Below are 54,891 nucleotides of genomic sequence, written 5' to 3'. Positions count from 1 at the left end.
GACGACGTGGAGAGCCACGCGCGCCTGGCGCGGCTGACCCGCATCCCGGTGGCCACCGCCGAGATCGGCTACGGCCGCTGGTACCACAAGCAGTTGCTGGACATGGGCGCGGCCGCCATCCTGCAGACGGACGCGGCGGTCTGCGGGGGCATCACCGAGTGGAAACGCATCGCGGCGATGGCGGCCGGCTACGGCATCCAGATGTGCCCGCACTGGTTCCACGACGTGCATGCGCCGCTGGTCGCGGCCACCCCCAACGCGCGCTATGTGGAGTTCTTCTGGGATGACCAGGTGCTGAATTTCCGCCGGCTGGTGGACCGCCAGCTCGAGCACAAGGACGGACGCGTCATCCTGCATCAAACCCCCGGCCTGGGCTTCGGATTCGACGAGAATGCGGTCGCCCGGTACGGGCGCTGGACGACGGTGTCCTGAGCCGGCCGCCGCACCCCGCACCCACTTTCATCGGAGACAAGAAAATGACGAAACTTCGCGCGGCCTGCGCGCTGGCCGCCGCCTTGGCCTGCGGCGCGGCCCCGGCCCAGGACCTGGGCGGCAAGCCCCTGACCCTGGTGGTGCCGTTCGCCCCCGGCGGCAACGCCGATATCGTGGCGCGCTCATACGCCGTGCCCATGTCCAGACTGATCGGCGCGACCGTCGTGGTCGACAATCGCGGCGGGGGCGGCGGCGCGATCGGCACGGCCATCGTGGCCAAGGCGCCCGCCGATGGCAGCACGCTGCTTTCGGCCACGCCGGGCCAATTGGGCACTTTGCCGCACATGTTCAAGACCGGCTACAAGCCGGCGGACTTCGTGCCGGTGGGCGTGGTGAGCAAGACCTCGATCGCCCTGGTCGTCAAGCACGACGATCCGCGCTTCAGGACCACGGAGGAATTCATCGCGTACGCCAGGCGCAACCCGGGCAAGCTGAACGTGGGCCATGCCGGGCCCGGTTCGCCCAACCACCTGGCCATGCTGCAGTTCGAGAACGCGACGGGCACGCGCTTCACGCCCATTGCCTACAAGGGTTCCGGGCCGGCGTTGATCGACCTGCTGTCGGGCCAGATCGACGTCATCTTCGACCAGGTGAGCAGCTCGCTGCCGCACCTGAAGGGAGGCAAGCTGTCGGCCCTGCTGATACTGGGCCCGACGCGCGATCCGAGCATCGCGCAGGTGCGCACGCTCAAGGAAGCGGGGCTGCCCGAGTTCGACGCCAGCACCTATATCGGCGTGCTGGCTCCCAAGGGCGTGCCGGCCGAGACCGTGGCAAAGCTGACGTCGGTCATCCGGCAGGTGGCCGGCGACCCGGCCTTCGACAGCAAGCTGCGGGAGATCGGCAGCGGCGCGTTCTACGCCGATCCGGCTCATTTCGCGCAGATCCTGCAGGCCGACGAGGACCTGGCCAAGGCGATGATCGAGCAGGGCAGGCTGATCGATGGATGAGCGCGCGCGCGAGGGCGAGGGCAGCGGCTGGGACTGCCATTTCCACGTATTCGACGCCAGCCGCTACGCGCTGGCGGCCGGCAGCGCGTACCAGCCCGCGGACGCCAGCCTGGCCGACTTTCGCAGCGTGTGCCGCGCCCGCGGGATCGGCCGGGCGGTGCTGGTCCATCCGAGTGTGTACGGCGCCGACCACAGCAGCTATGAGGACGCGCTGGCGGCCAACGGCGATTGGCTGCGCGGGGTGGCGGTGGTCTATCCCGACGAGACGACCACGCCCGATGAGCGGATCGAGCAATGGGACCGCCTGGGCACCGCCGGCACCCGGATCAATCGCCTGTTTCCCGGCGCGCCGCAACGTCCCGAGCGTATCGTCGAGCGCGTCAAGCCGTTCGGGTGGCACGTGCAGGTGCTGACCGACATCGTCGAGGACATCGACCTGGTCAGGCGGATCGCCGCGCGCGATGTGCCCGTGGTGGTGGACCATTTCGGCCATCACCCGCATGAGCGGCTGCTGCGCAGCGCGGGCTGGCAGGATCTGCTTGCCTTGGTGCGCGAGGGGGCGGCCTGGGTCAAGCTGTCGGCGCCGTATCGGGTGGGCGCGCAAGGCCCCGCCTGGTCGGGCGCGCGGGCGCTGGTGGACCAGCTGGTGCGGGCCAATCCGCGCCAGCTCGTGTGGGGAAGCGACTGGCCGCATCCGCCCGACCACCGGCATCCGTTCCCGGCGCCGGACGAGGCGGCGATCGGCGCGACCATCGCCCAATGGCTGCCGGATGCGCAGTTGCGCCGCCAGGTCATGGAGCTGAATCCGCTACGCCTGTATGGCGCGGCGCGCGCCGCCGGGCGCTGAGCGCCGGCGCGGCCGGCGGCGGGTTGTTTACACTGGATTGGCACACACACCTGCCCGGCCGCCGCCTTGCGCCGCGGACACGGGCTTCGATGGAGCGAATGCCATGTTCAGTCATGTGACCGTGGGCGTCAGCGATCTGGCGCGCGCCGGACGTTTCTACGATGCGCTGCTGCAGCCGCTGGGGCTGCGCCAGCGGCAGGCGCAGCCCGACGGCGGGCCGCCTGCGCTGTGCTGGGTGCAGGCCGGCACGAGCCTGCCGCGCTTTTTCGCCTATATGCCGTTCAATGGCCAGCCGGCCAGCCCGGGCAACGGCGCCATGGTGGCCTTTCTGGCGCAGACGCCGGAGCAGGTCGACCGGGCCCACGCGGCCGGCCTGGCCGCCGGCGGCAGCGACGAAGGCGCGCCGGGGCCGCGTGCGCGCTATGGGCCGGGCTACTACGGCGCCTACCTGCGCGACCCCGACGGCAACAAGCTGCACGTCGTGCATCGCAGCGGCCCGGCCGCCGCGGGCTAGGCGCGGCGGCGCGGGGCGGGCGCCTCAGGCGCGGATCGCGCCGCGCTGGCGCAGCGCCTCCAGGCGCGCGGCGTCCAGGCCCAGTTCGTCGCGCAGCACCGCCAGGGTGTCGGCGCCGGCGTCCTTGCCCAGGCTGCGCACCGCGCCGGGGGTGTCGGACAGGCGCGGCACCACGTTGGGCACCGTGACGTCGCCCAGCTGCGGATGCGGCAGGCGCGCCAGCGCGCCGCGCGCCTGGAAGTGCGGGTCGGCGAACACGTCGTCCACGCCATAGACCTTGGCATGCGGGATCTCGGCCTGCGTCAGGCGCGCCAGCACCGCGGGGCAGTCATGCCGGCCGACCCAGTCCTGGATGGCCGCGTCCAGCGCGGCCTCGTTGGCCACGCGATGGCCGGGCTGGTCGAAGCGCGGGTCGTCGGCCAGCTGCGGCGCGTCCAGCGCGGCGGCCAGGCGGCGGAACAGGGCGTTGGTCAGCGTGGTGATGTGCACATAGGCGCCGTCGGCGCAGCGGTACAGGTTGTTGGGCGCCGACCCCGGCAGACGCGAACCCGCCCGGTTGGCCACTTCGCGCAACTGGTCGTACGCCATGACGTGCGGCTCCATGAAGCTGAAGGCGCATTCGGCCAGGGCCGTGTCCACCACTTGGCCGCGCCCGGTGCGGCGGCGCGATTCGAGCGCCAGCAGGGCGCCGAACGCGCCATACAGGCCGGTGATGTAGTCGGACAGCGAGGTCGCCACGCGCGAGGGCGGCCGGTCGGGGTCGCCGGTGACCGAGCGCAGGCCGCTGTGGGCCTCGCCGATCACGCCGTAGCCGGGCCGCCCGCTGTACGGGCCGTCCTGGCCGTAGCCGCTGATGCGCACCATCACCAGGCCCGGGTTGGCGCGGCTGAGTGCGTCGTAGCCGAGATTCCATTTCTCCAGCGCGCCGGGGCGGAAGTTCTCGATCAGGATGTCGGCGCGGGCGGCCAGTTGGCGCACCAGCTCCTGGCCGTCGGGCTGGCGCAGGTCGATGCTGACCAACTCCTTGTTGCGCAGCAGGGACAGCGCGTACAGCGAATGGCCGTCCTTGTGGCGCCCCATGGAGCGCAGCGCGTCGCCCTCGGTCGCCTCGACCTTGATGACGCGCGCGCCGAAATCGGCCAGCAGACGGCCGCAGAAGGGGCCGGCGATGGTCGAGCCGAGTTCCAGCACGGTGTAGCCGGCCAGGGGGCCGGCGCCGGCTGCGGGTTGGGTCATGAGTGGTGTCTCCTGGGCAGGTAGCGGGGGTTGACGGCGCGCGACGGCTTATTCCACCTCCAGCATCGCCACCACGTCGCCTTCGCCGATGGCGTCGCCTTTCTGTACGGTGATTTCCACCAGGCGGCCGGCGGCCGGCGCGTCCACGGGGATTTCCATCTTCATGGACTCCACCACGATCAGCGTCTCGCCTTCCTCGACCCGGTCATCGCCGGCCTTGAGGACTTCCCAGACGTTGCCGGTGACTTCGGATTTCACGGGGATCTTCTTCATGTCTATTCCTGAGGGTTATCAAGCGGTGAGCGCGGCCGGCGCGGGCTCGGCCAGGGTCTGGGCCACGATGCCGGTGTGCAGGCGGCCCTGGCGCCAGGGTTCGAAGGCCAGCGCGCGGGCCAGGAAGGGCAGGTTGGTCTTGACGCCGGCGATCTCGGTCTCGGCCAGCGCCTGCTCGGCGCGCGCGATGGCCTGGGCGCGATCGGCGCCGTGCACGATGATCTTGGCGATCATGGGGTCGTAGTGCGGGCTGACCGCGTTGCCGGCGCGGTAGCCGGTTTCGGTGCGCACCCCGGGCCCCTGCGGCAACTCGAACACGGCCAGCGTGCCCGGCGACGGGATGAAGCGCACCGGGTCTTCGGCGTACACGCGCAGCTCGATGGCGTGGCCCGAGGCTTGCAGGTCCGCCGGCACCACGCGGTCGAGCCGCTCGCCCGCCGCCAGGCGGATCTGCGCCTGCACCAGGTCCAGGCCGGTAATGGCCTCGGTGACGGCATGCTCGACCTGCAGCCGGGTGTTCATTTCGAGAAAGCTGTAGCGGCCCTGCTGGTCGCGCAGCATTTCCACCGTGCCGATCACGTCGTAACCCAGCTCGGCCAGCAAGGCGGCGATGCGCTCGCCCAGCGCCTGCGTCTCGGCAGTGGGCACGCGCGGCGCGCGCGCCTCTTCGATGACTTTCTGGTGGCGGCGCTGCACCGAGCAGTCGCGTTCGTACAGGTGGCGGGCGTTGCCGTGGCGGTCAGCCAGGATCTGGAATTCGATGTGGCGCGGCTGTTCGAACAGCTGCTCCAGGTAGATGTCGCCGTTGCCGAAGCTGCGCGCGGCCAGCGAGCGCGCGCGCGCCACCGCGGCCAGCAGTTCGGCCTGGCCCGCGGCGGCGATCATGCCGATGCCGCCGCCGCCGCCGGCCGGCTTGACCATCACCGGGTAGCCGACTTGGCGCGCCGCGGCCAGCACGCCGGCCTCGTCCTCGCCCAGCACCGCCGACGACTTGCACATGGGCATGCCGTGGCGCGCCATCAGTTCGCGGGCGCGGGTCTTGTGGCCCATGGCCTCGATCCAGCGCGCCGCCGGGCCGATGAAGACGGCGCCGGCGGCGTCCACGGCGCGGGCGAACCCGGCGTTCTCGGACAGGAAGCCATAGCCCGGATGCACCGCGTCGGCGCCGGTGCGCGCCAGCACGTCGAGCAGGGCGGCCTGGTCGAGATAGCTCTGCGCGGCCGGCGCGGGACCGATGCAATAGGCTTCGTCGGCCATCTGCACATAGGGCAGGTCGCGGTCGGCCTCGGAGTAGACCACGACCGAGCGCAGGCCCATCTCGCGCACGGCGCGCGCCACGCGCGCGGCGACCGCGCCGCGATTGGCGATCAGGATCTTGTTCACGTCGGGCTCCTAGTAGCTGGTCGGCCAGGTGCGCATCAGGTGCTCGCCCACGCCGTTGGTCAGGCGCAGCCGGTGCACGCGCAGCAAGCGGATCAGCGTGTCGCGGGTGTCGGCCGGGTTGATGACGTGGTGCGCCGAATAGGCGCCGCCCATCTCCCAGGCCGAAGTGTCGCGCTCCATTTCGGCCAGGCGCGCCGCGTAGGCGTCCGGGTCGCTCTGGGCGGTGAGGCCGTGCACGATGGTCACGCCCGAGCGCGGGTCCATGAAGTTGACTTCGGCGGTGGCCCAGGCGATGACTTCGTCGGCGTTGCCGGCGCCGCCCATGTTGAGCACCGCCTGGCCGTAGGTCTTGCGCATGATGATGGAGATCTTCGGCACGCTGACCAGCGACAGGGCGTTCATCCAGTTCATCACGCGGCCCACCGCGCCGCGCCGCTCGCCTTCCACGCCGATGAGAAAACCCGGCTGGTCGGCCATGAACACCAGTGGGATGTTGTACGAGTCGCACAGCACCATGAAGCTGGTGGCCTTGTTGCAGGCGTCGACGTCGATGGCGCCGCCCTTGGCCTGCGGGTTGCTGGCGATGATGCCCACGGTATGGCCGTCGATGCGGGCCAGCGTGGTGACCACCGAGCGGCCGTAGCGCGCCTTCAGTTCGAACAGGCTGTCGTTGTCGACGATCAGCGACAGGATCTTGCGCACGTCGTACACCTTGGTGCGCGACTCGGGCAGGATGTCGAGGATGCGGTGGCCCTGTTCGCCCGAGCCGGCGGGAACCGGCCGCACCGGCGGGGCTTCCATGTGGTGCGAGGGCAGGTAGGACAGGAAGCGGCGCACGGCGTCCAGCGCCTCTTCGTCGCTATCGACGGCCATGTCCACCAGGCCGGAGCCGCTGGTGAGCATTTCCCAGCCGCCCAGTTCCTCGGGGTCCACCGCCTCGGTGATGGCCATGGAGGTCAGCTTGACGCTGGAGACCGCCATGATGGCGCCCTTGCGCATGACCGCGAAATCGGCCAGCACCGCGTACCAGCTCGACGAGCCGTAGCAATGTCCCAGCACCGCCGAGGCCCAGGGCGTTTCGCGGGTGCGGCGGTACTGGGTGGGCCGGTCGCCGCTGCCGATGCCGCGCGCGCCCATGGTGTCGGGCATGCGCGCGCCGGTCGACTCGCCCAGGAACACCATGGGCAGGCCGCGCCGCGTGGCGTTCTTTACCATGTGCCCGATCTTGCTGGTGTTGACCGAGCTGCTGGAGGCGCCCATGACCGTGAAGTCATTGGCGACCAGCGCGATGTCGCGGCCGTCGATCTGCGCGTAGCCGGCGATCTTGCCGTCGGCCGGGGTGCGGTCGCGCACCTCCGGGCGCACCGATACCGCCAGCAACCCGGACTCCAGGAAGCTGTCGGCGTCGACCAGGCGGTCGATCCGTTCGCGCGCGTTGAGCACGCCTTCGGCGCGCCGCCGCGCCAGCTTTTCCTCGCCGCCCATGGCGCGCGCGCGCGCCTCGCGTTGAGCCAGTTCTTCGATCAAGGTTTCGAATGCCATCTTCTGCGCTTTCCTTCCATGCGTGTGTCGTGATCGGCCGCGCGGCGGCCGCCTACTGCTTGAACAGCCCCGGGTTGGCCTTGACGAACTCGGACGCGGTGTGGGCGTCGCGGGCGATCAGCTCGGCCAGCGCCTGCGGGGTGGACGATTCCAGCTGGTAGCCTTCATCGCTCAGGCGCTTGTTGATGGCGGGGTCGCGCACGAAATCGCGCGACAGCGCCGCCATGCGTTCGACCACCTCGGGCGGCGTGCCCTTGGGGCCGAACACGCCATACCAGTTGGAGAAATCGGACTTCGACATGCCGCTCTCGAGCATGGTGGGCGTATCGGGGAAGGCATCGCTGCGCTTGCCGGAGGTGACCGCCAGGGCGCGCAGCTTGCCGCTGCGCACGAACGAGGCCAGCACCGGCACGTTGGCGATGACCAGGTCGACCTGGCCGCCCATCGCATCGGCGGCGGCCTGGGCGCCGCCCTTGTACGGAATGTGCGACAGCCTCATCTCGGAACCGCGGTTGAGCATGCCGACCTGCAAGATCAGCGAGGCGCTGGAGATCGAGTACTTCTCGGGATCGGTGCGGGCCAGCTTGATCAGATCGGCCGCGTCCCCGCCCTTGAACTTGGGGCCGGCGGCCACCAGGCAGGGCACCCGCGTAAGCAGGCTGATCGGCGCCAGGTCCTTGGTGGGGTCGAACGGCGGCACCGGGCCGGTGGCCTGGTTGGTGGCCAGGCCGTCGATGCCCACCAGGAAGGTGTAGCCGTCGGGCTTGGACTTGACGACGTAGTCGCTGCCGATATTGGTGGAAGCGCCGGGCCGGTTCTGCACCAGCACCGGTTGCTTCAGGTGCTCGCGCAGGTAGTCGGCGTATTCGCGCGCCAGCCGGTCGGTGGTGCCGCCCGGCGCATACGGCACCACCAGCGTGATGGGCTCGGCGGGCCAGGCGCGCGGCTGCGCGGCGGCCTGCGGGGTGGGCGTGGCCAGCGCCAGGAAGCAGGCCAGGGTGCCCGCGTAGCGGGCCAATCTGCGATCCGACATGTTGTCTCCTCATGTCATGTGCTCTTCTGGTGAGGAGACAATACGAAGCCGCGCGATAATAGTCAAGTTACTTTACTAAAAATAGTAAAGCAGATTTACTATTGTGGCATTCTTGCCGCCAAGGAGAAAGCCCATGCGAGAGGCAGGCGCAGGTCCGGGCAGGGGCGTGGCGCCGCGGCCCGGCCGCGGCTTGGGGGATAATGTCGCGGTCGCCATCCCACGTATACCCATGATCAGCAAAAAACAGTTCGCCACCCTGCAGGCCTCCCGGCAGCGCGGACTCAGCCGCCTGCTGCTATTGGCCAGGCGGGTGTTCCTGGAGCGCGTCGCCGAGGCCATGCAGGCCTCGGGCCTGCAGCCCATGCCGGACGGCTGCGTGATGATCCTGCCCTACATCGACCTGGAGGGCACCCGCAGCACCGTGATCGCGCAGCGCGCCAGCACCACGCGCCAGGCGGTGGGCCAGGTCGTGGCCACGCTGGAGGCCATGGGCCTGGTCGAGAAACGCCCCGACGAAGCCGACAAGCGCGCCGCCGTGGTGTCCTTCACCGACGCGGGAGTGCGCTATCTGATCAAGATGCACGACGTGATCGACCGGGTCGAGAACGAACTGGCCCAGGCCAGCGGCGAGGGCGACATGGAAATCGTGCGCCGCACCCTGGCGCGCATCGCCTACGGGGGGTAAGGGCGCCGGGGGCTCCCGGCGCGCCGGCCCGGCCTCAGGAAATCCGGTCGCACAGCCCGTAGTAGGCCACGGCCAGGCCGATGTACAGGCGCTTGAGCCCATGCAGCGGGATGGGCGCGATGGGGGTGACGGGATAGGGCAGCGGTTCGCCGCCGCTGATTTCGCGCGCCAGGTAGTTGCCCATCTGCGTGGCCAGCGCCACGCCGCGGCCGTTGTAGCCCAGCACGATGCGCAGGTTGGGCGAGGGCTGGTGCACGTGCGGCACGAAGTCGCGCGTCAGCGCCACGCGCCCGCTCCAGCGGTGCACGAACGGCGTGTCGGCCAATTGCGGGTACAGCAGTCGCGCGCCGCGCACCAGATGGTTCCAGTCGGCGTCCGACACGGGGTCGGCGAAGCGGCCGCGTCCGCCCAGGATGAAGCGGCGATCGGCGTCGCGGCGGAAATACAGCAGCAGCCGCCGCGAGTCCGAAGCGACCTCGCCGCCGGGCAGGATGGCCGGCGCCAGGGCGGGGTCCAGCGGGCCGGTGGCCACGATGAAGCTGTTGGCGGCGATGACGGTGCGCCGCAGGCCGGGCCACAGGTCGTCGGTGTAGGCGTTGGTGGCGATCAGCACGTGCTCGGCGCGCACGCTGGCGCCTTGCGCGCAGCGCACCAGCCAGCGGCTGCCCTCGCGCTCCAGCGCCACTACCGGCGACCGGCCATGCACGGCCGCGCCCAGCGACAGCGCGGCCCGCAGCAGCCCCCGGGTGTAGCGCAGCGGCTGGATGCTGCCGGCGCGCCGGTCGATCCAGCCGCCCAGGAAGTGTCCGGTGCCCAGGCGCCGCGCCACTTCGCCGGCGTCCAGTTCGGCCACGTCGGCGCCGCGCGCCCGCCACTGGCGCGCCCGGGCCAGCACGGTGTCGAGCGCCTGGCGCGAGTGCGCCGGCTGGATCCAGCCGCGCCGCACCGGATGGCAGTCCAGGCCGTACCGGTCGATCAGGCCGAACACCGTGTCGGCGGCCGTGCCCACCATGTGCAGCAGCGGCTCGCCGCGTTCGCGGCCGTGGCGCGCCAGGATCTCGTCCGGATCGTGCTTGATGCCAGGGATGACCTGGCCGCCGTTGCGCCCGGAGGCGCCCCAGCCCGGGTCGCGCGCCTCCAGCACGCAGGCGCGCAGGCCGCGTTCGGCCAGGTGCAGGGCGGCCGACAGGCCGGTGATGCCGGCGCCCACTATGGCCACGTCGCAGTCGGCCTGGCCGGCCAGCGGCGCCGTGGCCATCGCGGGCGCGGCAGTGTCCGTCCACACGGAGCGCATGGCGTCGTACGGCAGGGGCGGGGGCATGGTGGGATCAGGCCTGCGGCGCCGTGGGGAAGTCGAAAGGCGTGTCGTCCGCGAAGCGGCTCAGCACGTTGGCGGTGATGCGCGAGACGTTGTTGTCGTAGCCGTTCCAGGCCAGCGAGGCGCCCCAGGTGATCGAACCGGTGGAGAACACCGCGCCGCCGTTCAGGCACTCGTAGAACAGCAGGTCGGCATAGCAGTACTTGGCTTCCTCGCCGTTGATGGTGGGGTGGTGGTAAGTGGTCTCCTCGGGCACCACGTTGTAGTAGCGCGTGTGCTTCTCCGAGCGCGCCACGATGAGCGCGTGCGGCGGCGTGCCCAGGCGGAAGTCGGCGCGGTCGATTTCGTCGCCGGCGGCGCCGCCGCCGCTGCTGCCGAAGTCGCCGATGATCTCCTCGCTCACGCCGTCGAACATGAACGCCACCCGCGGATCATGGCTTTCCGGGCGGCGGCGGTAGTACGAGGAGGCGTCGAAGCCGGTGGCGGTGGTGCCGATGCCCACCAGCGTCTGCGGCGCGATGCCGATGCGCCGCCAGGTGCCGCCGTATTCGCCGTTGTAGCTGTGGTAGCTTTCGCCGGCCGGGGTCTCGCTGTAGCGTGCGCCCGTTTCGGTGCGGCGCAGCTCCATCAGCCAGGGCTTTTCGGGATGGTAGGCGCAGCGCCAGTAAAAGCCGTTGCCGCCCATGTACATCAGCCGTCCGCCCTGCGCCTGGTACGCGACCATGGCCTGCCACATGCGCGTGCTCCAGTACTCGGGATGGGCGCCGGTCATGACGGCGCGGTAGCCCTGCAGCGCGGCCAGGCCCTCGGCGTGCAGCATGTCGTCGGTGATGACGTCGTACTCGAAGCCCTTTTCGTCGAGCCAGTCCAGGAAATGGGTGTCGCCGTTGAGCGACCAGGTGCGGCATTGCAGGTGCATGCTGAACACCGGCCGGCGGCGCGTGGCGTAGTACACGCCATAGCCGTCGGAGTGGGTGTCGTACATGGACAGGCCCAGTTCGCGGTGCTCGCCCAGGTAGGTCTCCCAGGGATAGAGCACCATGAAGTTGCCCGATTTCATCTCCATGCCTTCCTCGTCCAGGCGGTAGTGCGAGTTCGAATAGGCCATGTAGGTGGCGGTCGAGGCGAGAAAGGCGATGCGCTTGCGCGGCGCGCCGGCGCGCGGGCGCACCACGAAGGTGATGCGCTCCTGTTCGCCTGCGGCGCCGGTCAGCCGCGCGGCGTACAGGCCGCTGGGCAGGTCGGCGGGAATATCGAGGCTGAAATCGGTGTCCCAGTTGGCGTCTTCGAGCGTGTCGTCGTGGAAGTGCAGCGCGCCGTAATGGTCGGGGCCGTCCTGCCAGCGCATGATGCTGGCGTCCCAGCGCAGGCCGGGCACGGCGCGCGCGGGCAGGTTCTCGATGCGGCCTTCGGCCCAGGGGATGGCGGTGTTGACGATCACGTCGCTGTCGATCTTCAGGCCGAAGTCCCAGGCGGCCAGCGGCGGCGCGCCGTGGCGCCGCCGCGCCGCCTCCACCCGCAGCTGGGCCAGGTCGTCGTCGCCCGCACGGCACGGCAGCAGGGTGGGAGCGTCGATGCGGCCGTTGTAGTGATGCACATAGGCCGGCGCCTGGCCGCCGGTGGGGCGGGCGCCGAACACCACGGGCAGCGCGTCGGTGGCGGTGGTGGGCAACGGGCTCCAGCGGGCGCCGGCCTGGTCATGGCTGTTGGCCGCCAGCAGCGGATTGGCCGGCACCTGGCGCAGCGTCACCTCGCCGCTGTCGGCGTCGATGCCGACGGCCACCAGATACCATTGGCGGGCCACCACGGCGCGCGCCAGCGTCAGGCGGCGCGCCTTGCCCGCCTGCGCCTGTTCCCAGAACAGGCAGCCGGCCTCGTCCAGGCCCAGGGCGTAGCCCGTGCCCGCGGCGCCGTCGTGGCGCGCCAGGATGACCTGTTCGTGGCCGCTTTGCGGCAGTGTGGGCATGATGGCCAGCAGCCAGCTCCTGGCGCCGCGCGCCGGCTCGGCGAACGGCGGCGCCACCGCGCGCGAACCGGTCTCGGTGTGTTGCGGCCGGCCTTGCACGCCGCGCGCGATGCCAGCCAGCGCGACGGTCTCCTTCAGGCCGGGCGCGCCCGGCGAGGTATCGCCGCTGCGCACGCGCACCAGGTCGGCGTCGTAGCGCAGCGCGCGGGCGCAACTGACCTTGAACTCGATGGTTTCCCCGGGAGCGACGGTCCAGGTGCTGGGGTAGCCAAGTATCTCGTACATAGGGGTTCCGGAAAAGGCGTTGGATTCGAGGGCGTGGGCGTGGCGGCGGGCGGGGCTAGTCCAGGTCGGCCGGCCAGGGATAGGGCGAGTGGATGGCCCAGCGGATCTTGAGAATGGCCCATTGGGCCTCGGCCAGCGTGGCGTAGCGCTCGGCGTGCAGCGCCACGGGGTCGCCGCGCCGCTCGCCCAGCGTGCCGATGGCGTACTCGCTGTAGGGCCGGGTGCACACGATCACCTGCTTGCCCGCCATGGGCTCCATGCGCAGGCGGTTGAGCAGCCGGTTCAGCTTGAGCGGCCGCGTCCTGGTCGTGGTGGTGCGGAAGTGCCGGAGCAGTTCGGCATCCTCGGGCTGGATCTCATACATGGGCGGTCTCCGGTAAGAGGGGCGTCAGCGCTCGCGCTGCGGGGCGGCGAACAGCTCCAGCCCCACGGTGCGTTCGAGCAGCAGCACCAGCGAAAGCGTGAACAGGATCAGGAAGGTGGCGATGGCGGCGATGACCGGGCTGGCGCTTTCCTGGATCTGCGTCAGGATGCGCACCGGCAGGGTGTTGACGTCGGGGGCGATGAGGAAGATCGTCACCGTGGCCTCGTCGAACGACACGATGAAGCAGAACAGGAAGGCCGTGATCAGCCCCGGCCGCAGCATGGGCAGCGTGACGGTGCGCAGCACCTGCAGCGGCGTGGCGCTCAGGCTCATGCTGGCTTCCTCCAGCGCCGGGTCCAGCTTGCGCAGCGCGTTCAGGATGGGGCGGTAGGCAAAGGGCAGGGTGATGATGCAATGCGCCAGCACGATGCCCAGGTAGGTGCCGCCGATGCCCAGCAGGCCCAGCACGCCGAGGAAGGCCACGCCCAGCGCGGCGTTGGGAAACACCAGCGGCAGCATGATCAGGGTTTCGAGCAGCCCGCTGCCGGCGAAGCGGCGCCGCGCCAGCACCAGCGCGGCCAGCAAGGCCGCCGTGGTGCTGATCAGCGCCACCCCCAGCGCCACCGCGGCGCTGACCAGCAGCAGCGAGATCCATTGCCAGTCGGTGAAGAACTCGACATACCAGCGCAGCGACAGCGCATCCAGCGGCACCGAGAAATAGCCGCTCTGGGTGAACGACGAGATGGCGACGACGACGATGGGCAGCGGCAGGAAGCCGAACAGCAGGCACAGCAGCAGCATGCGGGCGGTCTTCATGTCAGGCGCCCCTTCCCGATACGCGCGCGGCCACGCGCCGTTCCAGCCATTGCAGCGGAATGACCAGCGTGAACGCCGTCAGCAGCAGCACCACGGCCATGCTGGCGGCCTTGGGATAATCGAACACCTGCAGCACGTCCTGGTAGATCTGCGTGGCCAGCATGCCGTCGCGCACGCCGCCCAGCAGCAGGGGCGTGACGATGGCGCCGGTCGACAGCAGGTAGACCAGCATGGCGCCGGTGATGACGCCCGGCATGCTCAAGGGCAGCGTGACGTGCCAGAAGGTCTTGAAGGGGCCGGCCGACAGGGTCTGCGAGGCCTCGTCCAGCGAACGGTCCAGGTACAGCAGCACCGCCAGCACCGACACGATGAAAAACGGACAGAACACGTGCACCAGGCCGATGACCACGCCGGTCATGTTGAAGATCAGGCGCAGCGGCGTATCGATGGCGCCGGCCGACAGCAGCATGGAGTTGAGCGTGCCGCGCGGGCCGAGGATGACCATCCAGCCATACGTGCGCACCACCACGCTGACCAGCCAGGGCATGATGACCAGCATCATCAGGAAGTTGCGATTGCCGCGGTAGCGCGCGATGGCGTAGGCGATCGGATAGCCGACCAGGGCCGCGCACAGCGTCACCGCCACGGCGATGACGATGGTGCGCACCAGCACCGCCACGTAATCGGGACGTCCGAAGAAGCGCACGAAATTATCCAGCCCCCAGCCGGCGCCGGTGTGCAGCGATTCGACCACCAGGTAGCCGACGCCGACCACGAACAGCGCCACCAGCAGGGCCGGCGGCGCCAGCAGCAACAGGGGAGGCCGGATCGCGCGCATCATCGCCGCCGCGTCAGCGCGCCGCGCCGGCCATGGCGCGCTCGACCGCTTCGATGCGGCTCTTGCGCGTCTTGGCGATCAGGTTCCAGTCGGGCTGGTACAACTGGTCGCGCAGCTTGTCCAGCGGCTGGCCGAGTTCCTTCTCGGCCGCCGGCGACAGCCTGGCCTGGCTGTTGAGTGGCATGTAGCCGGCGATCTCGGCGATGCGCTGCTGGCCTTCGGGCTGGCCGACGTACTCCAGCCATTTCATGTAGTGCTCGCGGCCTTGCGCGCCCTTGGGCACCACCACCAGGTACGGCAGCATGAGCGCGCCTTCCTTGGGCACCACCAGTTCGACGTTGCGCTGCCCGTCGCGCTGCATCTGCCAGACGCGGGTGGAGTAATAGGGCGCCGCGGCCACCTCGCCGCGCTGCAGCAGCTGGTTCATCTGCGCCATCGAGCTGTACATGGTCAGCGCGTTCTTGCCCAGCGCCGTCAGCAGTTCCAGGCCCTTGGCGGTGTCGCGCTCGCTGCCGCCCTCGGCCACCGACATGATGGTCAGGTCGTAGGCCGAGCTGTACACCGGGCGCGTGACCGACAGCTTGCCGGCCCACTTGGGATCGGCCAGGTTCTTCCACGACGCGAAGTCGGCCGGCTTGGCCAGGTCGGTGTTGACGGCGATGCCGTAGTAGGCGAAGTAGGTGCTGACGCCGATCAGGCGGCCATTGGGCGCCTTGAGCAGGTATTTGTCCGGCACGTTCTTGAGCGCCGGGAAATCGGCCATGTCGAAATCCTCGAGCAGGCCGTCTTCGTACATCTGGGCCGCCTCGAACAGCGAGGAGAGCACCGCGTTGAACTTGGGGGCGCCTTTCTGGGCCCGCACCTGCGCCTCGGGGGTGGGCACCTCGACGATCTTCACCTCCAGCTTGCCGGCCTTCATGAAGGGGTCGGCGTACGCCTCGCGCCAGGCCTTGCCGACCCCGCCGCCCCAGGTGGCCATGGTGATGTCCTGCGCGGGCGCGGCGGCCGAGGCCCCCAGCATCGAGGCGGCCAGCGCCCACTTGGCAAATCGCTGCGTGATGTTCATGTTGGCTCCTGGAGAGTGCTGCGAGTCAAAGGGATACGACACAGACGCGCCGGTCGTCCCAGGTCAGGCCGACCGTGGCGCCCGGCTCGGGCGGCGCGCCGTCATCGGCGCCGTGCCAGTCGGCCAGCAGCTTGCGCTGGCCCACGGCCAGCCACAGGCGTGTGTTCTGCCCGGCATAGACGCGGCGCAGCACGGTGGCGCGCAGGCGGCCTTGCTCGAGGGCGGCGATGCGCAGGTGCTGCGGACGCAGCGAGACGCCGACCCGCGCGCCCTCGGCCCATTGCGCGGCGGGCGGCTGCAGGCTGCAATCCCAGTCGGCCAGCCGCACGCGCGGCGCGCCGCCGGCCTGGCGGTCGACGGTGCCTTCGAGAAAATTGGTGTCGCCCACGAACTCGGCCACGAAGCGGGTGGCCGGACGTTCGTAGATGGCCGCCGGCGTGTCGACCTGCTCGATCGCGCCGTTGCGGAACACCGCGATGCGGTCGGACATGGTCAGGGCCTCTTCCTGGTCGTGCGTGACGAAGATGAAGGTCGTGCCCAGCGACTCCTGGATCTGCTTGAGCTCGGTCTGCATCTGGCGCCGGATCTTCATGTCCAGCGCGCCCAGCGGCTCGTCGAGCAGCAGCACGCGCGGCTCGGTGACGATGGCCCGGGCCAGCGCCACGCGCTGCTTCTGGCCGCCGGATATCTGGCCGATGTAGCGCTCGCCGTAGCCGGCCAGGCCCACCATCTCCAGCGCCTGCGCCACCTTGGCCTGGCGCCGGGCCGGCGGCACGCGGCGGATCTTCAGGCCATAGCCGATGTTCTCGGCCACGTTGAGATGGGGGAACAGCGCCAGGCTCTGGAACACCATGCCCAGCGGGCGGCGGTAGGGCGGCGCGGCGACGATGGAGCGGCCGTCGATGCGCACGTCGCCGGCGGTGGGCGCCTCGAAGCCGGCGATGATGCGGATCAGCGTGGTCTTGCCGCAGCCGCTGGGGCCCAGCAAAGTGAGGAATTCGCCTTCGCGCACGTCCAGGTCGATGCCGGCCAGGGCCGTGGTCGGACCGAACGTTTTGGTGACGCCGGATATCTCGAGGATCCGGGTGTCGCGATGCGGGGGATGACCTTCCATGCTCGAACAGCCTCGGGTTTGCGGCTAGGCGATGTCGGCAGGATAGGGGAACGGGTATGCTCTGGCAATAATGTTTACCCGTAAAACGGTTTAGAATTACCGTACAGCGATAATAAACACCCGAAATTCGGGTAAACGAGGAGTCCGTATGCTTGATTACGACGAAGAACTGGCCAGCAATGCCATGTTCAACCAGTCGTTCGCCAAGGGGTTGAAAGCGCTGTTCGCCTTCCAGGGCCACCAGAGCGCCATGTCGCTGTCCGAACTGGCCGCGCGGCTGGACGCCAGCATCAGCTCGGTGCAGCGCACCGTCTTCACCCTGGAGCGCCTGGGCCTGATCAGCAAGTCGCCCAAGACCCGCAAGTACTCGCTGACGCTGCGCGTGCTGGAGCTGGGCTGCAACTACATTTCGGCCGACGCGCTGGTCGAGGCGGCCAATCCGTTCCTGGCCGAGCTGTCGAACATCACCGGCGAGACGGTCAACCTGACCGAGCCGCTGGAGCGCGAGATGGTCTACGTGTCGCGCGTGGTGGCGGCCAAGTTCATTCCCATCCACATGCCCATCGGCAGCCGTATCCCCATGTATTGCACGGCGTCGGGCCGCGCCTACCTCAGCGCGCTGGACGACGCCCGCGCGCAGGCCATCCTCGACGGCTCGGCGCTCAAGCGCCACACGCCGTGGACGGAAACCGATCCGGCGCGCCTGCGCGCCCTGATCGAGCAGGCGCGCGTCAGCGGCGTGGCGCACAACAAGGAAGAGCTGTTCCTGGGGGACATGACGCTGGCCGCGCCCATCGTGGGCGGACGCGGCGCGCCGGTGGCCTGCGTGCACATCGTCGCGCCCACCAGCCGCTGGACCCAGGAAGAGGCCTTCGCGCGGCTGGCGCCGCCGTTGCGCGATTGCGCGCGCGGCATCGCCAACGCGGTGCGCGCCTTCACCTGAGCCGGGGGCCTCAGTTGGCCACGTAGCCGCCGTCGACCGGCAGCGTCACGCCCGTGATGTAGGCGGCCCAGTCGCTGGCCAGGAAGCAGATGGCGTTGACCACGTCGTCGACCGAACCGGGGCGCGCCAGCGGCACGCGGGCCAGGAAGCGTGTCAGTCCCTCGGGGTCGGCCACCGTGGCGCGCGTCATGTCGGTGACGGTCAGCCCGGGCGCCACGGCGTTGACGCGGATGCCGTCGGCGCCCAGCTCCAGCGCCAGCGCCTGCGTCATCTGCTTGATGCCGCCCTTGGACGCCGTGTAGGCGGCCGAATTCTTCACCGCCACGAACGAATGGATGGAGGCGATGTTGACGATGCAGCCGCGCGTGGCGCGCAGCTGCGGATAGAAGGCCTGCGCGGCCAGGTACGGGCCGTTCAGGTTGACGTCCAGCGTGGCGGTCCAGAAATCGCGCGCCCGCGGGTCGGTGAAGGCGCTGCGCAGCAGCACCCCCGCGTTGTTGACCAGCACGCCGCATGGCCCCAACCGCTCCTGCGCGTCGCGCGCGGCCGCCAGCAGGGCATCCTGGTCGGTGACGCTGATCGCGTAGGCGGCGGCCGCGCCGCCCAGCGCGGCGATGCGCGCGCAGGTATCGTGCGCGGCCTCGCCGTTGATGTCGATCACCGCCACGGCGGCGCCGGCCTGGGCCAGCCGCAGCGCGGCGGCCCGGCCGATGCCGGCGCCGGCGCCCGTGACGACCGCGCTGCGGCCGGACAGGTCGAGGGCCGGCGCGATGGACGGTACTGCCGTCATGGCGCGCAGCGTCAGGCGAGGTGGCGCTGCATGAACGCCACCGAGCGTTCCTCGGCCAGCGCGGCGGCCGCGGCGTCCCAGTGCTCGCCGCCGGGGCGGGCGAACGCGTGGTCGCAGCCTTCATAGACGTGCGGCTCGCATTGCGGCAGCTTGCCGGCCGCCTCGAGGATGACGGCGCGCGCCTCGGGCGGCACGAAGCGGTCCAGCTCGGCCACGTGCAGCAGCATGGGCGCGGCCTGCGCGCCCACCGTGGGCAGCAACTGGTCCAGCATCACGCCGTAGTAGCTGACCGCGCATTGCACCGGGGTGTCCATGGCCAGGCGCACGGCCAGGCGTCCGCCCAGGCAGTAGCCCAGGCCGGCGACCTTGCCGCCGCTGCGTTCGGCCAGCCAGGCGCGGGCGGTGTCCAGGTCGGCGATGGCCTGGTCCTCGTCCATGGCCTGCATCAGCCGCACGGCCTGGCCGAAATCGGCCTCGGAGGTCGGGTCCAGCTGCACGCCCGGCTCCTGGCGCCAGAAAAGGTCCGGGCACAGCACGTCGAAGCCCAGCCGGGCCCATTGGTCGGCGGCGGCGCGCATGGCGGGGTTGATGCCGAAGATCTCCTGGATCAGCACCAGGCCCGGCGCGCCGGCCGTGGGCGCCGGGGCGTGATAGGCCTCGAAGGTCTGGCCATCGCGGGTCTTGAGCGTGATCATGGTCATGTCGGATAGTCCTTTGCGTTGCGGTGGAACAGGCAACGCCCGCGCGGCGGGCGTCACGAAGATTGAGCAGCCGAGAAATCGATGCTGACTTTCTCGGGGTGATGCAGCGAGCGCACGTACTCGACCAGCGCGCCGTCGGCCTCGTGCAGCCAGGCGTTGACCTGCAGCGCCGGCGCGCCGGCTGGCAGGCCCAGTGCGGCGCTGGCATAGGCGGGTACGGCCACGGCGGTGACGCGGTGGCGCAGGCGCGCCACCTTCAGACTGTACACGCGCTCGATGACCGCATAGACGGAATCCATCTCGCCATGCAGCAGCGGCGCGATGCCCTGGTAGCGGCCGGGCACGAATACGCGGGTCCAGGTCGAGGGCGCGTCGTCGCCGACCAGGCGCCGGGTGCCGGTGACGCGCAGCCATTGGCCGGTGGCGTTGGGCAGCGCGGCCAGGCCGGGTTCGCCGCCCGAGCCCTCGACGATGGCGGTGTCGTCGATGCGCATGAGCGACTGGCCGGCGAACTCCAGCGCGTGGGCCAGGCCGTCCATGTGCTGCACGTAGCGGTGGCCGGGCGTATTGCGCAGGATGCGGGTGCCCAGGCGCTTGACGCGTTCGACCATGCCGTGCTCGACCAGGATCTCCATCGCGTCGCGTATCGTGGCCCGGCTCACGCCCAGGCGCGCGGCCAGCTCGACTTCGGTGGGCAGGATGCTGCCCACCGGCATGGTGGCGATGTCGCCCATCAGGTCCTGGGCCACGCGGCGGTACAGCGGCGTTTTCTTGTCGGAATCGGTCATGGCGGGCATGGATCTCAGTTGCGCAGCGTGCCGGGCAGCCACAGGACGATCTCGGGCCACACGGCCAGGGCCATGGCCCACGCCAGCAGCAGGAAAAAGAACGGCAGCGTGGCGCGCGCCACGAAGCTGAGCGAGCGCCCCGTGATCGATTGGATCACGAACAGGTTGAAGCCGACCGGCGGCGTGATCTGCGCCATCTCGACCACCACCACCAGGAAGATGCCGAACCAGATCGCATCGTAGCCCGCCGCCACCACCAGCGGCAGGGCGATGGGCAGGGTCAGCACGATGATGGAGGTGCCGTCCAGGAACATGCCCAGCGCCACGTAGAACAGCAGCAGCAGCGCGATCAGCAGCAGCGGCGACAGGCCCAGCTCGCCGATGCGCGCGGCCACGTACTTGGGCAGGCCGAGGTAGCTCATGGCCACCGAGATCAGCGCCGCGCCGGCCAGGATCAACCCTATCATCGAGCAGGTGCGCACCGCGCTGCGGCCGGCGGCCACCAGGCTGGCGCGCGTGAGCGAACGCTGCAGCAGCCCGATCGCCAGCGCGCCCAGCACGCCCACGGCGGCGACCTCGGACGGGCCGGCGATGCCCAGGTAGAGCGCGCCCATGATGGCGGCGATCAGCCCGATCACCGGCAGGATCTGCGTCAGCCCGGCGATGCGCTCGCGCAGCGTGTAGCCCCGGCCGGCGCCGGCGGGGCGGCGGCCGCGCAGCGCGATGTAGGCCATGTAGACGGCCGCCAGGCCCAGGCCGGGCACCACGCCGGCGATGAACAGCTCGACGATGGACTGCTCGGCCAGCACGCCGTAGACGATCATGATGAGGCTGGGCGGAATCAGGAACCCCAGCGTGCCGGCGCCGGCCAGCGAGCCGATCGACAGGCGCGCGTCATAGCCGCGCTGCTGCAGCTCGGGCAGGGTGACGCGGCCGACGATCTGGGTGGTCGCCACCGACGAGCCGCAGATGGCGGCAAACAAGGTGCAGCCCAGCACGTTGACGTGCGTCAGGCCGCCGGGCAGGCGTCCCACCCAGGGCGCCAGCCCCGCGAACAGCGAACGGCCCACGCTGGTCTTGGCCAGGATCTCGCCCATCAGCACGAACAGCGGCAGCGACAGCAGTTCCTGGCTGGTCGACGAGGTCCAGACGATCTGGCCGGCCAGCACCTCCAGGGGCAGGTTGGGCTTGAACAGCAGCAACAGGAAGTAGGCCGCGCCGAACAGGCTCAGGCTGACCCATATCGAGGCGCCCAGGAACAGCAGCAGCAAGGCGGCGGTGACGACGGTGATGGCGATCATGATGGCGGGGCGGCGCGGGTCAATGGCCGGCGGCGCGGCCGCCGTCGGTTTCGGCCTGGCGGCCGGTCAGCTGGCGCAGCAGGCGTGCGAGGAAGGCCAGCGCCAGCAGCGCGGCGCCGGCCAGCACGACAGCCTGCGGGATGGCCAGCGGGGTCTGCATCACGGTGTTCGACACCAGCCCGCGCGAGATCGACTTGCCGGTCAGGCGCGCCAGCGCGAAGACAATGACCGCCGACAGCGCCAGGCCGGCGCAACTGGCCGCGATATCCAGCAAGCGCCCCAGCCGCGCGGGCAGCGCATCGCGCAGGAACAGGACGCGGATGTGGGCGCCATGGCGCAGCGCCGCCCCCATGCCCAGGAAGAACGCCGCGGCCATGCCGTAGGCGCAGTACTCCCACGAGAACGGGATGCTGTGGCCCATGGCGCGCGCACCCACTTCGGCCAGCATCAGGGCGGCGATGCCGTACAGCAGGGCGATGGCAAGGTTCTCGGCGCCGGCGCACAGCGCGTCGATCAGGCGTAGCAGGCGATCCATGGCGGCTCGCTCAGGGCTGCTTGCGGTCTTGCAGATAGGCGTCGAGCAGCTGGCGCGCCTGCGGGCCGGCCTGGCGGGCGAAGGCGTCCCACATCGGGCGGCCCACGGCGGCCACGCGCGCGCTGAGCGCCTCCGAGGGGGCGGCGATGGCGACCTTGTGCTCGCGCAGGATGGCCAGGTCCTTCTCGTCCTGGGCGGCGCTGATCTGCCAGAAGCGCGGTTCGAGCTCGGCGGCCGCGGCCTGCACGGCCTGTTGCTGCGCGGCGCTCAGCTTGTCCCACGCGTCCAGGTTGACCGTCACCAGGCTGAGCGAGGTGGCCCAGTTCAGCGGCAGGAAGTGCGGCGTGAACTCCCAGAACTTGCCGTCCACGCCCGAGGACGCGGAGGTGCCCACGCCATCGATGGTGCCCGCGGCCAGCGCCGGCACGACTTCGCCCCACGGCATCTGGGTGGGCGCCGCGCCCAGCTGGGCCATGAATTCGTAGGCCGCCTTGTCGTGGGCGCGCAGCTTCTGGCCCTTCATGTCCTCGGGGGTGGACAGCGGCTTGCGGCTGAACAGCCCGGGCGAAGGCCACGGCACGGCGTACAGGATGCGCTGGTTGTGGGCGGCGGCGATGCGGTCGTAGACCGGGCGGGCGTGGCGCAGGAACGTTTTCATGTCGTCCTGGCCGGCGATCAGCCCGGGCAGGGCGTCCATGCCCAGCAACGGCTCGACGCCGGCCTGCTGCGACACCAGCATGTCGGCCACTTGCACGATGCCGGATTCGACCGCCATCAGCGTGTCGGGCCCCTTGACGTTCAGCTCGCCGCCGGCGTGCACCGTGATCAGCACCTGGCCGTCGGTGGCCTCGCGCACCTTGGCGGCGAACGCCTCGGCGTTGCGGCTGTGGAAGTTGCCCGCCGGCCAGGCCAGCGACATATCCCAGCGCTGCTGGGCATGGGCGGCCGCGGCGGCGGTCAGGGCGCATGCGCCCAGCGCGGCGCGAAGCAGGAAACGGACGGCGGCGGACATAGGCTTTCCCTTGGCTAATAAGTTCGTACTTATTTAATAAGTCCGAATCTTATTGGCGAAGCGACCCGCCGGACACTAGGGAAAACACGGGCCGCCGCGGCGGCCCCGCGTTCAGCGCGCGTACATGGCGGCGAAGTCGGGCACCGGGTCCGGATGATCCAGACCCAGGCGCTTGCACAGCAGCACCAGGCCTTCGACCATCAGCGCGGCCGCCAGCGAGGCCGTGGTGCCGTTGACGTCGTGCGGCGGGCTGACCGTATTGACGTCGATGGCGACGATGTTCAGGCCGGCCAGTCCGCGCAGGAACGCGATCGCCTCGCGCGCGCTCAGGCCGCCCCAGCTGGGCGCGCACACCCCGGGCGCGCAGGACGGGTCCAGCACGTCCATGTCCAGGCACAGGTAGACCGGCCGCTCGCCCAGGCGCGCGCGCAGGTCCTGCAGCACCTCGGCCATGCCGCGCGCCAGCAGCTCGTTGAGCGGGATGATCCGGTAGCCGAAGTGGCGCGCGTGGCGAAACACATGCTGGGTGAAGGTGGTGCCGCGCGTGCCGATATGGAACGCCAGCGAGGTGTCCACGCAGCCTTCCAGCGCCGCGTGCGTGAACTGCGTGCCGGCGTTGTATTCCTTGCCCTTGACGAAGGTATTGGTGTCGGTGTGCGAGTCGAGGTGGATGACCGCCAGGCCTGGATGGCGCTTGCCGACCGCGCGCAGTTGCGGCAGCGACACGCTGCCGTCGCCGCCCATGGTGACCGGCACCGCGCCGCCGTCGACGATGGCGCCGACCGCCTGCTCGATGCGCTCGAAGGCGTCGAGGATGTCGCTGGGCACCACGCGCACGTTGCCGCAATCGATTACCCCGAGCCGCTGCAGCGGGTTGTAGTCGGCCAGCTCGGGGTTGAAGGTGCGCATCAGGCGCGACTGTTCGCGGATCGATTGCGGGCCCTGGCGCGCGCCGATGCGAAACGCGTGCGTGCCGCAATCGAAGGGGATGCCCAGGATGGCCGCCTTGGCGCCGTCGATGGCGTGGCGATGGGGCACGCCCATGAAGGTAGGGGGCGTGTCGCACAAGGCATGCAGCGCGCTGGGGGATGGCATGGCAGAGGTCTCCTGGCGGCGTGGCGCCGCCCATGTCGGTTCAGGGGATGCGGCGGCAGCGCGCCGTTATTGCATGCTGACGCCGGCCGCGCGGGCGATGTCGCGCCAGCGCTGCAGGTCGCCTTGCAGCGTCCGGGCGAACGCCTGGGGTTCGCCGGCCTGCGCGACCACGCTCAGGCGCACGAACTGTTCGCCGATGGCCGGGTCTTTCATGACCTGGGCCAGCGCCTGCTGCAGTTTGTCCACGATCGGCTGCGGCAGCCCGTCCGGGCCGAGAATGCCCCACCAGGTCAGGAAGGTGAGCCCGGGCATGCCGGCCTCGGCGAAGGTGGGCACGCCGGGAAAGGCCGGCAGCCGCTGCGGCGCGGTCATGGCCAGCACCTGCAGCTTGCCCGAGGCGACGAAAGGCTGCGCCGAGGCATAGGTCGAGAACGAACCGTCCACGATGCCGGCCACGGTGTCGGTCAACGCCGGCGCCGAGCCGCGGTACGGAATGTGGTTCAGCGAGATGCCCGCTTCGTGCTGCATGAGTTCGAGCAGCAGGTGGGTCGAGGTGCCGGCGCCGGCGCTGGCGGCCTTCAGCCTGCCCGGGTGCGCCTTGGCCTGGGCGATGAAATCGTCGAGGTCCTTGACCCGCCCGGCCGGCGCGTAGAGGAACGAGGGCGAGGTGCCGATGATGCCGACCGGGGCGAAGTCCTTGATGGGGTCGTAGGTCACGGCCGGGTTGACCGCCGCGTTGACCACCAGCGGGCTGTCGGCCAGCAGCAGCGTATAGCCATCGGCAGCGGCGCGGGCCACGAACGTGGTGCCGATCGCGGTGGCCGCGCCGGACTTGTTCAGCACCACCACGGGCTGGCCCAGGATCTCGCCCAGCGGCTTGGCCAGCAGGCGGCCCAGCACATCCGAGCTGCCGCCGGCCGGGTAGGGCACCACCAGCTCGATCGGACGGGTGGGCCAGTCGGTCGCCGGCTGGGCGCAGGCCGCGGCCGCTGCCAGCAGGCCGGTCATGGCCAGCGTGGATTGAACGAGCAGGCGCCGGGCGGCGGGCATAGTACGGATCATGGCGGTTTTCCCCTTGGTTCGAATCATCAGCCGGTAGTACCCTTTGCGCAGTCTCCGGCCGTGGCACCGAGTGTAGGAGGGTGTGCGGCGCGCCGGTTATAAGCATTCAAGGGGCATGCTGGCGGTTTGCTTATACGCGCGCCGCCCGCCGCGCCGCACCATGCCAGGGGAACGCATGCGCTTGCGCCATATCGAGGTTTTCCACGCCGTGATGGTCGGCGGGTCGCTGAGCGCGGCGGCCCGGCTGCTGAACATGACCCAGCCGGCCGTCTCGCAGACCATGAACAGTCTGGAACTGCAGCTGGGCTTCGCGCTGTTCCAGCGCGTCAAGGGCCGGCTCGCGCCCACGCCCGAGGCGCACGCGCTGCACGCCGAAGTGGAGAAGCTCAACAGCCAGCTCGACGCGGTCAAGCTGATGGCCGTCAACCTGCGCCAGGACGGGCCGGCGCGCCTGCGCATCCTGGCCGCGCCGGCGCTGGCGATGGAGGTGGTGCCGGACGCGCTGGCCGCCTTCATGGCCGACAACCCCAACGCGCGCATGACGGTCAAGACCGGCTACTCGGGCGACATCCTGGCCGCCTTGCTGCTGCGCGATGCCGATATCGGCCTGGTCTACCGCTGCGCGCCGCAGGCGCTGATCCGCCAGGAAACGGTGGGCCGCGGCACGCTGGTCTGCGTGGCGCCGGCCGACCGCTACGCCGGACGCGACCACGTCACGCTGGCCGACCTGCGCGACAGTACCGTGTTCGTGCCGGAGCGGCGCCACCCCATGGGCCGCCGGCTGGCGCAACTGTGCGCCGACCAGGCGCTGGACGCGGACAACCACGTCGAGATCGAGCAGTTCCACGTGGCGCTCAAGCTGGCCACCGCCGGGCTGGGCGTGGCCCTGGTGGATTCGCTCACCGCGCTGGGCGCCGACCCGCGCCGGATGCGCATCCTGGCGCTGCGGCCGGAAGTGGGCTTCGAGGTCTGCGTCGCCTATCCGGAGTTCGACGCGCATCCGCACCTGTCGCACCGTTTCGCGCGGTGCGTGCGGGAGGTGGTGGCCGCACGCCAGGCGCGCATGGCGCCGGGGTAGGCGGCGCCATGCGCCGTGCGTTCAGCGCGCTGCGTCGCAGGCGGCCATGGCGGCGACGCGTAGCTGCGGGTCCTGGGCGGCGAGGGCGCGCTGCAGGCAGGCGTCGTAGCCGCTGGCCGATTGCAAGGGCGGGCCCTCTACCTGCTGCGCCAGCGAGGCGTCGAACCTGCGCAGCGCGCGCATGAGGACTTCGTTCTCGCGGCGATAGCCTTCGGCGATGGCGGTGGCGCCGCCGGTGCGGGCCCACATGTTGAAATGCTGCGCGTCTTCGCCGCTGGCGTCGGCAATGTGCCGCAGCTCCCGGTCGAAGAAGGCGACCTTGATGCGGGCGACCGAATCGTCCGTCGGATACGCATAGACATCGACGATCGCCAGCACGTCGCCGCTGGCCTGCGGCAGTTGGGCCAGGCTTACCTGTTCGACGCTGCCGAAATAGCGCTTCAGGGATGCCGCGACCCAGGCCAGCGGGTAATCGGGGTCGAACAGTTCAGCCCCGGCGCTGGCGATCGTGGCGTCGCCGAAGCGTTTGCCCTGCGCCATGGCGCGCGCGTTATCGTGGATTTTCCGTTTCCAGGCCGCGTTGGCCAGGGTGTTTTCGCTCAGTACCGCCACCGCCTTGACGTCGGGTCCGGCCGGCACCTTGGCCAGCGGCGATTTGGGGCGCTCGCCGGGGAAGATGCCGGCGGCGGCGTCCTTTTGCGGCGGAACGGGTGGCGCCCCGGCGCAGGCCGCCAGCAGCAGGGCGCACGAGAGGGCGCATAGCCGCATCATGGCGCCGGGCAGGCGGCGCATGCGATCGCCGGTCACTTTGGCGCCCCCAATGGATCATAGTTGCCGAGGTGGTAGGGGCAGCCGGGCGCGGCCGGGTCCGGGCAGCGCCCGCCGCCCTGCGGGCCGGCCGAGCGCAGGTCGTACTGGGGCGAGTAGCCCGATCTCGACGGCGTGGCGGGCGGCCGTTGCGCGCCAGCCTGCTGCGCCTGCGCGGCCGCGGAGGTGATCGCCGCCGCCGCGCCCAGGCCTGAAACGATGCTGTTGAAGGCGGCGTCGCGCGCCCTGCCACCGGACACTGCCGCGTCGAAGCCGGCCTGCTTCGATGCGGGGTCGAAGCCGCCGGGTGCCAGGCCGGCGGAGAACGCCCGGGACGCGCCGCTATCGTCGGGCGCCGGGGCGGACTCGCTGGCCGCGAAGGCGCTCTTGCGGGCGCAGATGGCGCAGCCCTGCACCTTGACGTTGGCCGCCTTGATGGGCGAGGTGCCGGAGGTGGATTCGGTGTCCTGGTTGCGGCGCGTCAACACCGTGGTGTAGGGCGTCTGGTCGATCAGATACGACACGCGCGAGCAGGCGGGAGCCGAGCTTTGCACCAGCAGTTCCGCCGAGTAGGAGGGCGCGCTGCCCTGAGTCTTGAGGATCTTGACCGTGGCGCTGCAGGTGCCGACCTGCCGCGCGCAGTCGCATTCGAAGGCATCGAAGGCCAGCGCCGGCGAGGCCAGCCACAAAGCCGGCAGCACGGACATCAACCCGTTGCGCAGCAGCGTCCACATCGTTCGTCTCCCGTATGCGCGCCAGGGCGCGGCATTCATCGGAACGATTGTGCGGGCTGCGGGGGCGAGCGCGCGCCCCCCATTTGGGGGGCGCCGCGCCAGGTGCGCTATCTGGCGGTCTCGATGCTCCACCCTTGCGGCGGATAGTCGTAGAACGCGTACGGGTGGGTGTCGACGTTGGATTTGTCCACCACGGTGATGGGGACGTTGAAATGCGGGTACGGCACGCTGCGGGTCGGTTTGTCCAGCGGCGGCATGGGCAGTCCTTCGTGCTCGCGGATGGCGTACTGGACGATGAGGCGGCCCATGATGACCCCCGGCTCGGAGGCGACCGCGAGCAGGCGGCCTTCGCGGATCATGGCCTCGTTTTCCTTGACCATGGCCGAGGTCAGCACCTTGACCGGGCGATTGGCCTGGCGGGCGGCCCGTACCGCGCCCATGCCGAGGAAGGTAACCGGGGTGAACACATATTCCGCGTCAGGCGTGCGCATCAGCAGGTCCTGCGTCTGCGCCATGCCGTCGGCCAGGCTCATCTCGCCGCGGAAGGCCGCCGGCGCCAGCTTGGCGCCGCAGGCCGAGGCGACCTCCTTGAAACCTTCGTAGCGCAGCCTGGACCATTCCAGCCCGGCGGCTCCCGGCACGATGATGACTTGCTTGCCCCGGGCCCCATCGTCGCACAGCGCCTTGCCCAGCACCTTGCCGATCAGGGTGTCGTCCTGCAGCACGCCGAAGGCGACCTTGTCGCTGTTGACCGGAATGCCGGCGGAGATGGTCTTGATGCCGGACCTGGCCAGGTCCGCGACCACCGGGTCGTAGCCGGAATAAGCCGCCGGCGACAGCACGGCGTAGTCCACGCCCAGGGTCTTGAACGACTGCAGCTGGGCGAACTGCTGCTGCACGTTGCCGTAGGCGCCGGCCACCGCCACCTGCACCACTTCCACGTTGCTGCGCCGGGCTTCGTCGACGATGCCGTAGGCGATGCCCTTGTAGAAGTTGTCGAGCAGGTGCACCACCGTCACGCCCAGCTTGAGCGGCTTCTTGGCGACGATGGGATCGACGATGCCCTGCAGGCGGTCGCCTTCGGGATCCTTGGCCTGCGCCGGCAGGCTGGCCAGGGCGCATGCCGCCAGGGCCAGGCCGGCGGCCCGGCGCGCCAGCACTGGCCGCCGCGAGGTTTTGCCGAAGAGTTTCATGGTTGTGTTCCCCTTGTAGTGTGGCGGGCGCGGGCCCGTTTCAGCTTCGACGAAAGCGGTCCAGGATGACCGCGATGATGATGACCACGCCGACGACCAGCGTCTGGAAGTACGCCGACACGCCGGTGATGTTCATGGCATTGGAGAGCACGGACAGCACCAGCACGCCCAGGAAAACCTGGACGATGCTGCCGCTTCCCCCGGTCAGGGCCACGCCGCCGAGGACGACGGCGGCGATCGATTGCAGGGTCAGGCCGGGCACGGCCACCGGCTGCGCCGAGCTGGTCCAGGCGGTCAGCACCACCGCGCCCACCGCCGCGCACAGTCCGCTGGCCGCGTACACCAGCACGGTGTAGCGCTGCACGTTCACGCCGGCCTTGGAGGCCGCCGACTCGCTCGAACCCAGCGCGTAGACGTAGCGCCCGAACACCGTGCGCCGCAGCACGAAGGCGGCCGACAAGGTCACGGCGGCGGCGATCCAGACCATGTTGGGCAAGCCCAGGGTCCTGCCGAAGCCCACCGCGTTGACATAGGGCGCCGGGACATCGTAGATGGGCACGCCGCCCGACAGGATCAGCGCAATGGCCTGGGTCACCGACAGCATGCCCAGCGTCACCACCAGGGGGGTGGTGCGAAAGCGCGCGATGATGTAGCCCGACAGCACGCCGGCGGCCAGCCCCACGGCCAGCATCACGGCCAGCCCGGCAGGGATGCCCCAGGCCGGCATGGCCAGCACGCCGGCCACGCCGGCCAGCGACAGCACGGACGACATGGACAGGTCCAGGCCGCCGCGCAGGATGGCGAAGGCCTGGCCCACCGAGAGGATCAGCAGGGGCACCAGCTGGCAGGCCAGGTTGGTCAGGTTGTCCAGCGACGCGAACCGCGGTTCGACAAGGCTGGCGACCAGCGCGATCAGCGCGATGAGCAGCGGCAGGATGGCGTCGGCCAGGCGCGCGCCGGACGCCGGGCGCGCGGCGCGGGATACGGCCAGGGTCTTAGTGTGCATGCTGGGGCTCCCGTTGGCCGAGGACGTCGGCGACGATATGGGGTTGGCATTGCGGGCCAGGCTGCGCATAACGCGCGACGGCCGTGCCATGGAAAAAGGTGTAGACGGTGTCGCACAGCGCGATCACCTCGGGCAGGTCGCTGGACAGCATCACGACAGTCAGCCCTTGGGCGGCGGCGGCGCGCACTTGTTCGTGGATGTGCTGCTTGGCCAGGATGTCCACGCCCGCGGTGGGCTCGTGCAGCAGCAGCAACTGGCGCGCCGCGCCCAGGGCGCGGGCCAGCAGCGCCTTTTGCTGGTTGCCGCCGCTCAGGCTTTCGATCGGGTCGGCCGGGTCGCCATGCTTGACGCCGGCGCGCTCGAGCTGTTCGCGCGCCAAGGCGGCTTCGCGGTCCGGATCGATGCAGCGCCAGCGGCTGACGCGATCGAACTGGGTCAGCATCAGGTTCTCGCGGATCGACCGGCCGGTCAGCACGCCGTGGCTCTGGCGGCCCGCCGGCAACAGGCCCACGCCCTGGCGCAGGGCCGCGGCCGGATGGCGCGGCCGGTAGGGGGCGCCGTTCAGGTAGTAGTCCGCGCGCGGCGGCCCGTCCAGGCCCACCAGCCCGTACATCAACTCGCCCGCGCCGCAGCCCAGCACGCCGTAGAAGCCGACCACTTCGCCGGCGCGGGCCTCGATCTCGGACAGCGCGCCGCCGGCCGGCAGGGCAATGCGCAGGCGCGTGGGGCCGAGCTGGCGCGCCGGCCCGGCGCCGGCCGCCAGCACTTCGCGGCGCCCGGTCAGCTTCTCCAGCACCGTTGCGCCGGTGACGCCGGCGCGCAGGTCGAACGAATCGACATGCCGGCCGTTGCGCATGATGGTGACGCAGTCGCCCACCGCCTCGACGTCGTCCATATGGTGCGTGACCAGGATGCAGGCGATGCCCTCGGCGCGCAGGCCGCGCACCACCTCGAAGAAGCGCTGCTTTTCGGCCGCGCCCAGCATGGCGGTCGGTTCATCGAAGATGACGATGCGCGGGCTGGCCATCAGGGACTTGGCGATTTCCACCAACTGCTGCATGCCGGCGGGCAACTGGCGCACCGGCGTCTCCATGTCCAGGTCCAGGCCCAGGCGCGCCAGCACCGCGCCGACCCGCGCGGTCTCGGCCGCGCGCCGCAAGGGCGACCAGGGCCGGCGCGCCGCCTCGGCCCCCAGGCACAGGTTGGCGCGCACCGACAGGTCAGGCGCCAGCGACAGCTCCTGGTAGACCACGGCGATGCCGCGCCGGCGCGCGTCGCTGGCGTCGGCCAGGCGAACCTCCTGCCCGTCGAGAAGCAGCGCGCCGCTGTCGGCCGGGAACAGGCCGGCAATGATCTTGCCGATGGTGGATTTGCCGGCGCCGTTCTCGCCCAGCAGGCAATGCACCTTGCCGGCCTCGAACGAGATGGACACATCGGCCAGCGCCTGGGTGGCGCCGAAGCGCTTGCTGATCCGCCGCAGGCGTAGCAGCGGCGGCGGTTGAGGGGCAGGCGCCGCGCTCGCGGCGCCTTCGGAATGCATCATGGCGGCAACTCCCGGATGGCTGTCTGAGGCGGCGCTGGATCAGATGACAGGGTTTTCCAGCACGCCTATCGGTTCGGCGCGCACCCGCACCACGTCCCCGGGGCGCAGGTACCGTGGCGGCGTGAAGCCGATGCCCACGCCCACCGGCGTGCCGGTGGCGATGATGTCGCCCGGTTGCAGGGTGATCGAGGCGCCGATGGCGCGCACCAGGGTGGGAATGTCGAAAATCAGGTCGGACAGCCGGGCGGACTGGCGCGGTTCGCCATTGACCTCGCAGGCGATCCGCAGCGCTCCGATGTCGTCGATCTCGTCGGCGGTGACCAGCGTGGGGCCCATCGGGCAGAAGCCGTCGATACCCTTGCCCAGCAGCCACTGGCTATGCCGCTTCTGCAAGCCGCGCGACGTTACGTCGTTGACCAGGGTGTAGCCGAATACGAAAGACCAGGGGTCGTCGCCCGCCGCGACGCGCCCGGCCTTGCCGATGACGACCGCCAGTTCGGCCTCGTAGTCGACCGAATCGCACGGGTCCAGCGCGCTGTCGATGGCGTCGCCAGGGCCGCTGATTGAAGAGGCCGGCTTGCTGAAGATGATGGGGGCGGCGGGAATGGCGCCGGCGGCGGCGCTCGAATCGAAGCCGCTCTGGGCGAACTCGCGCGCGTGTTCGTGGTAGTTCTTGCCGACGCAGAACACGTTGCGCGGCGGATTGGGCAGCGGCGCCAGCACGCGTACCGTGGACAGGGGCACCGTATGGCGCGCCTGCGCCACCCGTTGCGCGATGTCGCCGGCCAATTGCCCGTGCCGGCGCACCAGCGTCAGGAGATCGGGCAGGTCCATCGCCGCGGTGAGATCGACGATGGTGTCAGGGCTGGCCAGGGCGCCGACGCGCCGGCGGCCGTCGGGCAGTTCGAAGCTGAGGTATTTCACGTTGGATTTCCGTTGCGGATGGGGATCAGTCGCGCGCGCGCACGACGGCCTCGACTTCGATCAGGAATGCTTCCTTGACCAGGCGGTCCACGACCAGCAGCGTGTTCGGGGCATAGGCCTTGCCGGCGAACAGGGTCGGAAACAGTTCGGCGCGCTTGCGCATGAAATGCGGGATGTCCTGCGAATGCACCAGGTACGTGGTGAACTTGGCGACGTCGTTGAAGTCGGCGCCCAGTCCGGCCAGCACGTCGCGCAGATTGGCGAAAACCTGGTCGAATTGCGCATCGAAGTCGCCTTCGCCGACCACGGCGCCGTCGGCGCCCACCGCCAGCTGGCCAGCGACGAAAAGCAGGTCGCCGGCGCGTACTCGCGTGGCGTGCGAATACAGGCCCTGCGCCGGCGCGGCGCCTTCGGGGTTGAGGTACTGAACGGCTGCTCGACTCATGCTCGTGTCCTTTCATGGGGCCGCCGCGCGGCGGCCAATGGTGGAAGAAAAGGGGGGTTACTGCACCAGGCGGCCGCTGGCGCTTTCCTGGTCATACTCGTAGACGCCCGCCAGGAAAATCTTGGTGCGCTCGTACCACTTGCGCACGCGTGGCGCCGGCGCCGTGCGGTCGACGGGCTTGCCGCCCTTGAAGATGTAGTCGAAGCGGCTGGGGCGCTGCAGCAGGGTGATGTCCTCGAGCGGATTGCCCGGCAGCACCAGCACGTCGGCCAGGCGGCCAGCCTCCAGCTTGCCGACTTCGTGCCCGTGGCGCGCCAGCAGCCGCGTGCAGGCCAGCGTGTTGGCGTGGATGGCCTGCAGGGGCGTCAGGCCCAGCAACTTGACGAAGATTTCCATTTCGCGGGCATGCCAGTGCCCGTACGGCACCGGCGACCAGCCGCTTTCGCTGCCGGCCAGCAAGGGCACGCCCGCGTCGTAGGCGCGCCTCAGGTTCACGCTGGCCGCTTCGATCTCGTGGCGAAAGGCCTGGGCGCCGGAAGCCCCCGCGTGCGATTGCTTGGCCTCGACCAGGTTGACCAGCAGGGTCAGCGTGGGCGTGATGACGCACTGATTCTTCAGGCACGCCTCGATGCCTTCGTCGTCGATATAGGAAGCGTGGAAGAGGTTGTCGAAACCGGCCTGGGCGGCGTACAGCGCGGCGTCGCGCGAGCGCGCATGCACGCTGCACAGGCGTCCCAGCCGGTGCGTCTCGTCGGCGATGATCTTGAATTCTTCATAGGTGAATGCCGAGGACCCCAGCGCGTCCGGCGTGATCAGGTTGTCGTTCGAGCCCGAGACCTTGATGGCGTCGACCTCGTCCTTGACCTGATAGCGGATCGCTTCGACCAGATCGTCGCGCGTCTTGACCAGCACCGCGCTCTGTCCCGGCGGGAACGCCATTTCGTTGGGAAACGAGTCCTCCAGTCCCTGGTGGTTGGTCAGCTGCTTGCCGGAGACCGTGAAGCGCGGGCCTTCGAACATGCCGGTGTCGATGGCGTCGCGCACGGCCTGGGCGATGTTGTAGCTGGTGGCCGCGTCGAAGGCGCTGGTCACGCCGGCCTGCAGCACTTTGCGGGCGTACCACAGCGCCTTGGCGGTGCGGAACTCGACCGGGGTGTAGAGCGCGTTCTCTTCTTCCGAGCGCGATTCGCCGAAAGAGATATGGGTGTGGGCGTCGATCAGGCCCGGCATGATGGTGCGGCCGGGCAGGTCCACCACCTCGAATCCGTCGCCGGCATACTGCGCCGGCAAGCCTGCTTGCGGGCCGACCCAGGCGATGCGTTCGCCTTCGGTGACGACGGCGCCTTGTTCCAGCGCCGGGCCGAGCGTGCCGTCTATGACCCTGCCTTTGAGTACGTAGCCTGTTTTCATGGGGATAGTCAGAGAGAGAAGGGAAGTGCGCCGAACCGCTGGAGCACTATGGCGAGGAAAACGTCGGGCCGCTCGAACGCCACCGAGTGCGAACACCCCGCCAGCAGCACCAGGTCGGCGTCGGCCAGCCTTTCACTGATCTGGCGCGAGGCGGCGGCCGGGAAGGCCGTGTCGTCGCGGCCATGCAGCAAGGTCACCGGGCAGCGGATGCCGCGCAAGGTCTGCTCCGAAAGGGTGGCCGCCGCGATGTAGGTGGCGGGGGGCGCGTCGAACATGGCGTCGAAATAGTCGGCATAGCCTGGCGCGAAGATGACGGGCTCGCGCACGGCCAGGTAGGCGTCGTCGATCACGGCGTGATCGTGGATCAATCCCCGCAGCGCCTGCACCAGTTCCGGGCGGCTGCGCGGGCATTTCCAGGTACGGCGGGTGGCGTCGTTCGGCGTGAAGGGCACGCCCATGGTGCCGGTGGTCACGACGCCGCGTACCGCCGGGTTGTCGCTGGCCACCGTCAGCGCCAGGGCGCCGGCCAGCGAGTGGCCGACCACGCCGATCGGGCCGCCGCCAAGGTGCGCCACCATGGCCCGCACCTGGCGCACCCACATGTCGAAGTCGAAGTAGGGCGCGGCCGGCTTGCGCCCGCTCTGTCCGAAGCCGACCAGGTCCATGGCGACCACGTCGAAGCGGCGGGCCAGCGCCGGCAGCACCGTGCGCCAGTTGCCCAGGCTCGAAGCCCCCGGCCCCGAACCATGGACCAGCAACAGCAGCGGACCGTTGCCGCCGCGCAGGTAGGCGCAGGGGATGCCTTCGAAGGGAAGATGGTTGAGCGTGTATCCGTCGGGCAATGACATGGCGTTGAAATGGTTGATTTACATAAAAATGGATTCTATGTATCTCAATGGATCAAAACAATGTATCGTAAACCCGAACAGTAGAATCCATACTTGTATTCAAAATCAGTTGTTGGCCCGGCATGTGCTACCATTGCCGCTCCACCGATCAGCCACATCATGAAAAACGCGAAAAACGGACGCACCCTCAATGCCGAGGTCTACGAGCAGTTGCGCGAGCAGATCCTCACCGGGCAATTCGCGCCGCGCCAGCGGCTCAAGGTCTCCCAGTTATCCGAACAACATGGCGTCAGCCTGAATGTGGTGCGCGAGGCGCTCAATCGCCTGGCGGGCGAGCAACTGGTCGAGCTGCAGCCGCAGTTCGGTTTCGCGGTGCGGGGGCTGTCGGCGGAAGATCTGGTGGATCTTTTCCAGCAACGCGGTGTGGTTGAAAGCCTGGCGTTGCGCCAGTCGATTGCGCGCGGCGACCTGAACTGGCAGTCGGACGTGGTGGCCGCCCACCATCGCCTCGGCGGCACCGCCATCGTTTCGCCGGAAGATCCGCAGAAACTGAATCCCGACTGGCTGGCGCGCCACGAAGAATTCAACCTGGTCATGATGCGCGCCTGCGGCAGCCCGCGGCTGTTGCAAATGGTGCGGCAGCTCGCAGAGGCTTCGGCCATCTACCAGCGCGCGCTGTTGCCGTTGACCGCGGTGGCCGCCGAACTCGAAACCGAGCACGACGATTTGCTGCAGCGCATCCTCGACGGCGACGCCGATGGCGCCGTGGGCGTGCTGCTCAAGCACCTGGACCAGACGCGCGACGCCATGCTGCCGCTGCTGGCCCGGCGGCACGATCTCGCCGCCCAGGCGTGACCTCCAAATCGCCTTTGAGAAATCAGGTTAAGAAATAGGCCTAATTTATTGTTATATATTGAATAAATAGTAATTCATATTGATGGCCAGCGCCTTGGCCGGCGCAATTATCGAATCTTCACAGCCAGGCGGCCTTCAGGACGGCGGCCGCGCTCGCTGGCGGCGCTTGCGCGGCGCCAGCAGCGGCGATTCGCCGATGCGCGGGGCGGCAAAGTGCGCGGCGGGCACGGGCCGCGGCAATCCTTCGTCCTGCGCCGATGCGACCCAGTCGGGAACGGCGATCTGCCGGCGCTCGCTCAGCCTCTTCATCCCCTCGTTCCATTCCCACAGCATGCGCAAGCCGACTGGCTCGAAACCCGGCGTATGGCGGATGTGCGCCTTGAGTCGCGGCACGGTGTCGGCGATCGCCGAACACACCCGGTCGACCAGCTCGCGCTGCGCAGCGGGCGTGAAACCGAGGTGCTGCTGCAGGTAACGCCACAGGGCCTTGGACATGGTCCACGACTTGCGGCCGTCGAGCGCCATGCCGGGCGGATTGGCCGCATATCGGTCGTAGGCAAGAATCGTCAACATGTCATAGACCGGCGCGATGCGCACGTCGTCGATCGTGTCATAGAGAAGGGCAAGATTCTTGGCGTGGCAATCCGCGTTGCCCAAAGCGAAACTCAGCAGCAGCGTGATCGCGAGTTGGGTGCGGGCCTGCAGCCGTCCTTCCGGCCGCACGTAATCGCTGGCCACGCGGGCCACGCGCTCCCAGGTGCTTTCGTATTTTTCGTCGGCTGACAGGCCCAGCAGGCTGCAGAAGTCCTCGAAGCCCAGGCGGCGGTCCGTAGCCGGATCGATGTCGAATCGCTCGACCACCAGCACTTGTCCGTCGTCGGACACGCTGGTGCGCGCCACCGGGATACCGGTGCCTTGCGCGGCCGTCATGCATAGATGCTCGTTGAGGGCCACGAAGGGTTGATGCTCCGAGCTGCCCTTGACGATATGCCGCTCGGTGGCGATGGTGCCCTTGCGAAAGAGAGCCTGGGTTGCCGGCGTAAGGAATTTGGGAACCACGCCCGAGACGCCGGAGGCGGCGTATCGGGCCATCAGTTCCAGAAAGACCTGTTGCGATGCCGGCCCGTGCAGCAGCGGATCCAGGCTCTCGAGCGCCATTGCGGGCTCGAGCGTTTCGCCTGCGCTGACCTGGACGCGGCCGATCATGTTCGGGCCGACGACGGCCAGCAGATCCAGCTGCTTGGCGCCCAGTTGGGGGCCGAGCTGTTCCTTGAGCAGCATGAGAAGAAATCCCTCGGGCAGGCTTACCTGGAAGAAGGGATGCAGCGTTGGCCAGCTCCAGGGTTCGGCGCGCACCGGCATCGTCAGCGATGCGAACTTGGCCGGGTCCGTTTCGGGCAGGTAGGCCAGCCGGTGCTGGAAGCCATCGGGGCTGTCGAGGATGGCGACTCGGGTGCCGTGGACGAAGACGTTCAGCTTCAAGACGGGTCCTTGGCGTCGCTCAGGCGGCCGCGTCGCTCGGCCAGCAGATCGTCGAGATCAGGACGGCGCACGGTCGGCTTGAACTCGAATTCCAGGTCCAGGGCCTGCAGCAGCGTCAGCAGCTTGTTCAGCGAAAAGTCGCTCGCCGAACCGGCCTCGAAGCGGGAGATGGCTTCCTGGCGCATGCCCGTCGCGGCGGCCAGCTCGCGCTGGGTCTTGCGGGCCTGTTTGCGCAAGGTCCTGAAACGCGCCCCCACGTCTGGCAGCGTCTTCATCGAAAAATATGCGTTAGAAAGCATAAATTTACCCTGGCTGAGCAAAAAATGTCATACAACGCATAAAAACATGGCACCTCTCGAGAAAGTGGCGTCACTTTTTATGCGAATAGAAGCATATTTTAGCGGCTAACGAAGAAATTATGCATCCTTTCGCATAATTTTGTGGCTCCGTCACGCCATATGGCACCCGCTGTGTACTGGCCGGATCCATCGCATGGCAGAAGGCTTCATGTCGAAACCACTTTAAATAATTAAGATTAAAAAATTAATTTAATTATATGATATATAAGGTATATTAAAATAATGGAATCGATTTTCGCAGTGCGCTCCAGCACAGGCGCGCCGGGCTGGTGGTACGCTGGATGGCATTCGTCCAACCATCCCTGTTTATGAACGATTCCATTCCCGACGGTTTCGCGCCCTGGCGACCGGGCAGCCCCTTCATGGCCCACCTGGCCGATCTAGGCGCCTTCTACGTGCGCGAGGCCGACGATGTGCTGGCCGTGCGCGTGGGGCCGCCGCATACCAACATGCACGGCATTGCGCACGGCGGGCTGCTGGCCACGCTGGCCGACAGCGCGCTGGGCTACTGCATCTCGCGGCGGGCGCAGGCGTCGGTGGTCACGGTGCAGATGTCGGTCGAATACCTGAGCGCGGTCAAGCCGGGCGACTGGCTGCAGGCGCGGGTGCGCATCGACAAGCAGGGGCGCCGGCTCATCTACGCCACCTGCCTGCTGCAGGTCGAAGACAAGCTGATGCTCAAGGCCAACGCAGTGTTCGCCGTGCGGGCCGCGCCGGCGCCGGTTTCGGACGGCTAGCCGCCCGGCGTGGTGGAGGCCGATTCGTCGCCGGCCGGGCGGGCGTGGCGGCGGCGGGCCGCCAGCCACTTGCCGGCCGCCACCACCACCAGCGCCCCGGCGGCTTCCACGGCCAGCTTCAGCATGGGCGCGGGCTCGCCCCAGCGCTCGACCACGAAGATGTCGGTGATGAGCATGCCGCCGGCGATCCAGCCCAGCAGGCCGGCGCCCAGGGTGACGACCAGCGGGAAGCGGTCTATCAGCTTGAGCACCAGCGTGCTGCCCCAGACGATGATGGGCACGCTCACGCACAGGCCGAAGATCACGTAGTACAGCTGGTGGTCGGCCTGCGCGTTCTGGGCCGCGCCGGCGATGGCGATGACGTTGTCCAGGCTCATGGCGAAATCGGCCAGGATGATGGTGCGGATCGCCGCCAGCACCGAGGTGCCGCCGGTGATGTTGCCGTGCGCATCTTCATGCGGGGCCAGCAGCTTGATGCCGATCCAGACCAGCAGCAGGCAGCCCAGCGCCTTGAGAAACGGGATGTCGAGCAGGACCAGCGCGAAGGCGATCAACAGCACGCGCAGCAGCACCGCGCCGGCGGTGCCCCACAGGATGCCCTTGATGCGCTGCTTGTGAGGCAGGTTGCGGCAGGCCAGCGCGATCACGACGGCGTTATCGCCGCCGAGCAGGATGTCGATCAGAACGATCTGGAATATGGCGCCCCAATGGAACGTCTCGATGGCCTCGACCATAAGTAGTCCGCCGAAAGGACGATGGAGCGCCGCATCGACGCGGCCCGCAGGCCACTCCCTTGAAAGACACGCTCTCGCCGATTCTAGGCAGGGCGGCGGGCGGATCGGCCAGTACCGGTGACGCGCTCAGGGTTACTGGGCCGGGGCGCGGCGCGCGCCGGTCGTCGCGGCGCGGCCTTGGCGCGGTTCCTATGCGGCCGCGGCGCGTCCGCCGTCGATCTGGAAGATCGAGCCGGTGACGTGGCGCGATTCCTCGCTGGCCAGGAACACCGCCATCGCGGCGATTTCGTCGGGCTCGGGCAGGCCCAGCAGGTGGCGCGATACCGCCGCGGCGACGCGCGGATCCTCATCGATGAAGCGCGCCATGCGCTCGGACAGCACGGCGCCGGGCGCGATGGCGTTGCAGCGCACGCGCTGCTCGGCGAACTCCACCGCCATCGAGCGCGTGAGCGCATGCACGCCGCCCTTGGCGGCCGTGTAGGCGTCGCGCCCTTTCAGGCCGCGCAGGGCCGCGATCGACCCCATGTTGACGACTGCGCCGCCGCCGGCCGCGGCGATGCGCGGGATGGCATGCCGGCAGCACAGCACGGTGCCCAGCAGGTCGATGTTGATGGCGCGCCAGAATTCCTCCAGCGCGAACTCCACCACCGAGCGGTCGTTCAGGCTGGAGCCGCCGGCGTTGTTGACCAGGATGTGCAGCGGCCCATGCTCGGCCTCGGCCAGCGCCGTCGCCTGTCGCACGCTGTCCTCGTCGGTCACGTCCAGGCGCGCGAAGCGGGCGCGCGCGCCGGTTGCGGCCAGCTCCGCGGCCAGGGCCTGGCCGCGCTCCACATCGATATCGCCCAGCAGCACGCTCGCGCCTTCGGCGCAGAAGCGGCGCGCCATGGCCGCGCCGATGCCGACGGCCGCGCCGGTGATAAGGGCGTTGCGCCCCGAAAGTCGTCCCATAGTGTGTCCTGGTGAGGGCCGGGCCGCATCGGCCCGGCCCGATGGTTCATTCGAGCCGGGTGCCCGAGCGCTTGACGATCTCGTCCCAGCGGGCGATCTCGTCCTGGATGAACTGGCCGAAGGCCGGGCCATCGAGCGTCTTGATGTCCATGCCCAGGGACTCCAGGCGCTCGCGGATGGCCGGCTGCTGCACGGCGGCGATCATATCGGCCGACAGCTTCTCGGCAATCGGCGCGGGCGTGTCCGCCGGGGCCAGCACGCCGAACCATGCGCGCACGTTGAAGCCTTCCAGCCCTTGCTCGGCCACCGTGGGCAGATCGGGGAAGGCCGACGAGCGGTGCGCGGCGGTGACCGCGATCGGACGCACCTTGCCGCTCTTGATGAAAGGCAGCGCGGCGGGCACGTCGACGAACATCAGCTGCACCTGGCCCGACACCAGGTCGGTCAGCGCCGGCACGCTGCCGCGATACGGCACGTGCAACAGTTCCACGCCGGCGGCCAGCTTGAACAGCTGGCCCGACAGGTGTTGCGAGCTGCCGTTGCCGGCCGACCCATAGGCGACCTTGCCGGGGTTGGCGCGCAGGTACTCGATCAACGTCGGGATCGAGGTCACCGGCAGGTCGTTGTTGACCAGCACGATATTGGTCTGCTCGGCCAGCAGGGCCAGCGGCGTGAAACCCTTGACCGGATCGTAGGGCAGACGCTCGCCATAGAGCGCGGGATTGATGCCGTGGGTGGCGATGGTGCCCATGCCGATGGTGTAGCCATCGGGCTTGGCGCGCGCCAGCAGGTCGGTGCCGATATTGCCGCTGGCGCCGGTGCGGTTTTCCACCACGATCGACTGGCCGTAGCGGGTGGAGAGTTCGCTGGCCATGGTGCGCGCCAGCGTGTCGAGCACGCCGCCGGTGGAGAACGCCACCAGCAGATGAATCGGCTTGTCGGGGTAGGTACCGGTACTGGCGGCCGCCGGGGCGGCCATGAATCCAGCCGAGCCCACCACGGCCAAGGCATGGGCAAATCGGCGTATCAATCGCATGCGAGTCTCCATCTTGTTGTTGTGACTGAAGGCAGGCGACGATCTCGCCCGCGCCAGGCGCACATTAAGGCAGACCCGGGCGGGCAGGCAAAACCAAATCTTTTTATGGATTCAGCAGAATATTTTATGAATGCGCACGCGCCGCCGGCGCGGCGGCCTGCAAAGCCGGCCAGGCCCCGGCGCGTCAGAAGATCAGCGCGACGGTGCCCAGCACGGTGCTGTCGCTGTCGAGCCGGCGCGTGCTGCTGATGGTCGGCGTCCAGCGCAGGCTGAACGACAGCGAGCGCTGGTCGGCCAGCTTGCGGTCGTAGGTGAGGATGGGGCCAAGCGCCCAGTCGCGGCCCTTGAAACCGTTCAGGCGATCGGCCGTCGGGCCCTTGTCCGACCCCAGCTGCTGCTGGGTGCCGACGATCAGGCCGGCGCCCACGTCGTTGCTGAACAGCTTGCGGCCCATCAGCTCCAGGCCGAGGATCGGCGCGTTGCGGTAGTCGGTGGCGGTGTTGCGGGTATAGAACTGCACGTTGGCCATGGCGTCGAGCTGCAGGCCGTGCTCGGGAAACATGCCGGTATAGGCCACCTGCGGAATGAAGGTCCAGTTGTTCAGGCTGGGGTTGGCCAGCGCGTCGGCGTCGTACTTGCCGGTCGGCGCCCAGATGCTCAGGCTCAGGGCCAGGTGCTGGGTTTCGGAAAAGTGGTAGCCGGCGATCAGGGGCGTGAAGTTCAGGTCGAACAGATTGGACGCGATGTCGCTTTCCTGCGCCGCGCGTCCGCGCTCGCCGGCCAGCGTAGCGGTGGTCTTGAGCCACAGGTACGGGACGGTCAGGCTGGAGGCGAAGTTCCAGCGCCCGGGGCCGGTGTCCCAGGTCTTCATGAGCGTGGCCAGGGTCAGGGCCATTTCGGCGTCCAGGCCCAGCGAGGTCTTGCCCGCCACCGGCACTTCGCGGCTGCCGCCTATCCTGCCGTCGAGGTATAGCTGGCCCAGGCTCAGCACCGTAATGGGTTGCGGCGATACCACACCGGCATTGGGCTGCACCGTCGTGCCCGTGACCAGCCGGCCCAGCGCGCCTTCGGTGGCGCGCGCCGCGCCGGGCAGGCCGGCCAACGCCAGGGCCAGGCCGGCGCTGCATAGACGCCATGAAAACCTGCTGCGCATATTGCCTCCACGCTCGCTGCACAGGATGCCGCACGGATGAGCAGCCAGGCGGCGGATGGCATCCGGAGCATGAGGAGCTGACCCGCGGATGCATGCTGGCTGGCTGCCCGCCCGCCGAGTTTCTGCCGATTCCCCAGCACCGTCAAGCCAGTGCGCGAGGTTACGGATTGCCCCAAAATTGATGACAAGTGAAAACAAAACTGGGTATCCTGCCAAGGTCGAATATCTTCCCGGCGTGGATCGGGAGACATTCAGCTGGATCTGGCAAGCCTTGGCGGTACCGTGTTGGCGATGGCGCCCGGTCGGTAGGGCGCTCCGTTCTCAGACGCGTGACGGAGAAGGGCAGTGAAGCAGCAGCTGAAGATCGCATTGGCGATGGTGGCTATCGTCGGCGCCGCGGGCGCGCTCGGCGCCTATGTGGCGGGTACGTCCGACGCCCCGCAGGAGCCCGCCGTCAGGCTGGGCGACGGCAAGACGGGGCCGGCCGACATGGCCTGGATTCCCGGCCACCAGTTCCTCATGGGCAATGACCACAAGCTGTCGCAGCCCAACGAGCGTCCCGCGCACCAGGTGCGGGTCAGCGGGTTCTGGATGGACGTGCACGACGTCACCAACGCGCAGTTCCGCCGCTTCGTGCAAGCCACCGGCTACCTCACCACCGCCGAACGCAAGCCGCGCTGGGAAGATCTGCGGCCGCAGCTGCCGCCTGGCACGCCGCGCCCGGACGACAGCCAGCTGGTGCCCGGCGCCATGGTGTTCGTGGGCACCCAGACCGAGGTCTCGTTGCGCGACTATTCGCGCTGGTGGCGCTTCGTGCCCGGCGCCAACTGGCGCCACCCGCAAGGGCCGGGCAGCAGCATCGACGGCAAGGACGACCACCCGGTGGTGCAGGTGTCGTACGAGGATGCGCAGGCCTATGCCCGCTGGGCCGGCAAGCGCCTGCCGACCGAGGCCGAATGGGAGTTCGCCGCGCGCGGCGGGCTGGAGCAGGCCACCTACACCTGGGGCGACGAACTGCTGCCGCAGGGCCAGGCGATGGCCAATATCTGGGATACGCGCCAGCAGCAGCCGTTTCCCGTCGTCAAGGACGAGAAAGTGCAGGTCGGCACGACGCCGGTGGGCAGCTTCGCGCCCAATGGCTACGGCCTTTACGACATGGCCGGCAATGTGTGGCAATGGACGGCCGACTGGTACCGGGCCGATGCGTTCCGGATCCAGGCCCAGTACCGCGAACCTCCGCTCGATCCGGCCGGTCCGGCCGACAGTTTCGACCCGGACGACGGCAATGTGCCGGCCTCGGCGCCCAAGCGGGTGACGCGCGGCGGATCCTTCCTGTGCAGCGACACCTATTGCATCAGCTACCGTGCCAGCGCGCGGCGGGGCACCGATCCGCTCAATCCCATGTCGCATCTGGGCTTTCGGACAGTGATGACGCCCGAGCAATGGAAGCTGGCCCAGGCCCGCCAGGGCCGCGTCGCCAGCCGCTGAGCCGGCGCGCGCCGGCCGCCCGCGCAGGCTGCGCGGACACACACAGGAGCATGCATGGCCAATCGTGATGGCATTCTGGCGTTGGAACAGGCCGTGTCCGCGGCGGTGCTGGGGCAGGCGGCGGTGATCCGCCACGTGCTGGTGGCCCTGCTGGCCGACGGCCACGTGCTGCTCGAAAGCCTGCCGGGCCTGGCCAAGACGCGCACGGTCAAGGCGCTGGCGGCGCACCTGGACGCGACCATGCGGCGCATCCAGTTCACGCCCGACCTGCTGCCTTCGGACATCACCGGCGCCGACGTGCTGCAGCAGGACGCCGAAGGCCGCCAGCGCATCGAGTTCCAGCAGGGGCCCCTGTTCGGCAACCTGGTGCTGGCCGACGAGATCAACCGCGCGCCCGCCAAAGTGCAATCGGCCCTGCTGGAAGCGATGGAAGAGCGGCAGATCACGGTGGGCGGGGTGACGCGGCCGATGGCGCCGCTGTTCATGGTGCTGGCCACCCAGAATCCCATCGAGCAGGAGGGCACATACCCGCTGCCCGAAGCGCAGATGGACCGTTTCCTGATGAAGATCCGGCTGGACTATCCGGCCGCCGACGACGAGGTCGCGATGCTGGCCCTGCTGCGCGCCGCGCCGCAGGCCGGCGCGGCCGCCGGGACGCGCCTCTCCCAGGACGAGCTGTTCGCCTGCCGGGACGCGGCGGCCGCCCTGTATGTGGCGCCGGCGGTCGACCGCTACATCGTGGACCTGGTCAACGCGACGCGGCGGCCGGCCGACTACGACGCCGAGCTGGGCCGCTGGATACAGATCGGCGCCAGTCCGCGCGGCGCCATCGCGCTGGACCGCGCGGCGCGCGCGCATGGCTGGCTGGCCGGGGCCGATTTCAGTTCGCCCGACGACGTGCGCGCGGTGGCGCATCCCGTGCTGCGCCACCGCCTGCACCTGTCGTACGACGCGGTGGCCGACGGCGTCACGGCCGAACAGGTCATCGACCGGCTGCTGGACACCGTGGCCGTGCCCGCCTAGGAACGCCGATGCCACGCGCCGCCCACCCTGTCCACCCGCCATTGCCCGAACTGGTGGCGCTGGAGGCGGCCGTGGGCGGCCTGTCGTTCGTCGCCGGCCCGCCGCTGGGCAGCGTGCTGGCCGGCCAGCATGGATCGCGGCTGCGCGGCCGCGGGCTGGATTTCGCCGAGCTGCGGCGCTACGTGCCGGGCGACGATTTGCGCCAGCTCGACCCGCGCGCCTCGCTGCGCTATGGCAAGCCGTACCTGCGCGCCTATACCGAGGAGCGCGACCGGCCCGCGATGATCGTGGTGGACCAGCGCATGAGCATGTATTTTGGGTCGGTGCGCGCCTTCAAGTGCGCGGTGGCGGCCCGCCTGGCGGCGCTGGCGGCCTGGACCGCCTATCGCGGCGGCGACCGGGTCGGCGGCCTGGTGTTCGACGACGACGGCGTGCGCGCGTTCAAGCCGCTGCGCAGCCGCGACCGGGTGCAGGCGCTGCTGGCGGAAGTGGCGCGCGCCAACGCCAGCCTGTCGGCGGCGCGGCCCGAGCGGCAGGCTGCCGCCGTCCTGAATGGGGCCTTGCGCGGCGCGCTGGCGCATGCGCCGCACGATTGCCTGCTGTGCATCGTGAGCGACTTCGCCGGCGCCGACGCCGACACCTTGCGCGCGCTGCGCCTCTTGGCGCGGCACAACGACGTGGTGGCGATGCTGGTGTTCGATCCCATGGCGCAGGACCTGCCGCGCCGCGGCCGGCTGGTGGTGACGCAGGGCGAGCTGCAGCTGGAGATCGCCGTGGGCCGGCAGCGCGAGCGCCAGCCGCTGGCCGATTTCTTCAGCGGCCGGCTGCGCGAGGTGGCCGACCTGCTGCGGCGCAGCCGCGTGCCGCTGCTGTCGATCGACACGGCCGAGGACGAAGTGGTGCAACTGCGCCGCGCGCTGGGGCGCCTGCAGACGGGAGGACGGCGATGAGCGATGCGCTGCCCGGCCTGGACCAGTTGCAGGAGCTGCCGCTGCCGGCGGCGGTGCCGTATTGGCCGCAGACCTGGGGCTGGGCGGTGCTGGCTGCGCTTGTGCTGGTCGGCGCGGCATGGGCCGGCTACGCGGGCTGGCGCCACCGGCGCCGCAACCGGTATCGGCGCCAGGCGCTGGCCGAGCTGGCGCGGCTGGCGCGCGCCTCGGCCGCCGATCCGCTGGCCGCGCGCGCCTTGCCGGGCCTGCTCAAGCGGACCGCGCTGGCGGCCGGCCAGCCCGCCGTGGCGCCGCTGGGCGGCCAGGCGTGGCTGGCGCACCTTGCGCAGGATGGCGGGCGCGCCGTGTTTCCGGACGACGGCGCGCGCATCCTGGCGCTGCTGGCCTATGCCCCGGACGCCGCCGTGCGGGCGCTGGACGCGCCGGCGCTGGCGCGCCTGTTCGCGGCCAGCCGCCGCTGGATGGAGAGCCATCATGTGGCGGCTTGAATATCCGTGGCTGCTCGCCGCCGCGCCGCTGGCGCTGGCGGCCTATCGCTGGCTGCCGGCCTATGTGCAGGGCCGGCAGGCGCTGCGCCTGCCTTTTTTCGACACCATGGCCACGCTGACCGGCAAGTCGCCCACGCGCCCGGGCGTGCAGCGCGGCCGGGCCCAGTTGTGGCTGAACGCCGCCGTATGGCTGCTGCTGGTGCTGGCGCTGGCGCGTCCGCAATGGGTCGAGCCGCCGCTCACGCATGTGGAGCCCATGCGCGACATCCTGCTGGCCGTGGATATCTCGCAGTCCATGGACAGCGAGGATTTCCGCGATGCGCAGGGCCGGCCGGCGTCGCGCTGGCAGGCGGTCCAGGCGGTGGTGGGCGATTTCATCGACAAGCGGCCCGACGACCGGCTGGGGCTGATCGTGTTCGGCACCGGCGCGTACCCGCAGGCTCCGCTGACGCGCGACCACGCCGCGCTGCGGCTGCTGCTGCGGCACACGGCGGTCGGCATGGCCGGGCCCAACACCGCGCTGGGCGATGCCATCGGCCTGGGCATCCGCATGCTGGATCACGCCAGGGAGCGCGACAAGGTATTGATCCTGCTGACCGACGGCAATGACACGGCCAGCGCCGTGCCGCCGGCGCGCGCGGCCGAGCTGGCCGCGCGGCACCAGGTCGTGGTGCACACCATCGGCATCGGCGACCCGGCCGCCACCGGCGAGGACCGGGTGGATTTCGACGCCTTGCGCGACATCGCGCGCATCGCCGGCGGGCGTTTCTTCCGCGCCCACGACCGGGCGTCGCTGCAGGAGGTGTACGCGACGCTGGACCGCATCACGCCGCACGAAGTCCGCACGCTGCGCCACCAGCCCAAGCGCGAGGATTTCTGGATGCCGCTGGGCGCGGCGCTGGCCTTGCTGGCGCTGTGGCATGGCGGGGCGGCCCTGGCCGCCTGGCGTGCGAGGCGCCCGGACCGGCGACCGCGCCGGGAGGACGCATGGACATAGACCTGAGCGCCTTCCATTTCCTGCGTCCGTGGTGGCTGCTGGCCGTGCCGGTGGCGGCGCTGCTGTGGTGGGCGCGCCGCGGCGAGCGCGGCGCGCCCGGACGCGACCTGCGCATCGCGCCGGCGCTGCTGCCGTACCTGGTGCTGCGCACGCCGGGCAGCCGCGGGCCGCGCCCCATCGACGCGCTGGCGCTGATCCTGGCGCTGGGCGGGATCGCCGCGGCGGGACCCGCGTGGCAGCGCGACGAGCCGGCCTATCTGGACAACGTGGCGCCGCTCATCGTGGCGCTGGACCTGTCCGCCTCCATGGACAGCGCGGACGTGCCGCCCACGCGGCTGGAAGCGGCCAGGCGCGTGTTGCGCGACCTGGCGGCGCGGCGCGCGGCCGCCCGCACCGGGTTGATCGCCTATGCGGGCAGCAGCCACCTGGTGCTGCCGCCCACCGACGACGCGGCTTTGCTGGATCTGTTCGCGCAGGCCCTGGCCACCGGCCTGATCGAGCGCGCGGGCCGCGACGCCGACGGCGCGATCGAACTGGCCGCGCAGGCCCTGGCGGCCGAGCGCGCCGGCGGCACCTTGCTGATCCTGACCGACGGCGCCGACAACGCGCGCATGGACGCCGTGCGCCGCCAGGCCCAGGCCGCGCGCGACATGCAGGTGCTGGTCATGGCGGTGGGCGTGAACGGCATCGACACGCAGGCCCTGCAGGATCTGGCGCGCGCCGCCGGCGCGGCGCTGGGCAGCCTGACGGGCGGGCCGGACGACCAGGACTGGATCGCGCTGCATGCGCAGGCGCATTTCCGCGCCGTGCAGGACGCGCAGTCCGGGCCGGTGCATTGGAAAGACGCCGGGTACTGGTTGTGCTGGCCGCTGGCCTTGCTGGCCCTGCTGGCGGTGCGCCGCGGCTGGAGCGTGGCCTGGAGCGCCGGCGTGCTGGTCGTCGCCATGGCCGGCATGCCGCCGCCGGCGCGCGCCGATGCGCTGGCCGATGCCTTCCTGACCGCCGACCAGCAGGGCCGCTGGGCTTTCGAGCACGGGCGCTACGACGACGCGGCGCGGCATTTCCATGATCCGTACTGGAAGGGGCGCGCGGCCTACGAGGCGGGCGATTACAAGGCCGCGCTGGCGGCATTCTCGACCCTGCCCAGCGCCGAGGGCTATTTCTATCTCGGCAATACCCAGACTCGCCTGCATCAGTACGACGCCGCGCTGGCGGCCTACGACCGGGCATTGGCGCTGAGGCCGGGCTGGCAGCCGGCCCTGGTGAACCGCGGCATCGTGGCGCGCCTGCTGGCCGCCATGGCGCAGACGCAGCAGGACCAGCCGGCCGAGCCGCCGGACCAGACGATCGCCGACCGGACCGCGCAGGCGGGCAAGCTGAGCCAGGTGCCGGTGGCGCAGGCCGGCTCGGAAGAGGCCTGGCTGCGCAATGTGACGCTGTCGCCGGCGCGTTTCCTGCGCGGCAAGTTCGCCGCCGAGGACGCGGCGGCCGGAGCGCGGCCATGAGACGCTGGCCCGCACTTGCCTGCGCGGCGCTGCTGGCGTTGGGGCTGGCCGGCGCGCCGCGCGCGCAGGACGCGCCGCCGCTGCGGGCGAGCGCGCGCCTGGCGGCGGGCGCGCAGGCGCAGGTCGGCGCCACGCTGCGCCTGGAGCTGGACGTGATGACCACCACCTGGTTCACGCAGCCGCCGCGGCTGCCCGCGCTGACGCTGCCGGGGGTAATGGTGACGCCGCCGTCGGGCGAGGGCGAGCTGGTGCGCGACGAGCACGATGGCGTGGCATACAGCGGCCTGCGCTATACCTATCTGCTCAGTCCCACGGCCGCGGGCCGGGTGGATGTGCCCGCGCTGGCCGTCAGCGCCGAGGTGGGGCCGGGCAGGACGCCGGCCAGCGCCAGCAGCGCGCCCCTGTCGTTCACGGTGGGCGGCGCGGCGGGCGGACAGCCGGCGCCCGGCGGCACGCTGACGGTGTCGCAGGATTTCGCGCTGGCGCCGGATCCGCTGGTGGCAGGCGGCCGGGTGACGCGCAGCATTACGCAACGCGCCGAAGGGATGCAGGCCATGCTGCTGCCGCCGGCGCCGCTGGCCGATGCGCCGGGTTTCAAGCGCTATGCGCGCGAACCGGAGGTGACCACGCTGACCGATGGCCGTGGCGGTTTCGTGGGCGGGCAACGCATCGATCGCGCCGATTACGTGGCCGAGCAGGCCGGCGAGCTGACTCTGCCGCCCGTCACGCTGGCCTGGGGCGAGGGCGCCGGCGGGGCGCCGCGCCAGACGCTGCCAGGCCGGGCCTTCACGGTGGCGGCCGCGCCGGCCGCCGCGCCGCCGTTCTCGCTGGCCGACGATCTGGCCCGCTTGCGCCACGGCTTGCGCTGGGTTTTGCCGGCGGCCTGGCTGGCCTGGGCCGGCGGCGGCGCGCTGGCATTGCTGGCGCTCTGGCTGGGCTGGCCCTGGTGGCGCCTGGGCCTGCGCCGGCTGCGCGCGGCGGCGCAGCGCCTGCGCGCACGGCGCCGGGCCGGCGAGCCCTGGCACTGGCGCGCCTGGCGCCGCGAGGCGCGACGCGACAGCGGCACGCTGAGCGCGTTCTACCGCTGGCTGGCGCTGGCCGGCGGCGCGCCCGATATGCGCGGCGCCACGGCGACGCTGGACGAGCCGGCGCAACGCGCAGCGGCCGCCGCGCTGCGCGATGCCTACGGCCGTGCGCCGGCCCGCAGTGGCTGGCGGGCCCGCCTGGGCATGGCGACGCGGCAGTGGCGCGGCAGCTGGCGGGCGCGCCGCGCCGCCGCGCCGCCGCATGGACTGCCTGCGGTTCTCAACCCCGCGCGCGCCGCGCGCCCAAGGAGCTGACGATGAACAGACATATGACCAAGGGCTGGCGCCGCTGGACGGCGCGCCTGGGCGCGGCCGCCATGGCGCTGTTGCTGGCCGCCTGCGCGGCGCCGCGCCAGCAGGCCGCGTCCGTCGACGAGCTGCCGTCCTGGAACGACGGGCCGTCGCGTACGGCCATCGTCGAATTCGTGCGCGCGGTCACGCGCTCCGGCGGGCCGGATTTCGTCGCCGCCGACGAGCGCATCGCCGTGTTCGACAACGATGGCACGCTGTGGAGCGAGCAGCCCATGTACTTCCAGATGCTGTTCGCGCTCGATCGCGTCAAGAGCATGGCGCCGCGTCATCCGGACTGGGCGCGCCGCCAGCCGTTCAAGGCCGCCCTCGAGGATGACCACGCGACGCTGGCCAAGGGCGGCGATGCCGCGCTGATGAAGATCGTCGGCGCCACGCACACGGACATGAGCACCGACACCTTCACCCGCAGCGTCAGGTACTGGGCCTCGACGGCGCGCCATCCGCGCTTCGACCGCCTCTATACGGAGCTGACCTTCGCACCCATGCGGGAACTGCTGGACTACCTGCGCGCCCATGGCTTCAAGACCTACATCGTCTCCGGCGGCGAGACCGAGTTCATGCGGCCCTGGGCGCAGCAGGCCTATGGCATCCCGCCCGAGCAGGTCATCGGCTCCAGCTTTGTCACGACTTATGGCGTGCGCGACGGCGAGCCTACGCTGTGGCGCCACGGCAAGCTGGAGTTCAACGACGACGGGCCGGGCAAGCCGGTGGCGATCCAGCGCTACATCGGCCGGCGCCCGATCCTGGCGTTCGGCAATTCGGACGGCGACCTGCAGATGCTGCAATGGACCGCGGCCGGCGATGGCAAGCGTTTTGCCGGCCTGGTGCATCACACCGACGCGCAGCGCGAGTGGGCCTATGACCGCGATTCCAGGATCGGCCGGCTCGACCGCGCGCTGGACGAGGCGCGGCGGCAGGACTGGACCGTGGTGGACATGAAGACAGAGTGGAAGCGCGTATACGCATTCGAACAACCCTGAAGTTTGTTGACTTGGCGGCACAAGGCCCTGTCGGGCGAGGAGAGCAGTCATGAATGCAAGACGATGGTTGACGGCGGCGCTGGTGGCCGCCGGAGGGCTGGCCATGGCGGCCGGCGCGCATGCACAGGCCCAGGGCGAGGCGGCCAAGCCGCAAGCCTCCGGCAAACCGCCCAATATCCTGGTGATCTTCGGCGACGATATCGGACAGGCCAACATCAGCGCATATACGCGCGGCGTGGTCGGATACACCACGCCCAATATCGACCGCATCGCCAAGGAGGGCATCATCTTCACGGACTACTACGCCGAGAACAGCTGCACGGCGGGCCGGTCCTCGTTCATCACCGGCCAGTCGCCGCGGCGCACCGGCCTGTCCAAGGTCGGCGTGCCCGGCGTCGCCGTGGGCCTGCAGGACCGCGACATCACCATCGCGCAGGCGCTCAAGGCGCATGGCTACGTGACCGCGCAGTTCGGCAAGAACCACCTGGGCGACCGCGACGAATACCTGCCCACCAAGCACGGCTTCGACGAATTCTTCGGCAACCTCTATCACCTCAATGCCGAGGAAGAGCCCGAGCGGCCGTACTGGCCCAAGGATCCCAAGGATCCGATCATCAAGGCCTACAAGCCGCGGGGCGTCATCAAGGCCAGCGCCGACGGCAAGATCGAGGACACCGGCGCGCTGACCTCCAAGCGCATGGAGACCATCGACGACGAAACGGTGGGCGCCGCGCTGGACTACATCGACAAGCACGGCAAGGGCGACAAGCCGTTCTTCGTGTGGATGAACACCACGCGCATGCACATCTATACGCATATCCGGCCCGAGCACAAGGGCAAGAGCGGCATGCCCGGCAACGACTACGCCGACGGCATGTGGGAGCATGACCAGGATGTCGGCAAGCTGCTCAAGAAGCTGGACGACCTGGGCATCGCCGACAACACCATCGTCGTCTACACGACCGACAACGGACCCAACCAGTTCAGCTGGCCGGACGCCGCCACCACGCCGTTTCGCAACGAGAAGGACTCGAACTGGGAAGGTGCGTTCCGGGTGCCCGCCATGGTGCGCTGGCCCGGCCATATTCCGGCGGGCGTGACCAAGAACGGCATGGTGTCCGGGCTGGACTGGTTCCCGACGCTGCTGGCCGCGGCGGGCGATAGCGACATCAAGGAGAAGCTGCTCAAGGGCTGGAGCGCCGGCAATGGCGGCAAGGACTACAAGGTGCACCTGGACGGCTACAACCAGCTCGATTACCTGACCGGCAAGAGCGACAAGAGCGCGCGCAACGACTTCTATTACTTCAACGACGACGGCCTGCTGGTCGCCATGCGGATGGAGAACTGGAAGATCGTGTTCTGCGAACAGCGTGCGCCAGGCGGCTTCGACGTGTGGAAGGATCCGTTCGTGTGCCTGCGGGTGCCCAAGGTGTTCAACCTGAGGATGGACCCTTACGAGCGCGCCGACATCGTTTCCGACCAGTACTACGACTGGCTGTCCAAGAACGCCTATCTGGCCTTCATCGGCTCGGCCAAGGCCTCGGAGTTCCTGGAGACCTTCGTCGAGTGGCCGCCCAGCCAGCGCCCGGCCAGCTTCAGCGTGGACCAGGTGCAGGAAGAGGTGGACCGCAAGATCATGCAGTACTTCGAAGAGCAGAAGCAAAAGCAGGGCAAGTAGGCGCGGGCGGGCGCGGGCAGGCCCCGCGCCCGCTTGCGTCGCGGACTCCATGGGCATGTCTTTCCCGGATCACACGACATGAGCAGTACATCCCTGCGGGCCGGGCGCGCGGCGGCGACGCCGCGCGCCCAGGCGCGGCCGCTGGCCGGCTTGTGGGCGCCGGCCCTGTTGCTGGCGCTGTCCGGCACGGCGGCGCTGATATTCCAGATCCTGTGGATCAAGCAGTTGTCGCTGATCGTGGGCGTGGAAGTGCACGCCATCGCGCTGGCGGTCAGCGCCTTCTTCCTGGGCCTGGCGGCCGGCGGCTGGTGGCTGGGACGCCGGGCCGACCGCAGCCCGCGCCCCCTGCGCCTGTACGCGGCCATCGAGGCCGGCGTGGCGGTCCTGGCGCTGGCGGTCACGCTTGTGCTGGCGCGCGCCGCGCCGCTTTTCGTGCAGGGCGAGCAGTACAGCCCCTGGCTGGCCTGGCTGGCGGTGTTGCTGCTGGTGGGCGCGGCGCCGTTTCTCATGGGCGGCACCTTGCCGGTGCTGCTGCGCGCGGCCGGCGCGGGCCGGGTGGGCCGCGCCGGCGCCACGCTGTATGCCGCCAATACGGGCGGCGCCATCGCCGGCGCGCTGCTGCCGGCCTTCCTGTTGATTCCCGCGCTGGGCGTGCAGGGCAGCGCCTGGGCGGCGGCCGGGCTGAACCTGCTGGCGGCGCTGGGCGCCTGCTGGCTGGACCGTCGGCGCGGCGCCGCCGCGCAAACGGAGCAGGCCGTGGCGGCGCCGGCGCCCGGCGCCGCGTGGTCGCCCGGCGCCCGGCTGGCCATCGGGCTGTATAGCGTGGCCGGCGCCATCGCCATGGGCTACGAGGTGCTGTGGTCGCAGATGATCGTGCCCTTCATGAGCACGCGCGCGTTCGCGTTCTCCATCGTGCTGGCGGTGTACCTGGCGGGCCTGGCCGGCGGCGCGGCGCTGTATGCCCGCTGGGAGCGCCGGCTGGGCGATCCGTGGCGCGTGTTCGGCCTGCTGATCGCCGGCGCCGGCGTGGCCGCGCTGGTCGAGGCGGCCTTGCTGGGCCGCTGGCTGGTGGCCGCGCAAAGCGTGGCCGAGGCGGCCGTGGCGGACTGGACCGCCAGCGGCCTGGCCGGCATGAGCGCGCGCTTCGCCGTGGCCGCGGCCGTGGTGGTGCTGGCGCCCACGCTATTGCTGGGCGCGGCGTTTCCGGCCGTGCTGCGCATCGCCGTGCCGCCCGAGCGGCGCGGCCAGGGCGCCGGCGCGGTGCTGGCCGGCAATACGCTGGGCGGTATCGCCGGCACCGCGCTGACGGCCTTCGTGCTGCTGCCGTACCTGGGCACGGTGCGGGCCCTGGTGCTGCTGGCGCTGGCGGCCTGCTGCGTGGGCGCGCTGGCGGTGTGGCGCGCGCCGGCGCCAGCCGCGATGGCGCGGGCGCTGGTGGCGGCGCTGGCCGGCGGGGTGCTGATCCTGGGCTGGACCTTGCCCGCGTCCCACCTGGCGCGGCTGCTGCCGGGCGCCCAGGGCGGCAAGCTGCTGTTCTATGAAGAGAACCATGGCGGCACGGTGGCGGTGGTGGAAAGCGGGCAGGGCGGACAGCGCTTCCACCGCCTCTACATCCAGGGCGTCTCCAATTCGGGCGACGCCATGCCTTCGCTGCGCTACATGCGGCTGCAGGCCTTGCTGCCGCTCATCGTGCACGCCGGCGAGCCACGCTCGGCGCTGGTGATCGGCTACGGCACCGGCATCACGGCCGGCGCGCTGTCGCGCTATCCGGGCCTGCGCCAGCGCGTGGTGGCGGAACTGCTGCCCGGCGTGCTGCACGCCGCGCCGCTGTTCCGGGGCACTTACGGCGCGGCCGGCGACCCCGGGCTGCAAGTGCGGCTGCGCGACGGGCGGCGCGAACTGCTGGCCAGCTCCGAACGCTATGACCTCATCACCCTGGAGCCGCCGCCGCCGTCGGCCGCCGGCGTGGTCAACCTCTATTCGCGCGACTTCTACGCGCTGGCCGCCCGACGGCTGAACATGTACGGCATCGTCGCGCAGTGGCTGCCGCTGCCCACGCAGAACCTGGACGACACGCGCGCGCTGGTGGCCAGCTTCATCGAGGTCTTCCCGCACGCCACGCTGTGGACCACGGAATTCCACGAAAT

At 70.0% G+C, this 54,891-nt stretch carries 54 protein-coding genes (2 of these 54 only partly in view); 19 read left to right on the top strand and 35 right to left on the bottom strand.

What is annotated here, in order from left to right; translation table 11 throughout:
- The 4 genes from CAL11_RS11035 to CAL11_RS11020 all read left to right on the top strand — a co-directional run.
- A protein-coding gene (locus tag CAL11_RS11035; protein WP_086092960.1) for a mandelate racemase/muconate lactonizing enzyme family protein crosses the window boundary here: on the top strand, positions 1-432 show its 3' end. The gene continues 693 nt to the left of window position 1, outside the view; only the last 432 of its 1,125 coding nucleotides appear in the window; its start codon lies off the left edge, out of view; the stop codon is at positions 430-432.
- A gap of 44 nt (positions 433-476) precedes the next feature.
- Complete coding sequence (locus tag CAL11_RS11030; RefSeq protein WP_086092959.1) at positions 477-1,439, top strand: tripartite tricarboxylate transporter substrate binding protein; 963 nt, start codon at positions 477-479, stop codon at positions 1,437-1,439.
- Entirely contained in the window at positions 1,432-2,286 is an 855-nt protein-coding gene (locus tag CAL11_RS11025) for an amidohydrolase family protein (protein WP_086092958.1), read from the top strand. The genes CAL11_RS11030 and CAL11_RS11025 overlap by 8 nt, the downstream gene beginning before the upstream one ends.
- 103 nt (positions 2,287-2,389) lie before the next feature.
- Positions 2,390-2,800, top strand: coding sequence for a VOC family protein (locus CAL11_RS11020; RefSeq protein WP_033464268.1), 411 nt, complete (start codon positions 2,390-2,392; stop codon positions 2,798-2,800).
- Between the two features lie 24 nt (positions 2,801-2,824).
- Here the strand turns inward: CAL11_RS11020 and CAL11_RS11015 are convergent, their stop codons facing one another.
- Genes CAL11_RS11015 through CAL11_RS10995 form a run of 5 tightly spaced genes read right to left on the bottom strand, consistent with a single transcriptional unit; the run spans position 2,825 to position 8,267 of the window.
- A complete protein-coding gene (locus CAL11_RS11015) occupies positions 2,825-4,036 on the bottom strand; it encodes a CaiB/BaiF CoA transferase family protein (RefSeq protein ID WP_086092957.1) in 1,212 nt (403 codons plus the stop codon).
- 48 nt (positions 4,037-4,084) lie between these two features.
- Positions 4,085-4,309: an acetyl-CoA carboxylase biotin carboxyl carrier protein subunit gene (locus CAL11_RS11010; RefSeq protein WP_033464263.1), complete on the bottom strand. Its 225-nt coding sequence runs from the start codon at positions 4,307-4,309 to the stop codon at positions 4,085-4,087.
- Positions 4,310-4,327: 18 nt separating this feature from the next.
- Complete coding sequence (locus tag CAL11_RS11005; protein WP_086092956.1) at positions 4,328-5,692, bottom strand: acetyl-CoA carboxylase biotin carboxylase subunit; 1,365 nt, start codon at positions 5,690-5,692, stop codon at positions 4,328-4,330.
- A 9-nt stretch (positions 5,693-5,701) separates the two neighbouring features.
- Complete coding sequence (locus tag CAL11_RS11000; RefSeq protein WP_086092955.1) at positions 5,702-7,234, bottom strand: acyl-CoA carboxylase subunit beta; 1,533 nt, start codon at positions 7,232-7,234, stop codon at positions 5,702-5,704.
- A gap of 52 nt (positions 7,235-7,286) precedes the next feature.
- Positions 7,287-8,267, bottom strand: coding sequence for a Bug family tripartite tricarboxylate transporter substrate binding protein (locus CAL11_RS10995; RefSeq protein WP_086092954.1), 981 nt, complete (start codon positions 8,265-8,267; stop codon positions 7,287-7,289).
- 229 nt (positions 8,268-8,496) lie between these two features.
- Here CAL11_RS10995 and CAL11_RS10990 point away from each other — a divergent pair, with 229 nt between their 5' ends.
- On the top strand, positions 8,497-8,952 hold the full coding sequence (locus tag CAL11_RS10990; protein WP_244172944.1) for a MarR family winged helix-turn-helix transcriptional regulator: 456 nt from the start codon (positions 8,497-8,499) through the stop codon (positions 8,950-8,952).
- Positions 8,953-8,986: 34 nt separating this feature from the next.
- Here CAL11_RS10990 and CAL11_RS10985 read toward each other — a convergent pair whose 3' ends face one another.
- The 7 genes from CAL11_RS10985 to CAL11_RS10955 are packed head-to-tail and all read right to left on the bottom strand — an operon-like array spanning position 8,987 to position 16,719.
- Positions 8,987-10,273 (bottom strand): NAD(P)/FAD-dependent oxidoreductase, encoded by a 1,287-nt coding sequence (locus CAL11_RS10985; protein WP_033454730.1) that lies wholly within the window; start codon positions 10,271-10,273, stop codon positions 8,987-8,989.
- Between the two features lie 7 nt (positions 10,274-10,280).
- The gene (locus CAL11_RS10980) at positions 10,281-12,521 is read right to left on the bottom strand and encodes a N,N-dimethylformamidase beta subunit family domain-containing protein (protein ID WP_086092952.1); all 2,241 of its coding nucleotides are present in this window, start codon (positions 12,519-12,521) and stop codon (positions 10,281-10,283) included.
- 55 nt (positions 12,522-12,576) lie between these two features.
- Positions 12,577-12,885: a hypothetical protein gene (locus CAL11_RS10975; protein WP_033454726.1), complete on the bottom strand. Its 309-nt coding sequence runs from the start codon at positions 12,883-12,885 to the stop codon at positions 12,577-12,579.
- A gap of 24 nt (positions 12,886-12,909) precedes the next feature.
- Complete coding sequence (locus CAL11_RS10970) at positions 12,910-13,701, bottom strand: ABC transporter permease (protein ID WP_086092951.1); 792 nt, start codon at positions 13,699-13,701, stop codon at positions 12,910-12,912.
- 1 nt (position 13,702) lies between these two features.
- On the bottom strand, positions 13,703-14,542 hold the full coding sequence (locus CAL11_RS10965) for an ABC transporter permease (RefSeq protein WP_086092950.1): 840 nt from the start codon (positions 14,540-14,542) through the stop codon (positions 13,703-13,705).
- A 10-nt stretch (positions 14,543-14,552) separates the two neighbouring features.
- Positions 14,553-15,605 (bottom strand): ABC transporter substrate-binding protein, encoded by a 1,053-nt coding sequence (locus CAL11_RS10960; protein ID WP_086092949.1) that lies wholly within the window; start codon positions 15,603-15,605, stop codon positions 14,553-14,555.
- Between the two features lie 25 nt (positions 15,606-15,630).
- The gene (locus tag CAL11_RS10955) at positions 15,631-16,719 is read right to left on the bottom strand and encodes an ABC transporter ATP-binding protein (protein WP_050458129.1); all 1,089 of its coding nucleotides are present in this window, start codon (positions 16,717-16,719) and stop codon (positions 15,631-15,633) included.
- Between the two features lie 148 nt (positions 16,720-16,867).
- Here CAL11_RS10955 and CAL11_RS10950 point away from each other — a divergent pair, with 148 nt between their 5' ends.
- On the top strand, positions 16,868-17,662 hold the full coding sequence (locus CAL11_RS10950) for an IclR family transcriptional regulator (RefSeq protein ID WP_086092948.1): 795 nt from the start codon (positions 16,868-16,870) through the stop codon (positions 17,660-17,662).
- A gap of 10 nt (positions 17,663-17,672) precedes the next feature.
- Here the strand turns inward: CAL11_RS10950 and CAL11_RS10945 are convergent, their stop codons facing one another.
- The 8 genes from CAL11_RS10945 to CAL11_RS10910 all read right to left on the bottom strand — a co-directional run bounded on the left by CAL11_RS10945 (position 17,673) and on the right by CAL11_RS10910 (position 24,946).
- Positions 17,673-18,452 (bottom strand): SDR family NAD(P)-dependent oxidoreductase, encoded by a 780-nt coding sequence (locus CAL11_RS10945; RefSeq protein WP_050458128.1) that lies wholly within the window; start codon positions 18,450-18,452, stop codon positions 17,673-17,675.
- 11 nt (positions 18,453-18,463) lie between these two features.
- Positions 18,464-19,153 (bottom strand): dienelactone hydrolase family protein, encoded by a 690-nt coding sequence (locus CAL11_RS10940; protein ID WP_208617581.1) that lies wholly within the window; start codon positions 19,151-19,153, stop codon positions 18,464-18,466.
- 53 nt (positions 19,154-19,206) lie between these two features.
- Positions 19,207-19,941, bottom strand: coding sequence for a GntR family transcriptional regulator (locus tag CAL11_RS10935; protein WP_230590346.1), 735 nt, complete (start codon positions 19,939-19,941; stop codon positions 19,207-19,209).
- Between the two features lie 14 nt (positions 19,942-19,955).
- Entirely contained in the window at positions 19,956-21,242 is a 1,287-nt protein-coding gene (locus CAL11_RS10930; protein WP_086092946.1) for a TRAP transporter large permease, read from the bottom strand.
- A 19-nt stretch (positions 21,243-21,261) separates the two neighbouring features.
- On the bottom strand, positions 21,262-21,777 hold the full coding sequence (locus CAL11_RS10925; protein ID WP_086092945.1) for a TRAP transporter small permease subunit: 516 nt from the start codon (positions 21,775-21,777) through the stop codon (positions 21,262-21,264).
- A gap of 10 nt (positions 21,778-21,787) precedes the next feature.
- Positions 21,788-22,789, bottom strand: coding sequence for a TRAP transporter substrate-binding protein (locus CAL11_RS10920; protein ID WP_086092944.1), 1,002 nt, complete (start codon positions 22,787-22,789; stop codon positions 21,788-21,790).
- A 111-nt stretch (positions 22,790-22,900) separates the two neighbouring features.
- Positions 22,901-23,884, bottom strand: a complete 984-nt coding sequence (locus CAL11_RS10915; RefSeq protein WP_086092943.1) for an agmatinase — start codon at positions 23,882-23,884, stop codon at positions 22,901-22,903.
- A gap of 66 nt (positions 23,885-23,950) precedes the next feature.
- Positions 23,951-24,946, bottom strand: a complete 996-nt coding sequence (locus tag CAL11_RS10910) for a tripartite tricarboxylate transporter substrate binding protein (RefSeq protein ID WP_086092942.1) — start codon at positions 24,944-24,946, stop codon at positions 23,951-23,953.
- Positions 24,947-25,121: 175 nt separating this feature from the next.
- On the opposite strand from CAL11_RS10910, the gene CAL11_RS10905 reads away from it, so the two are divergent.
- A complete protein-coding gene (locus CAL11_RS10905) occupies positions 25,122-26,024 on the top strand; it encodes a LysR family transcriptional regulator (RefSeq protein WP_086092941.1) in 903 nt (300 codons plus the stop codon).
- 21 nt (positions 26,025-26,045) lie between these two features.
- On the opposite strand, the gene CAL11_RS10900 is transcribed toward CAL11_RS10905, so the two are convergent.
- The 9 genes from CAL11_RS10900 to CAL11_RS10860 all read right to left on the bottom strand — a co-directional run bounded on the left by CAL11_RS10900 (position 26,046) and on the right by CAL11_RS10860 (position 34,934).
- A complete protein-coding gene (locus CAL11_RS10900; RefSeq protein WP_244172943.1) occupies positions 26,046-26,816 on the bottom strand; it encodes a hypothetical protein in 771 nt (256 codons plus the stop codon).
- Positions 26,817-26,827: 11 nt separating this feature from the next.
- Entirely contained in the window at positions 26,828-27,565 is a 738-nt protein-coding gene (locus tag CAL11_RS10895) for a hypothetical protein (protein WP_086092939.1), read from the bottom strand.
- A 107-nt stretch (positions 27,566-27,672) separates the two neighbouring features.
- Positions 27,673-28,758 carry a substrate-binding domain-containing protein gene (locus CAL11_RS10890; protein ID WP_033464219.1) on the bottom strand — a complete coding sequence of 362 codons (1,086 nt, stop codon included), beginning with the start codon at positions 28,756-28,758 and terminating at the stop codon, positions 27,673-27,675.
- Between the two features lie 40 nt (positions 28,759-28,798).
- Positions 28,799-29,764 carry an ABC transporter permease gene (locus tag CAL11_RS10885; RefSeq protein ID WP_086094562.1) on the bottom strand — a complete coding sequence of 322 codons (966 nt, stop codon included), beginning with the start codon at positions 29,762-29,764 and terminating at the stop codon, positions 28,799-28,801.
- Complete coding sequence (locus CAL11_RS10880; protein ID WP_086092938.1) at positions 29,754-31,307, bottom strand: sugar ABC transporter ATP-binding protein; 1,554 nt, start codon at positions 31,305-31,307, stop codon at positions 29,754-29,756. Before CAL11_RS10880 ends, CAL11_RS10885 begins: the two co-directional genes overlap by 11 nt.
- Before the next feature lie 39 nt (positions 31,308-31,346).
- On the bottom strand, positions 31,347-32,231 hold the full coding sequence (locus CAL11_RS10875; protein ID WP_086092937.1) for a fumarylacetoacetate hydrolase family protein: 885 nt from the start codon (positions 32,229-32,231) through the stop codon (positions 31,347-31,349).
- A 25-nt stretch (positions 32,232-32,256) separates the two neighbouring features.
- Positions 32,257-32,676: a RidA family protein gene (locus CAL11_RS10870; protein ID WP_033456466.1), complete on the bottom strand. Its 420-nt coding sequence runs from the start codon at positions 32,674-32,676 to the stop codon at positions 32,257-32,259.
- Between the two features lie 57 nt (positions 32,677-32,733).
- The gene (locus CAL11_RS10865; RefSeq protein ID WP_086092936.1) at positions 32,734-34,086 is read right to left on the bottom strand and encodes a metal-dependent hydrolase family protein; all 1,353 of its coding nucleotides are present in this window, start codon (positions 34,084-34,086) and stop codon (positions 32,734-32,736) included.
- Between the two features lie 8 nt (positions 34,087-34,094).
- Complete coding sequence (locus CAL11_RS10860) at positions 34,095-34,934, bottom strand: alpha/beta fold hydrolase (protein ID WP_086092935.1); 840 nt, start codon at positions 34,932-34,934, stop codon at positions 34,095-34,097.
- Between the two features lie 159 nt (positions 34,935-35,093).
- Here CAL11_RS10860 and CAL11_RS10855 point away from each other — a divergent pair, with 159 nt between their 5' ends.
- Positions 35,094-35,789 carry a GntR family transcriptional regulator gene (locus tag CAL11_RS10855; protein WP_086092934.1) on the top strand — a complete coding sequence of 232 codons (696 nt, stop codon included), beginning with the start codon at positions 35,094-35,096 and terminating at the stop codon, positions 35,787-35,789.
- Positions 35,790-35,924: 135 nt separating this feature from the next.
- On the opposite strand, the gene CAL11_RS10850 is transcribed toward CAL11_RS10855, so the two are convergent.
- Together CAL11_RS10850 and CAL11_RS10845 are read right to left on the bottom strand one after the other, a co-directional pair.
- Positions 35,925-37,271 carry a type II toxin-antitoxin system HipA family toxin gene (locus CAL11_RS10850; RefSeq protein ID WP_086092933.1) on the bottom strand — a complete coding sequence of 449 codons (1,347 nt, stop codon included), beginning with the start codon at positions 37,269-37,271 and terminating at the stop codon, positions 35,925-35,927.
- The gene (locus CAL11_RS10845; protein ID WP_244172942.1) at positions 37,268-37,546 is read right to left on the bottom strand and encodes a helix-turn-helix domain-containing protein; all 279 of its coding nucleotides are present in this window, start codon (positions 37,544-37,546) and stop codon (positions 37,268-37,270) included. The genes CAL11_RS10850 and CAL11_RS10845 overlap by 4 nt, the downstream gene beginning before the upstream one ends.
- Before the next feature lie 365 nt (positions 37,547-37,911).
- On the opposite strand from CAL11_RS10845, the gene CAL11_RS10840 reads away from it, so the two are divergent.
- Entirely contained in the window at positions 37,912-38,367 is a 456-nt protein-coding gene (locus tag CAL11_RS10840; protein ID WP_086094561.1) for a PaaI family thioesterase, read from the top strand.
- On the opposite strand, the gene CAL11_RS10835 is transcribed toward CAL11_RS10840, so the two are convergent.
- The 4 genes from CAL11_RS10835 to CAL11_RS10820 form a co-directional block, all read right to left on the bottom strand.
- Positions 38,364-39,101 carry a TerC family protein gene (locus tag CAL11_RS10835; RefSeq protein ID WP_086092931.1) on the bottom strand — a complete coding sequence of 246 codons (738 nt, stop codon included), beginning with the start codon at positions 39,099-39,101 and terminating at the stop codon, positions 38,364-38,366. The genes CAL11_RS10840 and CAL11_RS10835 overlap by 4 nt on opposite strands.
- A gap of 189 nt (positions 39,102-39,290) precedes the next feature.
- On the bottom strand, positions 39,291-40,049 hold the full coding sequence (locus CAL11_RS10830) for an SDR family NAD(P)-dependent oxidoreductase (protein ID WP_086092930.1): 759 nt from the start codon (positions 40,047-40,049) through the stop codon (positions 39,291-39,293).
- 46 nt (positions 40,050-40,095) lie between these two features.
- Complete coding sequence (locus CAL11_RS10825) at positions 40,096-41,085, bottom strand: Bug family tripartite tricarboxylate transporter substrate binding protein (RefSeq protein ID WP_033464184.1); 990 nt, start codon at positions 41,083-41,085, stop codon at positions 40,096-40,098.
- A 184-nt stretch (positions 41,086-41,269) separates the two neighbouring features.
- The gene (locus CAL11_RS10820; protein ID WP_086092929.1) at positions 41,270-42,238 is read right to left on the bottom strand and encodes a SphA family protein; all 969 of its coding nucleotides are present in this window, start codon (positions 42,236-42,238) and stop codon (positions 41,270-41,272) included.
- Between the two features lie 345 nt (positions 42,239-42,583).
- On the opposite strand from CAL11_RS10820, the gene CAL11_RS10815 reads away from it, so the two are divergent.
- From CAL11_RS10815 to CAL11_RS10770, 10 genes are all read left to right on the top strand, one after another.
- Positions 42,584-43,726 (top strand): formylglycine-generating enzyme family protein, encoded by a 1,143-nt coding sequence (locus CAL11_RS10815; RefSeq protein WP_086092928.1) that lies wholly within the window; start codon positions 42,584-42,586, stop codon positions 43,724-43,726.
- Positions 43,727-43,780: 54 nt separating this feature from the next.
- Positions 43,781-44,749 (top strand): AAA family ATPase, encoded by a 969-nt coding sequence (locus CAL11_RS10810; protein ID WP_086092927.1) that lies wholly within the window; start codon positions 43,781-43,783, stop codon positions 44,747-44,749.
- An 8-nt stretch (positions 44,750-44,757) separates the two neighbouring features.
- Positions 44,758-45,699: a DUF58 domain-containing protein gene (locus tag CAL11_RS10805; protein ID WP_086092926.1), complete on the top strand. Its 942-nt coding sequence runs from the start codon at positions 44,758-44,760 to the stop codon at positions 45,697-45,699.
- Entirely contained in the window at positions 45,696-46,187 is a 492-nt protein-coding gene (locus CAL11_RS10800) for a DUF4381 domain-containing protein (RefSeq protein WP_086092925.1), read from the top strand. The genes CAL11_RS10805 and CAL11_RS10800 overlap by 4 nt, the downstream gene beginning before the upstream one ends.
- A complete protein-coding gene (locus tag CAL11_RS10795) occupies positions 46,174-47,184 on the top strand; it encodes a vWA domain-containing protein (protein WP_086092924.1) in 1,011 nt (336 codons plus the stop codon). The genes CAL11_RS10800 and CAL11_RS10795 overlap by 14 nt, the downstream gene beginning before the upstream one ends.
- Complete coding sequence (locus CAL11_RS10790) at positions 47,175-48,689, top strand: VWA domain-containing protein (RefSeq protein ID WP_086094560.1); 1,515 nt, start codon at positions 47,175-47,177, stop codon at positions 48,687-48,689. Before CAL11_RS10795 ends, CAL11_RS10790 begins: the two co-directional genes overlap by 10 nt.
- Entirely contained in the window at positions 48,686-50,029 is a 1,344-nt protein-coding gene (locus tag CAL11_RS10785) for a BatD family protein (RefSeq protein WP_086092923.1), read from the top strand. Before CAL11_RS10790 ends, CAL11_RS10785 begins: the two co-directional genes overlap by 4 nt.
- 2 nt (positions 50,030-50,031) lie before the next feature.
- On the top strand, positions 50,032-51,066 hold the full coding sequence (locus CAL11_RS10780) for an HAD family hydrolase (protein ID WP_086094559.1): 1,035 nt from the start codon (positions 50,032-50,034) through the stop codon (positions 51,064-51,066).
- Between the two features lie 49 nt (positions 51,067-51,115).
- Positions 51,116-52,744 (top strand): arylsulfatase, encoded by a 1,629-nt coding sequence (locus CAL11_RS10775; RefSeq protein ID WP_086092922.1) that lies wholly within the window; start codon positions 51,116-51,118, stop codon positions 52,742-52,744.
- A gap of 78 nt (positions 52,745-52,822) precedes the next feature.
- Positions 52,823-54,891, top strand: partial view of a hypothetical protein gene (locus tag CAL11_RS10770; RefSeq protein WP_086092921.1) — the 5' portion only. The gene runs 478 nt beyond the window's last position; the window shows 2,069 of its 2,547 coding nt (coding positions 1-2,069); it begins with the start codon at positions 52,823-52,825; its stop codon lies off the right edge, out of view.

It is taken from the genome of Bordetella genomosp. 6, assembly GCF_002119705.1.
In the GTDB taxonomy this organism is placed as follows: domain Bacteria; phylum Pseudomonadota; class Gammaproteobacteria; order Burkholderiales; family Burkholderiaceae_B; genus Bordetella; species Bordetella bronchiseptica_F.
Note: the sequence above shows the minus strand (reverse complement) of the source record. Positions and strands in the feature narration are given on the sequence as shown.

Excerpts from the sequence above, each read along its gene's own strand:
- CAL11_RS11030 (WP_086092959.1), top strand. The coding sequence starts at position 477 with ATGACGAAACTTCGCGCGGCCTGCGCGCTGGCCGCCGCCTTGGCCTGC.
- CAL11_RS11025 (WP_086092958.1), top strand. The coding sequence starts at position 1,432 with ATGGATGAGCGCGCGCGCGAGGGCGAGGGCAGCGGCTGGGACTGCCAT.
- CAL11_RS11020 (WP_033464268.1), top strand. The coding sequence starts at position 2,390 with ATGTTCAGTCATGTGACCGTGGGCGTCAGCGATCTGGCGCGCGCCGGA.
- CAL11_RS11015 (WP_086092957.1), bottom strand. The coding sequence starts at position 4,036 with ATGACCCAACCCGCAGCCGGCGCCGGCCCCCTGGCCGGCTACACCGTG.
- CAL11_RS11010 (WP_033464263.1), bottom strand. The coding sequence starts at position 4,309 with ATGAAGAAGATCCCCGTGAAATCCGAAGTCACCGGCAACGTCTGGGAA.
- CAL11_RS11000 (WP_086092955.1), bottom strand. The coding sequence starts at position 7,234 with ATGGCATTCGAAACCTTGATCGAAGAACTGGCTCAACGCGAGGCGCGC.
- CAL11_RS10995 (WP_086092954.1), bottom strand. The coding sequence starts at position 8,267 with ATGTCGGATCGCAGATTGGCCCGCTACGCGGGCACCCTGGCCTGCTTC.
- CAL11_RS10990 (WP_244172944.1), top strand. The coding sequence starts at position 8,497 with ATGATCAGCAAAAAACAGTTCGCCACCCTGCAGGCCTCCCGGCAGCGC.
- CAL11_RS10985 (WP_033454730.1), bottom strand. The coding sequence starts at position 10,273 with ATGCCCCCGCCCCTGCCGTACGACGCCATGCGCTCCGTGTGGACGGAC.
- CAL11_RS10980 (WP_086092952.1), bottom strand. The coding sequence starts at position 12,521 with ATGTACGAGATACTTGGCTACCCCAGCACCTGGACCGTCGCTCCCGGG.
- CAL11_RS10975 (WP_033454726.1), bottom strand. The coding sequence starts at position 12,885 with ATGTATGAGATCCAGCCCGAGGATGCCGAACTGCTCCGGCACTTCCGC.
- CAL11_RS10970 (WP_086092951.1), bottom strand. The coding sequence starts at position 13,701 with ATGAAGACCGCCCGCATGCTGCTGCTGTGCCTGCTGTTCGGCTTCCTG.
- CAL11_RS10965 (WP_086092950.1), bottom strand. The coding sequence starts at position 14,542 with ATGATGCGCGCGATCCGGCCTCCCCTGTTGCTGCTGGCGCCGCCGGCC.
- CAL11_RS10960 (WP_086092949.1), bottom strand. The coding sequence starts at position 15,605 with ATGAACATCACGCAGCGATTTGCCAAGTGGGCGCTGGCCGCCTCGATG.
- CAL11_RS10955 (WP_050458129.1), bottom strand. The coding sequence starts at position 16,719 with ATGGAAGGTCATCCCCCGCATCGCGACACCCGGATCCTCGAGATATCC.
- CAL11_RS10950 (WP_086092948.1), top strand. The coding sequence starts at position 16,868 with ATGCTTGATTACGACGAAGAACTGGCCAGCAATGCCATGTTCAACCAG.
- CAL11_RS10945 (WP_050458128.1), bottom strand. The coding sequence starts at position 18,452 with ATGACGGCAGTACCGTCCATCGCGCCGGCCCTCGACCTGTCCGGCCGC.
- CAL11_RS10940 (WP_208617581.1), bottom strand. The coding sequence starts at position 19,153 with ATGACCATGATCACGCTCAAGACCCGCGATGGCCAGACCTTCGAGGCC.
- CAL11_RS10935 (WP_230590346.1), bottom strand. The coding sequence starts at position 19,941 with ATGACCGATTCCGACAAGAAAACGCCGCTGTACCGCCGCGTGGCCCAG.
- CAL11_RS10930 (WP_086092946.1), bottom strand. The coding sequence starts at position 21,242 with ATGATCGCCATCACCGTCGTCACCGCCGCCTTGCTGCTGCTGTTCCTG.
- CAL11_RS10925 (WP_086092945.1), bottom strand. The coding sequence starts at position 21,777 with ATGGATCGCCTGCTACGCCTGATCGACGCGCTGTGCGCCGGCGCCGAG.
- CAL11_RS10920 (WP_086092944.1), bottom strand. The coding sequence starts at position 22,789 with ATGTCCGCCGCCGTCCGTTTCCTGCTTCGCGCCGCGCTGGGCGCATGC.
- CAL11_RS10915 (WP_086092943.1), bottom strand. The coding sequence starts at position 23,884 with ATGCCATCCCCCAGCGCGCTGCATGCCTTGTGCGACACGCCCCCTACC.
- CAL11_RS10910 (WP_086092942.1), bottom strand. The coding sequence starts at position 24,946 with ATGATCCGTACTATGCCCGCCGCCCGGCGCCTGCTCGTTCAATCCACG.
- CAL11_RS10905 (WP_086092941.1), top strand. The coding sequence starts at position 25,122 with ATGCGCTTGCGCCATATCGAGGTTTTCCACGCCGTGATGGTCGGCGGG.
- CAL11_RS10900 (WP_244172943.1), bottom strand. The coding sequence starts at position 26,816 with ATGCGCCGCCTGCCCGGCGCCATGATGCGGCTATGCGCCCTCTCGTGC.
- CAL11_RS10895 (WP_086092939.1), bottom strand. The coding sequence starts at position 27,565 with ATGTGGACGCTGCTGCGCAACGGGTTGATGTCCGTGCTGCCGGCTTTG.
- CAL11_RS10890 (WP_033464219.1), bottom strand. The coding sequence starts at position 28,758 with ATGAAACTCTTCGGCAAAACCTCGCGGCGGCCAGTGCTGGCGCGCCGG.
- CAL11_RS10885 (WP_086094562.1), bottom strand. The coding sequence starts at position 29,764 with ATGCACACTAAGACCCTGGCCGTATCCCGCGCCGCGCGCCCGGCGTCC.
- CAL11_RS10880 (WP_086092938.1), bottom strand. The coding sequence starts at position 31,307 with ATGATGCATTCCGAAGGCGCCGCGAGCGCGGCGCCTGCCCCTCAACCG.
- CAL11_RS10870 (WP_033456466.1), bottom strand. The coding sequence starts at position 32,676 with ATGAGTCGAGCAGCCGTTCAGTACCTCAACCCCGAAGGCGCCGCGCCG.
- CAL11_RS10865 (WP_086092936.1), bottom strand. The coding sequence starts at position 34,086 with ATGAAAACAGGCTACGTACTCAAAGGCAGGGTCATAGACGGCACGCTC.
- CAL11_RS10860 (WP_086092935.1), bottom strand. The coding sequence starts at position 34,934 with ATGTCATTGCCCGACGGATACACGCTCAACCATCTTCCCTTCGAAGGC.
- CAL11_RS10855 (WP_086092934.1), top strand. The coding sequence starts at position 35,094 with ATGAAAAACGCGAAAAACGGACGCACCCTCAATGCCGAGGTCTACGAG.
- CAL11_RS10845 (WP_244172942.1), bottom strand. The coding sequence starts at position 37,546 with ATGAAGACGCTGCCAGACGTGGGGGCGCGTTTCAGGACCTTGCGCAAA.
- CAL11_RS10840 (WP_086094561.1), top strand. The coding sequence starts at position 37,912 with ATGGCATTCGTCCAACCATCCCTGTTTATGAACGATTCCATTCCCGAC.
- CAL11_RS10835 (WP_086092931.1), bottom strand. The coding sequence starts at position 39,101 with ATGGTCGAGGCCATCGAGACGTTCCATTGGGGCGCCATATTCCAGATC.
- CAL11_RS10830 (WP_086092930.1), bottom strand. The coding sequence starts at position 40,049 with ATGGGACGACTTTCGGGGCGCAACGCCCTTATCACCGGCGCGGCCGTC.
- CAL11_RS10825 (WP_033464184.1), bottom strand. The coding sequence starts at position 41,085 with ATGCGATTGATACGCCGATTTGCCCATGCCTTGGCCGTGGTGGGCTCG.
- CAL11_RS10820 (WP_086092929.1), bottom strand. The coding sequence starts at position 42,238 with ATGCGCAGCAGGTTTTCATGGCGTCTATGCAGCGCCGGCCTGGCCCTG.
- CAL11_RS10810 (WP_086092927.1), top strand. The coding sequence starts at position 43,781 with ATGGCCAATCGTGATGGCATTCTGGCGTTGGAACAGGCCGTGTCCGCG.
- CAL11_RS10805 (WP_086092926.1), top strand. The coding sequence starts at position 44,758 with ATGCCACGCGCCGCCCACCCTGTCCACCCGCCATTGCCCGAACTGGTG.
- CAL11_RS10800 (WP_086092925.1), top strand. The coding sequence starts at position 45,696 with ATGAGCGATGCGCTGCCCGGCCTGGACCAGTTGCAGGAGCTGCCGCTG.
- CAL11_RS10795 (WP_086092924.1), top strand. The coding sequence starts at position 46,174 with ATGTGGCGGCTTGAATATCCGTGGCTGCTCGCCGCCGCGCCGCTGGCG.
- CAL11_RS10790 (WP_086094560.1), top strand. The coding sequence starts at position 47,175 with ATGGACATAGACCTGAGCGCCTTCCATTTCCTGCGTCCGTGGTGGCTG.
- CAL11_RS10785 (WP_086092923.1), top strand. The coding sequence starts at position 48,686 with ATGAGACGCTGGCCCGCACTTGCCTGCGCGGCGCTGCTGGCGTTGGGG.
- CAL11_RS10780 (WP_086094559.1), top strand. The coding sequence starts at position 50,032 with ATGAACAGACATATGACCAAGGGCTGGCGCCGCTGGACGGCGCGCCTG.
- CAL11_RS10775 (WP_086092922.1), top strand. The coding sequence starts at position 51,116 with ATGAATGCAAGACGATGGTTGACGGCGGCGCTGGTGGCCGCCGGAGGG.